This window comes from Noviherbaspirillum sp. (genome assembly GCF_035254685.1).
Taxonomy (GTDB): domain Bacteria; phylum Pseudomonadota; class Gammaproteobacteria; order Burkholderiales; family Burkholderiaceae_D; genus Noviherbaspirillum.
The window spans coordinates 115,344-171,170 of record NZ_DATFAI010000052.1 but is presented as its reverse complement, the minus strand read 5'-3'; the positions used below and the strand labels follow the sequence as shown (position 1 = coordinate 171,170).

Annotated in this window: 56 protein-coding genes (2 of these 56 running past the window's edge); 27 read left to right on the top strand and 29 right to left on the bottom strand. The window is 59.6% G+C overall.

What is annotated here, in order from left to right; all coding sequences use genetic code 11:
- Together VJ698_RS23095 and VJ698_RS23090 are read right to left on the bottom strand one after the other, a co-directional pair.
- A protein-coding gene (locus VJ698_RS23095) for a PP2C family serine/threonine-protein phosphatase (protein WP_324105168.1) crosses the window boundary here: on the bottom strand, positions 1-658 show its 5' portion. It extends 281 nt beyond the left edge of the window; the window shows 658 of its 939 coding nt (coding positions 1-658); its start codon is at positions 656-658; its stop codon lies off the left edge, out of view.
- Positions 659-670: 12 nt separating this feature from the next.
- Positions 671-1,687 carry a serine/threonine-protein kinase gene (locus tag VJ698_RS23090; RefSeq protein WP_324105167.1) on the bottom strand — a complete coding sequence of 339 codons (1,017 nt, stop codon included), beginning with the start codon at positions 1,685-1,687 and terminating at the stop codon, positions 671-673.
- A gap of 92 nt (positions 1,688-1,779) precedes the next feature.
- Here VJ698_RS23090 and VJ698_RS23085 point away from each other — a divergent pair, with 92 nt between their 5' ends.
- The 4 genes from VJ698_RS23085 to VJ698_RS23070 are packed head-to-tail and all read left to right on the top strand — an operon-like array spanning position 1,780 to position 5,892.
- Positions 1,780-2,694: a YicC/YloC family endoribonuclease gene (locus VJ698_RS23085; RefSeq protein WP_324105166.1), complete on the top strand. Its 915-nt coding sequence runs from the start codon at positions 1,780-1,782 to the stop codon at positions 2,692-2,694.
- An 18-nt stretch (positions 2,695-2,712) separates the two neighbouring features.
- The gene (gene gmk, locus VJ698_RS23080) at positions 2,713-3,357 is read left to right on the top strand and encodes a guanylate kinase (protein WP_324105199.1); all 645 of its coding nucleotides are present in this window, start codon (positions 2,713-2,715) and stop codon (positions 3,355-3,357) included.
- A 23-nt stretch (positions 3,358-3,380) separates the two neighbouring features.
- Positions 3,381-3,584, top strand: coding sequence for a DNA-directed RNA polymerase subunit omega (gene rpoZ, locus VJ698_RS23075; RefSeq protein WP_019140733.1), 204 nt, complete (start codon positions 3,381-3,383; stop codon positions 3,582-3,584).
- Positions 3,585-3,621: 37 nt separating this feature from the next.
- Positions 3,622-5,892: a bifunctional (p)ppGpp synthetase/guanosine-3',5'-bis(diphosphate) 3'-pyrophosphohydrolase gene (locus tag VJ698_RS23070; protein ID WP_324105165.1), complete on the top strand. Its 2,271-nt coding sequence runs from the start codon at positions 3,622-3,624 to the stop codon at positions 5,890-5,892.
- 98 nt (positions 5,893-5,990) lie between these two features.
- Here the strand turns inward: VJ698_RS23070 and VJ698_RS23065 are convergent, their stop codons facing one another.
- From VJ698_RS23065 to VJ698_RS23050, 4 genes are all read right to left on the bottom strand, one after another.
- Entirely contained in the window at positions 5,991-7,331 is a 1,341-nt protein-coding gene (locus VJ698_RS23065; protein ID WP_324105198.1) for a DUF3422 domain-containing protein, read from the bottom strand.
- A gap of 116 nt (positions 7,332-7,447) precedes the next feature.
- Positions 7,448-7,999, bottom strand: a complete 552-nt coding sequence (gene greB / locus VJ698_RS23060) for a transcription elongation factor GreB (protein WP_324105164.1) — start codon at positions 7,997-7,999, stop codon at positions 7,448-7,450.
- Between the two features lie 66 nt (positions 8,000-8,065).
- A complete protein-coding gene (locus VJ698_RS23055) occupies positions 8,066-9,352 on the bottom strand; it encodes an EAL and HDOD domain-containing protein (protein WP_324105163.1) in 1,287 nt (428 codons plus the stop codon).
- 182 nt (positions 9,353-9,534) lie between these two features.
- On the bottom strand, positions 9,535-10,452 hold the full coding sequence (locus VJ698_RS23050; RefSeq protein ID WP_324105162.1) for a 23S rRNA (adenine(2030)-N(6))-methyltransferase RlmJ: 918 nt from the start codon (positions 10,450-10,452) through the stop codon (positions 9,535-9,537).
- A gap of 177 nt (positions 10,453-10,629) precedes the next feature.
- Here VJ698_RS23050 and VJ698_RS23045 point away from each other — a divergent pair, with 177 nt between their 5' ends.
- On the top strand, positions 10,630-10,785 hold the full coding sequence (locus VJ698_RS23045) for a hypothetical protein (protein WP_324105161.1): 156 nt from the start codon (positions 10,630-10,632) through the stop codon (positions 10,783-10,785).
- A 111-nt stretch (positions 10,786-10,896) separates the two neighbouring features.
- On the opposite strand, the gene aceA is transcribed toward VJ698_RS23045, so the two are convergent.
- Entirely contained in the window at positions 10,897-12,207 is a 1,311-nt protein-coding gene (gene aceA, locus VJ698_RS23040; protein ID WP_324105160.1) for an isocitrate lyase, read from the bottom strand.
- Positions 12,208-12,667: 460 nt separating this feature from the next.
- Between aceA and VJ698_RS23035 the strand changes: the two genes are divergently transcribed.
- A complete protein-coding gene (locus VJ698_RS23035) occupies positions 12,668-13,720 on the top strand; it encodes a DMT family transporter (RefSeq protein ID WP_324105159.1) in 1,053 nt (350 codons plus the stop codon).
- A gap of 6 nt (positions 13,721-13,726) precedes the next feature.
- Here the strand turns inward: VJ698_RS23035 and VJ698_RS23030 are convergent, their stop codons facing one another.
- The 4 genes from VJ698_RS23030 to VJ698_RS23015 all read right to left on the bottom strand — a co-directional run bounded on the left by VJ698_RS23030 (position 13,727) and on the right by VJ698_RS23015 (position 16,504).
- A complete protein-coding gene (locus VJ698_RS23030; RefSeq protein ID WP_324105158.1) occupies positions 13,727-13,927 on the bottom strand; it encodes a DUF2892 domain-containing protein in 201 nt (66 codons plus the stop codon).
- A 90-nt stretch (positions 13,928-14,017) separates the two neighbouring features.
- The gene (locus VJ698_RS23025; protein WP_324105157.1) at positions 14,018-14,674 is read right to left on the bottom strand and encodes a Crp/Fnr family transcriptional regulator; all 657 of its coding nucleotides are present in this window, start codon (positions 14,672-14,674) and stop codon (positions 14,018-14,020) included.
- Positions 14,675-14,682: 8 nt separating this feature from the next.
- Positions 14,683-15,177 (bottom strand): ribonuclease E activity regulator RraA, encoded by a 495-nt coding sequence (rraA, locus tag VJ698_RS23020; RefSeq protein ID WP_324105156.1) that lies wholly within the window; start codon positions 15,175-15,177, stop codon positions 14,683-14,685.
- 97 nt (positions 15,178-15,274) lie between these two features.
- Positions 15,275-16,504: an MFS transporter gene (locus VJ698_RS23015; protein WP_324105155.1), complete on the bottom strand. Its 1,230-nt coding sequence runs from the start codon at positions 16,502-16,504 to the stop codon at positions 15,275-15,277.
- A 117-nt stretch (positions 16,505-16,621) separates the two neighbouring features.
- Here VJ698_RS23015 and VJ698_RS23010 point away from each other — a divergent pair, with 117 nt between their 5' ends.
- The gene (locus VJ698_RS23010; protein ID WP_324105154.1) at positions 16,622-17,413 is read left to right on the top strand and encodes a helix-turn-helix transcriptional regulator; all 792 of its coding nucleotides are present in this window, start codon (positions 16,622-16,624) and stop codon (positions 17,411-17,413) included.
- A gap of 60 nt (positions 17,414-17,473) precedes the next feature.
- Here the strand turns inward: VJ698_RS23010 and clpB are convergent, their stop codons facing one another.
- Positions 17,474-20,071 (bottom strand): ATP-dependent chaperone ClpB, encoded by a 2,598-nt coding sequence (gene clpB, locus VJ698_RS23005; RefSeq protein WP_324105153.1) that lies wholly within the window; start codon positions 20,069-20,071, stop codon positions 17,474-17,476.
- 98 nt (positions 20,072-20,169) lie between these two features.
- On the opposite strand from clpB, the gene VJ698_RS23000 reads away from it, so the two are divergent.
- Positions 20,170-20,706 carry a hypothetical protein gene (locus VJ698_RS23000; RefSeq protein WP_324105152.1) on the top strand — a complete coding sequence of 179 codons (537 nt, stop codon included), beginning with the start codon at positions 20,170-20,172 and terminating at the stop codon, positions 20,704-20,706.
- On the opposite strand, the gene crcB is transcribed toward VJ698_RS23000, so the two are convergent.
- From crcB to kbl, 7 genes are all read right to left on the bottom strand, one after another.
- Positions 20,703-21,077 (bottom strand): fluoride efflux transporter CrcB, encoded by a 375-nt coding sequence (gene crcB, locus VJ698_RS22995; RefSeq protein ID WP_324105151.1) that lies wholly within the window; start codon positions 21,075-21,077, stop codon positions 20,703-20,705. The genes VJ698_RS23000 and crcB overlap by 4 nt on opposite strands.
- Complete coding sequence (gene moaE / locus VJ698_RS22990; protein ID WP_324105150.1) at positions 21,074-21,562, bottom strand: molybdopterin synthase catalytic subunit MoaE; 489 nt, start codon at positions 21,560-21,562, stop codon at positions 21,074-21,076. Before moaE ends, crcB begins: the two co-directional genes overlap by 4 nt.
- 6 nt (positions 21,563-21,568) lie before the next feature.
- Positions 21,569-21,826: a molybdopterin converting factor subunit 1 gene (gene moaD / locus VJ698_RS22985; RefSeq protein WP_324105149.1), complete on the bottom strand. Its 258-nt coding sequence runs from the start codon at positions 21,824-21,826 to the stop codon at positions 21,569-21,571.
- Positions 21,827-21,831: 5 nt separating this feature from the next.
- Entirely contained in the window at positions 21,832-23,070 is a 1,239-nt protein-coding gene (gene glp / locus VJ698_RS22980; RefSeq protein ID WP_324105148.1) for a gephyrin-like molybdotransferase Glp, read from the bottom strand.
- 17 nt (positions 23,071-23,087) lie between these two features.
- Complete coding sequence (thrC, locus tag VJ698_RS22975) at positions 23,088-24,548, bottom strand: threonine synthase (RefSeq protein WP_324105147.1); 1,461 nt, start codon at positions 24,546-24,548, stop codon at positions 23,088-23,090.
- A gap of 118 nt (positions 24,549-24,666) precedes the next feature.
- The gene (locus VJ698_RS22970) at positions 24,667-25,653 is read right to left on the bottom strand and encodes an NAD-dependent epimerase/dehydratase family protein (protein ID WP_324105146.1); all 987 of its coding nucleotides are present in this window, start codon (positions 25,651-25,653) and stop codon (positions 24,667-24,669) included.
- 12 nt (positions 25,654-25,665) lie between these two features.
- Positions 25,666-26,874 (bottom strand): glycine C-acetyltransferase, encoded by a 1,209-nt coding sequence (kbl, locus tag VJ698_RS22965; RefSeq protein ID WP_414691216.1) that lies wholly within the window; start codon positions 26,872-26,874, stop codon positions 25,666-25,668.
- Between the two features lie 182 nt (positions 26,875-27,056).
- On the opposite strand from kbl, the gene VJ698_RS22960 reads away from it, so the two are divergent.
- Positions 27,057-27,632 (top strand): XRE family transcriptional regulator, encoded by a 576-nt coding sequence (locus VJ698_RS22960; RefSeq protein ID WP_324105144.1) that lies wholly within the window; start codon positions 27,057-27,059, stop codon positions 27,630-27,632.
- A gap of 93 nt (positions 27,633-27,725) precedes the next feature.
- On the opposite strand, the gene VJ698_RS22955 is transcribed toward VJ698_RS22960, so the two are convergent.
- The gene (locus VJ698_RS22955) at positions 27,726-29,036 is read right to left on the bottom strand and encodes a homoserine dehydrogenase (protein WP_324105143.1); all 1,311 of its coding nucleotides are present in this window, start codon (positions 29,034-29,036) and stop codon (positions 27,726-27,728) included.
- A 70-nt stretch (positions 29,037-29,106) separates the two neighbouring features.
- Entirely contained in the window at positions 29,107-30,339 is a 1,233-nt protein-coding gene (locus VJ698_RS22950) for a pyridoxal phosphate-dependent aminotransferase (RefSeq protein WP_324105142.1), read from the bottom strand.
- 189 nt (positions 30,340-30,528) lie between these two features.
- Between VJ698_RS22950 and VJ698_RS22945 the strand changes: the two genes are divergently transcribed.
- The 10 genes from VJ698_RS22945 (at position 30,529) to VJ698_RS22900 (ending at position 40,493) form a co-directional block, all read left to right on the top strand.
- Entirely contained in the window at positions 30,529-30,900 is a 372-nt protein-coding gene (locus VJ698_RS22945) for an Mth938-like domain-containing protein (protein ID WP_324105141.1), read from the top strand.
- 21 nt (positions 30,901-30,921) lie between these two features.
- Positions 30,922-32,595 carry a glycosyltransferase family 39 protein gene (locus VJ698_RS22940; RefSeq protein ID WP_324105140.1) on the top strand — a complete coding sequence of 558 codons (1,674 nt, stop codon included), beginning with the start codon at positions 30,922-30,924 and terminating at the stop codon, positions 32,593-32,595.
- Complete coding sequence (locus VJ698_RS22935; RefSeq protein ID WP_324105139.1) at positions 32,592-32,963, top strand: 4-amino-4-deoxy-L-arabinose transferase; 372 nt, start codon at positions 32,592-32,594, stop codon at positions 32,961-32,963. The genes VJ698_RS22940 and VJ698_RS22935 overlap by 4 nt, the downstream gene beginning before the upstream one ends.
- A 32-nt stretch (positions 32,964-32,995) precedes the next feature.
- On the top strand, positions 32,996-34,123 hold the full coding sequence (locus VJ698_RS22930) for a DegT/DnrJ/EryC1/StrS aminotransferase family protein (RefSeq protein WP_324105138.1): 1,128 nt from the start codon (positions 32,996-32,998) through the stop codon (positions 34,121-34,123).
- A gap of 11 nt (positions 34,124-34,134) precedes the next feature.
- Entirely contained in the window at positions 34,135-35,109 is a 975-nt protein-coding gene (locus VJ698_RS22925) for a glycosyltransferase (RefSeq protein ID WP_324105137.1), read from the top strand.
- On the top strand, positions 35,106-36,050 hold the full coding sequence (locus VJ698_RS22920) for a formyltransferase (protein WP_414691215.1): 945 nt from the start codon (positions 35,106-35,108) through the stop codon (positions 36,048-36,050). The genes VJ698_RS22925 and VJ698_RS22920 overlap by 4 nt, the downstream gene beginning before the upstream one ends.
- A gap of 6 nt (positions 36,051-36,056) precedes the next feature.
- On the top strand, positions 36,057-37,112 hold the full coding sequence (locus tag VJ698_RS22915; protein ID WP_324105135.1) for a bifunctional UDP-4-keto-pentose/UDP-xylose synthase: 1,056 nt from the start codon (positions 36,057-36,059) through the stop codon (positions 37,110-37,112).
- Positions 37,112-38,071: a xylanase gene (locus VJ698_RS22910; RefSeq protein WP_324105134.1), complete on the top strand. Its 960-nt coding sequence runs from the start codon at positions 37,112-37,114 to the stop codon at positions 38,069-38,071. Before VJ698_RS22915 ends, VJ698_RS22910 begins: the two co-directional genes overlap by 1 nt.
- Before the next feature lie 69 nt (positions 38,072-38,140).
- On the top strand, positions 38,141-38,635 hold the full coding sequence (locus VJ698_RS22905; protein ID WP_324105133.1) for a peroxiredoxin: 495 nt from the start codon (positions 38,141-38,143) through the stop codon (positions 38,633-38,635).
- 202 nt (positions 38,636-38,837) lie between these two features.
- On the top strand, positions 38,838-40,493 hold the full coding sequence (locus tag VJ698_RS22900; RefSeq protein WP_324105132.1) for a PhoH family protein: 1,656 nt from the start codon (positions 38,838-38,840) through the stop codon (positions 40,491-40,493).
- 210 nt (positions 40,494-40,703) lie between these two features.
- Here the strand turns inward: VJ698_RS22900 and VJ698_RS22895 are convergent, their stop codons facing one another.
- From VJ698_RS22895 to VJ698_RS22885, 3 genes are all read right to left on the bottom strand, one after another.
- On the bottom strand, positions 40,704-41,711 hold the full coding sequence (locus tag VJ698_RS22895; RefSeq protein ID WP_324105131.1) for an inorganic phosphate transporter: 1,008 nt from the start codon (positions 41,709-41,711) through the stop codon (positions 40,704-40,706).
- Between the two features lie 55 nt (positions 41,712-41,766).
- A complete protein-coding gene (locus VJ698_RS22890) occupies positions 41,767-42,393 on the bottom strand; it encodes a DUF47 domain-containing protein (protein WP_324105130.1) in 627 nt (208 codons plus the stop codon).
- Positions 42,394-42,460: 67 nt separating this feature from the next.
- The gene (locus VJ698_RS22885; RefSeq protein WP_324105129.1) at positions 42,461-43,846 is read right to left on the bottom strand and encodes a replicative DNA helicase; all 1,386 of its coding nucleotides are present in this window, start codon (positions 43,844-43,846) and stop codon (positions 42,461-42,463) included.
- Between the two features lie 176 nt (positions 43,847-44,022).
- On the opposite strand from VJ698_RS22885, the gene VJ698_RS22880 reads away from it, so the two are divergent.
- From VJ698_RS22880 to VJ698_RS22865, 4 genes are read left to right on the top strand one after another with little or no spacing between them, the layout of a single operon-like run.
- Positions 44,023-44,466: a MarR family transcriptional regulator gene (locus VJ698_RS22880; RefSeq protein WP_324105128.1), complete on the top strand. Its 444-nt coding sequence runs from the start codon at positions 44,023-44,025 to the stop codon at positions 44,464-44,466.
- A gap of 41 nt (positions 44,467-44,507) precedes the next feature.
- On the top strand, positions 44,508-46,013 hold the full coding sequence (locus VJ698_RS22875) for an efflux transporter outer membrane subunit (RefSeq protein ID WP_324105127.1): 1,506 nt from the start codon (positions 44,508-44,510) through the stop codon (positions 46,011-46,013).
- Positions 46,014-46,041: 28 nt separating this feature from the next.
- Positions 46,042-47,262 carry an HlyD family efflux transporter periplasmic adaptor subunit gene (locus tag VJ698_RS22870; RefSeq protein ID WP_324105126.1) on the top strand — a complete coding sequence of 407 codons (1,221 nt, stop codon included), beginning with the start codon at positions 46,042-46,044 and terminating at the stop codon, positions 47,260-47,262.
- Positions 47,263-47,271: 9 nt separating this feature from the next.
- Positions 47,272-48,855 (top strand): DHA2 family efflux MFS transporter permease subunit, encoded by a 1,584-nt coding sequence (locus VJ698_RS22865; RefSeq protein WP_414691214.1) that lies wholly within the window; start codon positions 47,272-47,274, stop codon positions 48,853-48,855.
- 69 nt (positions 48,856-48,924) lie between these two features.
- Here the strand turns inward: VJ698_RS22865 and rplI are convergent, their stop codons facing one another.
- The 4 genes from rplI to rpsF are packed head-to-tail and all read right to left on the bottom strand — an operon-like array spanning position 48,925 to position 50,393.
- Positions 48,925-49,377, bottom strand: coding sequence for a 50S ribosomal protein L9 (rplI, locus tag VJ698_RS22860; protein ID WP_324105125.1), 453 nt, complete (start codon positions 49,375-49,377; stop codon positions 48,925-48,927).
- Between the two features lie 26 nt (positions 49,378-49,403).
- A complete protein-coding gene (gene rpsR / locus VJ698_RS22855; RefSeq protein ID WP_089397949.1) occupies positions 49,404-49,688 on the bottom strand; it encodes a 30S ribosomal protein S18 in 285 nt (94 codons plus the stop codon).
- Between the two features lie 15 nt (positions 49,689-49,703).
- Entirely contained in the window at positions 49,704-50,006 is a 303-nt protein-coding gene (gene priB, locus VJ698_RS22850) for a primosomal replication protein N (RefSeq protein WP_324105124.1), read from the bottom strand.
- Between the two features lie 18 nt (positions 50,007-50,024).
- Entirely contained in the window at positions 50,025-50,393 is a 369-nt protein-coding gene (gene rpsF / locus VJ698_RS22845) for a 30S ribosomal protein S6 (protein WP_324105123.1), read from the bottom strand.
- Positions 50,394-50,628: 235 nt separating this feature from the next.
- Between rpsF and lexA the strand changes: the two genes are divergently transcribed.
- Positions 50,629-51,291 (top strand): transcriptional repressor LexA, encoded by a 663-nt coding sequence (gene lexA / locus VJ698_RS22840; protein WP_324105122.1) that lies wholly within the window; start codon positions 50,629-50,631, stop codon positions 51,289-51,291.
- Positions 51,292-51,385: 94 nt separating this feature from the next.
- On the opposite strand, the gene VJ698_RS22835 is transcribed toward lexA, so the two are convergent.
- Positions 51,386-52,144 (bottom strand): RNA methyltransferase, encoded by a 759-nt coding sequence (locus VJ698_RS22835; protein WP_324105121.1) that lies wholly within the window; start codon positions 52,142-52,144, stop codon positions 51,386-51,388.
- A gap of 134 nt (positions 52,145-52,278) precedes the next feature.
- Here VJ698_RS22835 and VJ698_RS22830 point away from each other — a divergent pair, with 134 nt between their 5' ends.
- The 3 genes from VJ698_RS22830 to VJ698_RS22820 all read left to right on the top strand — a co-directional run.
- A complete protein-coding gene (locus VJ698_RS22830; RefSeq protein ID WP_324105120.1) occupies positions 52,279-53,073 on the top strand; it encodes an inositol monophosphatase family protein in 795 nt (264 codons plus the stop codon).
- Positions 53,074-53,226: 153 nt separating this feature from the next.
- Positions 53,227-54,588: a DEAD/DEAH box helicase gene (locus tag VJ698_RS22825; RefSeq protein WP_324105119.1), complete on the top strand. Its 1,362-nt coding sequence runs from the start codon at positions 53,227-53,229 to the stop codon at positions 54,586-54,588.
- A 286-nt stretch (positions 54,589-54,874) separates the two neighbouring features.
- Positions 54,875-55,827 carry the 5' portion of a ClcB-like voltage-gated chloride channel protein gene (locus VJ698_RS22820; RefSeq protein ID WP_324105118.1) on the top strand. 775 nt of this gene lie beyond the right edge of the window, so the window shows 953 of its 1,728 coding nt (coding positions 1-953); it begins with the start codon at positions 54,875-54,877; its stop codon lies beyond the right edge, outside the window.

Sequence of the window (55,827 nt, the reverse complement as noted above, 5' to 3'; positions counted from 1 at the left end):
CCGGCACGGCGCGTACCACGGTGTTCGTTGCCAGAGTGTCCGCCAGGACGTGGTCCGGCAGCACCGACCATAAACCATCAGAACAGAGCAGAATCACGTCACCCGGTTGCAGGCTGGCGCGACGCGACAGCTCGACGATGGGCATGTTCGGCGCGCCGAGGCAATTGAACAACTTGTTGCGCTCCGGGTGTGTGTCGCGCTCCGAAGGATCGACCTTGCCCTGTGCGATCAGGGTTTCGATGCGCGAATGGTCGCGCGTCCGCGCCAGGATCTGCCCACGCCGCATCCAGTACAGGCGAGAATCGCCGCAATGCGCCCAAAAGGCGTTGTTATGCTGGACGAGGCAGGCGACGATCGTGGTACGCGGCGTTTCCGGCAGGTTGTTGATCGCGCGATAACGATGGATCTCGCGATGCGCGGCGAAGAAGCTCTCTTCGAGAAATTTCTCCGGCTTCTTCACATAAGGATTTGCATTCTGCTGGAACAGCGAGCCGATGGTCTGCAGTGCAATCGTCGCCGCCATTTCGCCCTGGATGTGGCCACCCATGCCGTCGGCCAGCACCAGCAGCAGCGCATCTCGCGTGAAGCTGTAGCCCATGCGGTCCTGGTTGTTCCTGCGGCCGCCGATATGGCTTTCTTGATAGACGGAAAATCGCATTCGCTAGCCGTTTCAACGAGTATTAACGGTGTTCTGCTGGAGTGTGGTGTTGCCGGAATGCGACTGTTTGCCAATGCCGCTGAACAGGCCGCGCAGCTTGCTGGCCATCTTTTCCACCAGGTCTGCTTCCTTCTTCTCCGGCACCGGTTCTCGCAGGGCCTTCTGCAGCGCAAACACGCTTTGGGGTCGCTCCAGCGGCTCGATGCGCAGCGCCCAGCGGATCACCTGGATCAGTTCGCGCGAATACATGCCTTCGAGCTTGCGGAAATGATCATCCATCTTGTCATTGGCCTTGCGCTGGTCGGCCGGCTGCGGCGGCGCGCCAACCATGCAGGCAAACATCGAGGCGCCGATGCTGTAAATGTCCGTCCATGGACCGAGGTTGCCGTTCTTTGCATACAGTTCCGGCGGCGCGAAGCCGGGCGTGTACATCGGGTACAGCTTCGGCATGTCAGTCTTGAGCGTCTGCCGTGCGGCGCCGAAATCGAGCAAGATCGGCGTACCGTCCATGCGCAGGTAAATGTTGGCCGGTTTCAGGTCGAGGTGCAGCAGCTTGTTGGCATGCACCTCGCGCAGGCCATTCATCACCTGGTTGAACATTTTGCGGATGAACCGTTCCGACACTAGAGGCCGCTCGCCCTTGTCTCGCCGCCGCAAGATATGATCCTGCAAGGAACGTCCAGACTCATAGGCCATGACCATGTATACGGTGTCGTTGGCACGGAAGAAATTGATGACGCTGACCACGTTCGGGTGGGAAATGCGGGCAAGCGCCCTGCCTTCCTCGAAAAAGCACTTCAAGCCGATTCGAAAGACCGGCAGGTTTTCTGCCGAAATCGCGGGAACCAGTTCGCCCGGCTGGCGCAACACCAGCGAGCTGGGGAGGTATTCCTTGATCGCAACGGCGTTGCCATCCTCATCGTACGCCAGATAGACAATACTGAACCCGCCGGACGCAATCTTCTTTACAATGCGGTATCCAGCGATTTCGAGTCCGTCCGGCAATGGTGCATTGTTTTGCGCGGCCATTTTGTCCTTAGCAGTGATACAAAGAAATGCACAGGCATTCTTTCCGGATTGTCTTGAGAAATCAGTGATTTGTAAAGCAAAAGGACTGAACCTTGAGTATAAGCAGCATGACCGGATACGCGGTCGCCACGCGCGAAACTGCTGCCGGAACCATTACCGTGGAGCTGAAAAGCGTCAACTCCCGCTTCCTGGACCTGCAATTTCGCATCAATGACGAATTGCGCGCCGTTGAACCCGCGTTGCGTGAAGCCATCATGGCACGGGTCCAACGCGGAAAGGTAGAGTGTCGCCTCAGTTTCGGACGCAAGGTAGCTTCCGGAAGTGCGCTCAATCTCAACCCGCCGCTGCTGACCGGGTTGGCGCAATTGCAACATCAGGTGCGCCAGCACTTCCCGAACGCGCCGGTCATGTCGGTCAACGAAGTGCTACGCTGGCCCGGCGTCATCGAGGAGCCCGAGATCACACAGGAGACCTTGCAGGCGGACATCCAGTCCGTCCTGGCGGTTGCGCTTGACGCCTTTGTTGAAACACGCACCCGCGAAGGCGCCGCCCTGCAGGCAATGCTGCTGACACGCATCGATGACATGGAAGCCATCGTCGAACGGATCACTCCGCTCATTCCGCAGGCGATCGCGCAGTTCCAGCAGAAAGCGACGGAACGCATGCGGGAAGCGCTCGGCCTGGCCACGCAAAACGGCACTACGCCGCCGCAGAATGTTTCTACGGACGACGCGCTGGAACGCATCCGCCAGGAAGTGACGCTGTATGGCATTCGCATCGACGTGGCGGAAGAATTGTCGCGCCTGTCCGCACACTTGGCCGAGACCCGCCAGATCCTGAAAAAAGGCGGCCAGGTCGGCAAGCGGCTCGATTTCATGATGCAGGAACTCAACCGGGAAGCCAATACGGTCGGCTCCAAGGCTGCGATCAAGGACTTGTCCGATGCCTCGATGGCAATGAAGCTGCTGATTGAACAGATGCGCGAACAAGTTCAGAATTTGGAGTAAGCCTTGACAGACAAACTCATGCCCGAAGCGCCCACTTCTGCCGGAAGCCTGTTCATGGTGGTCGCGCCCTCCGGCGCCGGCAAATCCACCCTCGTCAACGCTCTGCTGGCGCAGGAACCGGCCATCAAATTATCGATTTCCTTCACGACGCGCGCACCGCGGTCGGCGGAACAACATGGCCGCGAATATTACTTCACCACAGTCGAAGATTTTCTGAAACGGCGCGAAGCCGGGGAATTTTTGGAATCCGCTGAAGTCCACGGTAACTATTACGGAACCTCGCGACTCCTGATCGAGGAACAGATGAAGGCCGGCACCGACGTCCTGCTGGAAATTGACTGGCAAGGCGCGCAGCAGGTCAGGAAGCAATTCCCGCACGCGGTCGGCATCTTCATCCTGCCGCCTTCGATTGCTGCCCTGGAGGAGCGATTGAAGAAGCGCGGACAAGACGAGCCGAACGTGATCACGCGCCGGATTCTGGCTGCCGGCGGCGAAATCGCCCACGCGTCGGAGTTCGAATATGTTATTATTAATCAAGAGTTTGCGACCGCTTTGTCTGAATTGACTGCCATTGTCAAAGCGACCCGGTGTCGCTTCAACCAGCAAGCTGCACGCAACGCGTCCCTGTTCGCCCAGCTCGGCATCCATGCCAGTTTGAGCTGATATCGTCTTTTTCAGGAGTATCCATGGCCCGTATCACTATCGAAGATTGTCTCAAGCAAATCCCGAATCGTTTCCAGCTGACCCTCGCTGCCACCTATCGCGCCCGTCAACTGCTCCAAGGCCACACACCGAAGGTCGAAGCCAAGGACAAACCGACCGTCATCGCGTTGCGCGAGATTGCATCTGGCAAGGTCGGGCTGGAAATGCTGAAGAAAGTCCCAAGTTAAGTCACACCAAATGCCATGCGGCTGATATGCTTGAAGTATGAACCTGACACCTGCAGATTCAACAGTATCAGTCGCTTCCGCTAGCCGGGCGACACAGGATCGCCCGACCTCAAAAAACGTCGACCAGCCCTCCAAGCCCGAGAGCGGCGCCCCTCAGACCGCCAGCGTCGCCACGGTCACCCACCTCATCAACAAACTGTCCGAGTACCTCTCGCCTTCAGACATGAAGAAGGTGAAGGAAGCGTACCGGTTTTCCGATGAGCGACACCTGGGCCAGATCCGCAAGTCTGGCGAGCCTTACATTTCCCATCCGATTGCCGTCGCGGAAATCTGTGCCGACTGGAAGCTCGACGCGCAGGCCATCATGGCCGCCCTCCTCCACGACGTCATGGAAGACACCGCCGTCAAGAAGGATGAGCTGATCGAACGCTTCGGCGCACAAGTCGCAACGCTGGTCGATGGATTGTCCAAGCTGGACAAGATCGAGTTCCAGAGCCAGATCGAGGCGCAGGCGGAAAATTTCCGCAAGATGTTGCTGGCAATGGCGCGCGACGTACGGGTCATTCTCGTCAAGCTGGCCGACCGCCTGCACAATATGCGCACCCTGGGATTCATGATCCCGGAAAAGAAGCGCCGCATCGCGCGCGAGACCATGGAAGTGTACGTGCCGATCGCGCACCGCCTTGGCCTGAACAACATCTATCGCGAGCTGCAGGATCTCTCATTCGCCCATCTCTATCCGCTGCGCTACCGTACCTTGTCGAAGGCGGTCAAGGCTGCGCGAGGCAACCGGCGCGAAGTGGTGAGCAAGATCATGGAGTCGGTCAAGAACACGCTGGCCGCCACCGGCATCCCTGCGCAGGTGTATGGCCGCGAGAAGACGCTGTATGGCATTTATCGCAAGATGCGTAACAAGCACTTGTCCTTCTCGCAGGTGCTCGATGTGTACGGTTTCCGCATCGTGGTGGACAGCTTCGCGAACTGCTATGTCGCGCTCGGCACGCTGCACGCCTTGTACAAGCCTATGCCCGGCAAGTTCAAGGATTACATTGCCATCCCCAAGCTCAACGGCTACCAGTCGCTGCACACCACGCTGATCGGCCCCTACGGCACGCCGGTCGAATTCCAGATCCGCACGCAGGAAATGCATCGCGTGGCCGAGGCTGGCGTGGCGGCCCACTGGCTCTACAAGGACGAGGAAGCCAGCCTGACCGACCTGCAGCAGCGCACGCACGCGTGGCTGCAGTCGCTGCTCGACATCCAGAAGCAGACCGGTGATTCGGCGGAATTCCTGGAGCATGTGAAGGTCGACCTGTTCCCGGATTCGGTCTATGTGTTCACGCCGAAATCGACCATCATCGCGCTGCCACGTGGCGCCACGGTCCTCGATTTCGCCTACACGATCCACACCGACATCGGCGATCAGGCAATTGCCGCGCGCATTAACCATGAGCAGGCCGCCTTGCGGACCGAGCTGCGCAACGGCGACATTGTCGAAATCATTACAGCACCCTCCTCACGCCCGAGCCCGAACTGGCTCACCTTCGTTCGCACTGGAAAGGCGCGTTCAGCGATCCGGCATCATCTGCGCACAATCAACCTCGCCGAGTCCACCGAACTTGGCAAGCGGTTGCTGGCGCAAGCGCTGGCAGCGCTGCAGATCGATCCGGTGTTGCCGGATTCCGTGCTGGAAAAACTGCAGAACGAATCGAGCGCGAAATCGCTCGACGAACTCTATGCCGATATCGGCGTCGGCAAGCGCATGGCGACGCTGGTGGCGCGCCATATCCGCGGGATGATGGAAAGTGATCCGGCCTTGTCGCTGCCGCCGGTCATCGAATCGTCGCGCAAGCTGGATCCGGTGGCGATCAATGGTAACGAAGGCGTATCCGTCCAGCTCGCTGCCTGCTGCCAGCCGATCCCGGGCGACGGCATCATAGGCCAGCTCCGACGCGACCAGGGCATCATCGTGCACGCAATCGATTGCGATGTCGCAAAGCGCCAGCATGCGAAGGAACCGGACCGCTGGATCGAGCTGGTCTGGGACAAGGAACTGACGCGCCGCTTCGACTGCCGGATCAAGGTACTGGTCGCCAATGAAAAAGGCGTGCTGGCGCGTGTTGCGGCGGAGATCGGTGAGTCCGACGCCAACATCACCTACGTCGGCATGGACGACGACAGGGAAGCGTTGATGAAGCTGCTGCGCTTCACTGTCCAGGTGGAAGACCGTATCCACCTCGCGCGCCTGATGCGCAACGTGCGACGCATCCGGGGAGTGGCCCGGATCCTGCGCGAACGCAATCAGTAGGCGTTCAACGGCCAGCAGCATTCGGCATTCTGTCGCGCATAACGCAACGCCAAACGCCACCTGCTCCCTGTCATCCCGCCGAGATCGCAGCCCCCGACTCAGGCCGCATGGTGGATGCTCTTGTGCATCCGCCGCAAACCGAGCCACACGCCCGCCGCGATCAGGGGCAGCAGCAATCCGGTCGAGATATCAGGATTGACCGGCCAGCCCACTGCTTTGGCCGCCTTGCCGATGTAGCTGAACAGCCCCGCCGTGTAGTACGAGATCGCCACCACCGACAAGCCTTCCACCGCCTGCTGCAACCGCAACTGCTGCGCGGCGCGCGCATTCATCGATTCCAGGATCTGCCGGTTCTGCTTCTCCTGCACGATGCCGACGCGCGTGCGCAGCAGGTCGTTGGTATGCGCAATGCGTTCGGCCAGCGCTTCCTGGCGGCGCGCCACGGCTTCGCAGGTATGCATGGCCGGCGTCAGTCGTCGGTCCATGAACTCGCCCACCGTCGGGAAGCCTTCGATGCGCGCTTCACGCAATTCCTCGATCCGCGCATGGACCAGCCCGAAATAGGCTTTCGAGGCGGAGAAGCGATAGCTGTTTGCGAGCGAGAGCTTTTCGACGCGCGCAGCCAAGCCGGTGATGTTGCCCAGTAGAGCCTGTTCGTCATCGGTATCGGAAAGCTGGACAGCGCTCGACGTATTGACCATGGCTTCGGTCAAGGTCGCCAGCTCGCCTTCGATGGTGTTCAGCACCGGCGTCGCGCGTTGTGCATGCGGCAGTCCGAGCAGCGCCATCATCCGGTAAGTTTCAATCTCCAGCAGACGCTGCACGAGGCGACCGGCCTGCTGTTCCTGCAGGCCCACATCGCGCACCACGAAGCGGCTGAAGCCGTCTGACTGGATCAGGAAATCGGTCCAGACTTCGCCGCCCTGCAGCACCCGGCTGCCGACCAGGTTGTTGCCTTCGAAAACGCGGCGCAGGCCATGCGCAAACACGTCGACCGGGTCGCGTGTATTGTCCAGCACCACGTGCGCCGCAACCATGATCTTGCCCTGCAGTCCCATCAGCCATTCCTGCGGAAGCTGGAATAGCGGGACATGCTCGAAAGCTTCCTCGATGGACGGATTTTCCGCATGCTGTCCGGCGAAAGTGTAGGTTGCAAACTCGGTGTGGCATTCCCACTTCAGGCGGAAGCGTCCGAAATCGTGAAAGAAGTATTTGGCATCGACGCCGGGTGCCGTCACGCCGAAGTGCTTGCACAGTTCCGAAAGCACGCCATGCTGGCGCGCCTGGTTGGAGATGTTCGGGCTTACGTCGTCGCGGGCGTAGACCGCAAGGTGCGTCAGGCTCTCGGGCGCATCAAGGCGCAGGTATGGCCGGGAATGGACTTCCGCGGCAAGCGGCACGCGCGACGCATGGTTCAGGCTGGAATAAATCATGGTGATGAAATTGTTCGTGTTATGGGAAACAGCATCGCTGCGCGCAAGATCTGCAGCGCATGGAACAGCGCATCGATGAAGCGCCGGTGATGCCGCTCGAGCCTTGCGGCACGAGAACTTGTTCAGTGTGCCGGATAACTGACTTCGAGAATCGTAAGCTCGTCTACTCCGGCGGGCGTTTTGAGCACCACCGTGTCTCCCTCGCGCGCCTTGATGAGTGCGCGCGCAACCGGCGAAATCCAGCTGATCTTGCCATTCAGGGGGTCGAGTTCATCGATGCCGACAATGGTGACCGTGAACTCTTCACCCGCCTGGTTTTCATAAGTGACCGTCGCGCCGAAGTAGATCTGGTCGCTCCCGTGATGCGCACTCGGGTCAACCACTTCGGCAACGTCCAGCCGTTTGGTCAGGAATCGGATGCGGCGATCGATTTCACGCAAGCGGCGCTTTCCGTAGATGTAATCACCGTTTTCGGAACGATCACCGTTGGACGCCGCCCAGGAAACGATGCTGACCACCTCGGGCCGCTCGACGTCGATCAGGCGTAGCAATTCGTCTTTCAGGCGCTTGTGCCCGGCAGGCGTCATGTAGTTCTTCGTTCCGGCCGGAATGGCAGGCAGGGCGCCATCGACGTCGTCATCGTCATCCGATTCTTTGACAAAAGCTTTACTCATAATGCCGTATTGTATCTGCCCTGCGCCCATCTGCGCCCATCTGCGACAAGCCGCGGCGCACACCGATCAGTTCGCGTGATTCGAAATCGCACTGCTCCACTCAAACGCCGCGAGTTGCAACTCATACAGGTCCTCGCTGGAGAGTTGCAGCTTTTTCAAGAGTGCAGGGACTTTTCGCCCTGCCTCTTCGATATGCTCGATACATTCGACCAGTTTCAGCATGTCGCCAAAAATGCCACGGCGCGCGAGAAGCGCCGCCCGAACTTCATCCGTAACATGAACGCGGGCAAGCGCGTCTTTCATCGGCAACCCAAGCAGGGTGTCCATCAAGGACATGATGCCGACTGTGAAAGCGGTATCCGCCATCTCACGGTCGACCGGGCGGACCTTTTCCGCCATCAGTTCAAGCAGTTTTCCGCGGGTGGTCGCCAGGATGAATAGCGGCGACACCACGTTGCGCGACTTGCCGAATTCCGCGTAGAGCAGGATCTGCAGCCAGCGCTGCAGCCGCGTGCTTCCCAATGCCTCCAGTGCCTGCCGCAGGGAATCGATGCGCCTGCCCTTTTCCACACTGACGAGGCGCAGCAGCATCAACCCGAGCGACGCATCGCGCTTGATGCTGCGTTCCAGCTCGCCCGTATCTGCATTCGAGATGATCTGCGCCATCAGGCGCATGATCGTCATCTGGGAAGGTGACAGCTTCTTTCCCGTCAGGACATATGGTTTCGCGAAATAATATCCCTGGAAATAATCGAAGCCGAGTTCCAGGCAGGTTTCGTACTGCGCCAGGTTCTCGACTTTTTCCGCCAGCAATTTTTTCCTGGCGCGCCTGAACTTTTCGCTCAGGCGGGAAAGGTCATCGGGACCAACGCCGCTGATGTCGACCTTGATCAACTCGACCAGGGGCAGCAGCCTCTGCACATCGTCCGAATCCGCGATCACATCGTCTAGCGCAAACACATAGCCGCTGGCCGACAGCTCCTCGATGCGTGTAATGAGGCGATCCGTCACCCGCACTGTTTCAAGGATTTCGAGGACCACGCCCTGACGTGGGAGAAACTGGATGAAGTCGCTCATCAGCACGGTGGCATCGACGTTGATGAAGGCGCTCGACGCGCCGATGACGTTCTCCATGCCAAGCTCGGATGCATGGGCGATCACGGCGGCGGTGGCCGCGACGTCATCCGTGACATTGGCGGGGCCGGCCGCGGCGTTACGGAACAGGAGTTCGTAGGCAAAGAGTTCCTGGTCGCGGGTGAGGATAGGTTGTCGTGCCAGGAAGAATTCCCGTCCGGGTTGGGAATGCGTGAAGGTGTCTATCTCCGGCGAGGTATTGGAAACAAAGTCGTCCATTACGCGGTACAGAGTCTCTTGTCGAGATGGTTCTCCGCCCGGATGAGATCCTGCCTCGGAAAGACGTCACGCCTCAGGCGGAATTAAGCGGGTTGTCCCCTTCTATGATTGACAATCGTTTCAATGATTCAAATGGCTTACATATGTTACGAGATGCCGGAGGGATCCTGCGGCATAGGGATTCAGGCACGACGAGCGCTACGCGGCGCCTCGTTCCCTGCGCCGGTCTCCAGCGTGAACCCGGCCCCGGCATCCTGTCCGAGCACCTTTACCAGGTATGGCATCAGTTCGCGCAGCATCGGCTCCAGGGTCCACGGCGGGTTGATGATAAACATGCCGCTGCTGTGCAAGCCGAAGCCATCCGGCGATGGCGAGCTGATCGACAGCGTCACATTCAGCCAGTCCTTGCACGGTAAACGCTTCAGCTTGTCGGGAAGCTGACGCGACTCCATGCGATTGAGTACGGGATACCACACTGCATACATGCCCGTCGCGAATCGCCCCAGCGCGTCGACCAGGGTTTCCTTCACGCGCCGGTAGTCGTCCTTCACTTCGTAGGGCGGGTCGATCAGGATGAGCCCGCGGCGCGACGGCGGCGGCAGCAGGGATTTCAGGCCTTCAAAGCCGTCCCCCTTCTGGATCATGACCCGCTTGCCGCGCACCGCAGGCCGGTGGCCCTGTGCGCCGCCTTGTTCTTCCAGCTTGCGGAAGTTGTCCGCGAGAATACGGCTGTCGCTCGGATGCAATTCAAACAAACGGATCCTGTCCTGCTCGCGCGCAACCTGATACGCGCAGTAAGGCGAACCGGGGTAGTAACGCATCCTGCCGTCCGGGTTCATTTCCTTGATGAGGCCAACGTAATCGGCCAGCGCGGGCGGGAGGTCCGTGCGGCTCCACAGGTGGCTGATACCGGTCTGGTATTCGGCGCTTTTGGCCGCATACCCAGTGTCAAGCGCGTAGAGACCGGCTCCGGCATGCGTATCGATGACCATGTAGGGCGCATCCTTCTGACCGAGATAACGCAGCAGCTGGATAAGCACAATGTGCTTCAGCACGTCGGCATGATTGCCTGCATGGAAGGCGTGGCGATAACTCAACATGGGAATGCCCGGGAGGAGAATGGGAAAGGGCGCCCATTGTAACAGCCGGCACCACTTCCCTTCAGCATGCCTGCATGGCGCAGGCAAAAACAGCTTCGTCGAAGCCTCGCGACAAGGAAAAGATCCAGTCGACTCGAATGTTTTAATCGGTAGTGCTATTAAGCAATATAGTGCTGCATGCAACAGCTCCGGGAATCATATCCGGGCTGGAAGCCGCTGGAGCACATCTCGACCTATCGAGGAACCTGGTATGACCCCGAGGCCGTCAATGCCTGCATTCGCCTGTTCCGCGAGAAGCGGTATTCGTTTGAAGCGCGAACCGACAGGCACTGAGCCGCCACGTCGGTCCGGCGCGCCAATCCGGAACGCCCAATAAAAAACCCGCCGTGCAATGCAGGCGGGTTTTCTGCTGCCATGCCGCCAAAGCGGCATGCGCCGTAAGGATCAGTGGAACTGCTCTTCTTCGGTCGAGCCGGTCAGGGCCTTCACGGAAGACGAACCGCCCTGGATCACGGTGGTCACGTCGTCGAAGTAGCCTGCGCCGACTTCCTGCTGGTGCGACACGAAGGTGTAACCCAGTTCGCGTGCCTTGAATTCCGGCTCCTGCACCATGTTCACGTAGTGCTTCATGCCTTCGCCGCGAGCGTACGCGTGGGCGAACTGGAAGGTGTTGAACCAGTTGACATGGATGCCGGCCAGCGTGATGAACTGATACTTGTAGCCCAGTTCGGACAGCTTGTCCTGGAATTCCGCAATCGTCTTGTCGTCCAGGTTCTTCTTCCAGTTGAAGGACGGCGAGCAGTTGTAGGACAGCAGCTTGCCAGGGCATGCAGCGTGCACGGCTTGTGCGAATTCACGGGCAAAGCCGAGGTCCGGCGTGCCGGTTTCGCACCAGACGAGGTCAGCATACGGTGCGTAGGCAACGCCGCGGCTGATAGCTTGCTCAAGGCCGTTCTTGACGCGATAGAAGCCTTCCTGGGTGCGCTCACCCGTGAGGAACGGCTTGTCGTTGGCATCATGATCCGAGGTGATCAGGTTGGCTGCTTCTGCATCGGTACGTGCCAGGACGATGGTCGGAACGCCCATGACGTCAGAGGCGAAGCGCGCAGAAACCAGCTTCTCGATCGCTTCCTGGGTCGGAACCAGCACCTTGCCGCCCATGTGACCGCACTTCTTCACTGCAGCCAGCTGGTCTTCGAAGTGCACGCCGGAAGCGCCAGCGGCAATCATGTTCTTCATCAGTTCGAAGGCGTTCAGCACGCCGCCGAAACCGGCTTCAGCGTCAGCAACGATCGGCAGGAAGTAGTCGATGAAGCCTTCATCGCCCGGGTTGATGCCGCGCGACCACTGGATTTCGTCAGCGCGCTTGAAGGTGTTGTTGATGCGGCGAACCATGGTCGGCACGGAGTCGTAGGCATACAGCGACTGGTCGGGATACATGGTTTCGGAGGTGTTGCCGTCGGCGGCGACTTGCCAGCCGGAGAGGTAGACGGCTTCCAGGCCGGCCTTGGCCTGCTGCATTGCCTGGCCTGCGGTGATCGCGCCGAAGGCGTTCACATAGCCCTTCTTCGCGCCGCCATTGATCTTCTGCCACAGCTTCTCGGCGCCGCGCTTGGCCAGGGTGTGCTCGATCGGCAAGGAGCCGCGCAGACGGACGACGTCTTCAGCGGAGTAGTTGCGCTTGATGCCTTTCCAGCGCGGGTTTTCAGCCCAGTCCTTCTTCAGTGCCTGAATTTGCTGTTCGCGAGATGCCATGGTTATTCTCCTTGGTAAAACCGGTGAAAAGAAAAAAGAAAGCTCGATGGGGAAATAATAGGCGTTTTTTTGCGAGGCAACAAGGTCTTATATAAGACATATAAGTAAAATCTTTTTCTTTTAATTCATATACTTAATGTTTGTATTTTGCGATACGAAACGTTTTTTCTTAAAATGAAACAAGATTGTGATGCTTCGCGTCGTGATTTTTCGCAATGCGAAATCCTGTTTACGGCATGTGAAATCGTCTCCTTGGATGCTCAAAAACTGCACCAGATCAATTTCCTGAGCACTCGCCAGTGAAGACCTTACGCACCTTTCCAATGCCCTGCAGGAAATCCGGCAGGAGGAAATGCGCATGCGACGAGCACACCCACCGATGCCGGACAAGTGATCCAAGGCGTGGCATAGTATCAGAGACCACAATGAAACAAGGCAGCGCCTGATCGCCGCCAACCCCATGAATACAGGCATGACCTATGCGTTGCTCGCCGCGCTGCTGTTCGGCGCCAGCACTCCTTTTGCGAAACTGCTGATCGGGCAGATCGAACCGGTCCTGCTCGCCGCCCTGCTTTATCTCGGCAGCGGCATCGGATTGAGTTTGTGGCGCTTGCTGCGTCGCTTGGCCGGCCGCAGCGCCGACAGCGGCGCCTCACTGACGGCCTCGGATCTGCCATGGCTCGCAGGGGCGGTGTTCGCGGGAGGTATCGTCGGACCCGTGCTGCTGATGACGGGCTTGCGTTATGTGAGCGGAGCCACGGCATCCCTTCTGCTGAACATGGAAGGCGTGCTGACGGCACTCATCGCCTGGTTCGTGTTCCGCGAGCACTTCGACCGACGCATTTTCATCGGCATGGTGTTCATCATTAGCGCCGGCGTCCTGCTCGCAGGCGGAAACGAATATGCGCTGGACGCGTCATGGGGTGCGCTTTGCGTCGTCGCAGCCTGCCTGTGCTGGGCGATCGACAACAATCTCACGCGCAAGGTCTCGGCGAGCGATGCCGTGCAGATCGCAGCCGTGAAGGGCCTGGTTGCAGGCATCGTCAATCTGGCATTCGCCTTGTTCTGGCTTGGACTACCGATACCCACGCCAGTCGAATTCGCCACCGCCGGTCTTATCGGCTTCTCCGGCTACGGCCTCAGCCTGGTGCTGTTCGTTCTTGCATTGCGCCACCTTGGAACGGCACGGACGGGAGCCTACTTTTCGACAGCGCCCTTCGCCGGCGCGATCATCGCATTGCTGATGCTGGGCGAACAGCCCGATCCCGTTTTCTGGATTGCGGCAGCGCTGATGGTTGTCGGCATCTGGCTGCACCTGACCGAAACGCATGAGCACATGCACAGCCACACGGCGCTATCGCACACGCATTCGCACCGCCATGACGAACACCATCAGCATGCGCACGACTTCGTCTGGGATGGCAAGGAGCCGCACACTCATCCGCATGAGCATGCGCCGCTCACGCATCGCCACCCGCATTTCCCGGACATCCACCATCGTCACCGGCATTGAGGATGTCTATTGCTGTTGCCGCTTGCAGGTATTGATACCGAACAGCGTGTAGAGCGGGCACCAGTTCATCAGCGCGGTGACCAGCGGGACAAAGCCCAGCAGGCCCCACCACCTGGCGTCGCCTTGCAGGATGAAGAACAGGCTGAACAGCACGAGTGCAAGCACCAGCCTCACAGACTTGTCTGCTTTTCCGACGTTCGGGTTCATGGAATTCTCCGTTGCTCATGGAAACGCAACCAGAATATCGCTGCGAACGCGGATTGTATGTAACCCAGGTTACAGAAGAATTTTTACCGGCTAGCGCGTGTTGGCGAGCGCGCGCAGGCGGGCCGGATCAGCTAGCGTGATCTTTCCTCGCCCCAATATCACGAGTCCCTGGTGCGCAAAATCATCCAGTACCCGACTGATCATTTCGCGCACGGTTCCGAGTTCATCGGCGAGCTGCTGATGCGTCACGGCGATCTGCGAATCACTCTCATAGGCCAGAAGCGCCGCCGCCAGCCGCACGTCGAGGCGCAGGGTGGCGATCTCCTCCACCAGCTCCATCGTATTGACGAGGCGATCTGCCAGCGCGCGAAACATGGCGTTGCGGAATGCGGCCTGCGATGCCATGCACTCTATGAACAGCGCGACCGGCATGAGGATCATTTGGGTCGAACCGAAGGTTACGCCGCTGGCCGGATAGCGGCCGCCGCCAAGCATGCAGCCGAGAGAAAGGATGCACGGCTCGGATGGCGTTACGCGGTACAGCTCGATGCGGCGGCCATTGGCGAGATCCTTGAACACCCGCACGCTGCCTGTGAGAATGATGGGCAGGCCGGCGCAATCGGAATTCTTTTCGAATACCTTTGTTCCGGGAGGCAATTCAATGACGGGCTGCCTCGATAGCTGCTGCAGCACGTCTTCAGGCAAGGACTGAAGCAGCGGCTGGGTCGACAGGCTGGCGGGGCTCATGGACTTGCTCAGGCGAGATCCTCGCTCGAGACCAGCACGCCGTCCGCATCAGCGTAAATCCAGTTGCCCGGCCTGATCGTCACGCCAGCGATCGATACGGCAATGTCACGGTCGCCCACACCCTTGCGGATGCTGCGCTGCGGATGCGTCGCCAGCGCGCGCATGCCGATGTCGCAGGAATTGATTTCGTCGGAGTCGCGGATGCAGCCGTTGACGATGATGCCCGCCCAACCGTTCTTCTCAGCCAGTACGCCCAGGTTGCCGCCGACCAGCGCGCAACGAAGGCTGCCGCCGCCATCAACCACGAGAACCCGGCCATTGCCCGGCGTCTCGAGCGTGGACCTCACCAGCACATTGTCTTCGAAGACCTTCAGCGTCGCAGCCTGGCCCGAAAACGCCTCGCGCTTGCCGAACTTCTGGAAGATCGGCGGCAGCACGGAAAGCGTTCCCGCGGCGATCTTGTCTTCGTTGGCATCGCAAATGTCGCATGTCGCAAAACTCATTGAATTCTCCCCGTCATGAAATAATCAGAATTGTAAGCGAGACGGGCAACAAAAAAGCCACCGTAACTTGCGGTGGCTTTCCTTCAAACTTGCGGTATCAGGCGGCAGCCGCAGTTTTCGCGTTTCTCGCGGTATTCGTCCCGACACCCACCGCAGTGACGATCGCCATGCTCTGGAAGATGCCGATCCCGATGAACACCCACGCAGGATGATCGGCATCCATCAGTGCGCCGAACAGTAGCGGCGCCATGGACAAGCCAATGTCGAGCCCCGAGTACACCACGCCATACACACGTCCGGTCGCATTCTTCGGCGCAGCAGCCCGGATCAGGAGATCGCGCGACGGCCCTGCGATGCCCGCACCAAAGCCGATGGCACCCATCAGCACCACGGCCATCATGGGCGGCACAACGCCGGCGGCGACCACCAGCGCAAACAGGCCAGCCGCTGTAAACGCGAAGGCGATGGTGCGTTCATGGCGCATGGTTTTCGCTGCGAGGAATCCTCCCCACACCATGCCCGCCGCCGACGCCAGCATGTAGGCTGTATAGCCCGCCGTCGCGGAAGCGAGCGACATGCCGTACAGCGCGCGCAGGCTGGAGGAGGAAAAGCTCTGGATGCCGCCGAGCGCCATCGCCGTGATGAAGAAGAACGCGAAGCACATCCACACGGCCGGCAAGCGCATGAAGTCCAGCACATGGCCGCTGCCCGCCTCCGCATGCTTCGCCGCCGACCTGTGTTCATCGGTGCGCAGAACATCGCGGTAGACAAACATCAGCAGCAGCACCGCAAACGCCACGAAGGAAGCCGAGAACAGCGCCACGCGCCAGCTGGACAGGCCGGCGATCGAGGTGAGGAAGACCGGTGCCGCGGCCCAACCGAGGTTGCCGGTGATACCATGCATGGAAAACGCATGCCCCAGGCGTGCCGTCGATACGCGCTTGTTGAGCAAGGTGTAGTCGGCCGGGTGGAACACGCTGTTGCCCATGCCGGCAAGCATGGAGCCAGCCAGCAGCATCGGATAATTCTGCGCCTGCGACAGCAGCAGCGCCGACAGCCCGAGCAGGCCGATCCCACAAAACAGCACTCGGTGTGCGCCAACGCGATCGACCACGAAACCCGCGAGCGCCTGCCCGATCGCTGACACCACGAAAAAGACGGTCATCAGCAACCCAAGCTCCGCGTATGACAGGCTGAACGCCGTCTTCAGCCACGGGAACAGTGGCGCGAGGATCAAGTGGAAGAAATGCGATATACCATGGGCGATGCCTACCAGGCCAATCACCTGGGCATCCTGGCGGAGGGAAGGAACAGCGGCTGTCGTCATTGTGCTCTCGGCTGGCTAAATCATGCGGAAAGTCTAAGCAAAACCATATCGTCTGTTTTAAGATAGAACGACAATTTTTATCGCGTTCCCGCCAAGACGTAAAACCACTCCATTGCCATGGCAATCGTACCGGTCAACCATACCCGCCCGCATCTTCCCGGCACTACGCCCACGCCAAAGCGGCCAGTACGCCTTGTCGCCCGCGACCTCGATGCATCCGAACTGCTCGCCGCGCATCGACATGCCTGGGGCCAGGTCACCTATGCGCTCGACGGCGTGGTGCGCGTAACAGTCGGCAACAGCACATGGATCGTTCCGCCGATGCGCGCCATCTGGATACCGCCGCGCGCATTGCATGAAGTTGCAACCCTGGAAAAGGCAAAACTTCGCGCGCTCTACGTCCATGCCGATATCGCCCCATTCAAGGGTGAAGAGTGTGAAGTCCTGGAAGTCTCAGCGCTGCTGCGCGAACTGATCGTTGCGTTCGCACAGGTGCAGGCAGGCGAAGCGCGCGAGTCCATGCTGGCAACGCTGATCGTCGATGAGCTGGCGCGCTCGCGCACGCAGCCGATCCGGGTGGCGCTGCCGACCGATAAGCGGCTGAAGGCGCTGTGCGAAATGCTGATTGCCGATCCCGCATCGCCGCTCACGCTGGACGAGTTCGCCGTACGGGTCGGCGCTTCCGCCCGTACGCTGGCCCGCCTGTTCGAACGGGAACTGGGCATGAGCTTCAGCCAGTGGCGCCAGCAGATGCGGCTGGCACACGCAGCGCCGCTCATCGCCCGCGGTCTGCCCTTGTCGCACGTGGCATCCGAACTTGGCTACGCCAGCCAGTCGGCATTCTCTGCGATGTTCAAGAAGACGTTCGGGCAATCACCCTCGTCCTTCTTTGCCCGCAAGGAATCGTAAGGCGCAAAAAGAAAGACCACCCGCAGGTGGCCTTCCATCCTTGCAGAGAACGTTTGCGCCTTACTTGACGGTGCCCTTTTCGAACACCAGCTCGTTGCCGCGAGTCGTCACCGCAATCGCGTCCTTCGGCCCGAACTTGCCTTCGAGGATCAGTTTCGACAACGGATTTTCGATCTGCTGCTGCACCGCGCGCTTCAGCGGACGTGCGCCATAAACAGGATCGAAACCGGCCTCGGCGATCTTCTGCAGCGCGGCGTCGGCGACTTCCAGCCGCATGTCCATCTTGGCGAGGCGTTGCTCCAGTACTTGCAGCTGGATGCGCGCGATCGCACCGATGTGTTTCTCGTCGAGCGCATGGAATACTACAATCTCGTCCACGCGGTTGACGAACTCGGGCCGGAAATGGCTCTTCACTTCCGCCATCACAGCCAGCTTCACCAGCGCCGGATCGCTGTCTTCCATCGACTGGATCTTGTGCGAACCGAGGTTGGAGGTCATCACGATCACGGTGTTCTTGAAGTCCACGGTGCGTCCCTGGCCATCAGTCATGCGCCCATCGTCCAACACTTGCAGCAGCACGTTGAACACGTCGGCATGCGCCTTCTCGATCTCGTCGAGCAGGATCACGCTGTACGGCTTGCGGCGCACGGCTTCCGTCAGGTAGCCGCCCTCTTCATATCCGACATAGCCCGGCGGCGCGCCAATCAGGCGTGCGACCGAATGCTTCTCCATGAACTCGCTCATGTCGAGCCGGATCAGTGCCTCTTCCGTGTCGAACAGGAAGGAAGCCAGCGCCTTGCACAACTCGGTCTTGCCCACACCGGTCGGGCCGAGGAACATGAATGAGCCATACGGACGGTTCGGATCGGCGAGGCCGGCACGCGAGCGACGGATCGCATCCGACACCGCCACGATCGCCTCGTCCTGGCCGACCACGCGCTTGTGCAGTTCCGCTTCCATGTGAAGCAACTTATCGCGCTCACCCTGCATCATCTTGGAAACCGGAATGCCGGTTGCGCGCGACACCACTTCGGCGATTTCGTCCGCGCCGACCTGGGTACGCACCAGCTTGCGCTGGTCGCGCTGCTTTTCCTCGTCGACATCCTTGTCGGCCTGCTTGAGCAGCGCTTCCAGCTGCGGCAGCCTGCCGTACTGCAGTTCGGACATCTTCTGCCAGTCGCCCTTGCGCTTGGCCTCTTCCATCTGCAGCTTGACCTGCTCGATCTCCTCCTTGATCGCCTGGGTGCCCTGCACCGCCGACTTCTCGGCTTTCCAGATTTCTTCCAGGTCGGCGTATTCGCGCTCAAGGCGATGGATCTCCTCCTCGATCAGGCCGAGGCGCTTCTGCGATGCTTCGTCAGTTTCCTTGCGCACCGCTTCGCGCTCGATCTTCAGCTGGATCAGCCGGCGGTCGAGCTTGTCCATCACTTCCGGCTTGGAATCGATTTCGATCTTGATCTTCGATGCGGCTTCGTCGATCAAGTCGATGGCCTTGTCTGGCAGAAAGCGATCGGTGATATAGCGGTGCGACAGCTCCGCTGCCGCGACGATTGCCGGGTCGGTGATCTCGACACCGTGGTGCACTTCATATTTCTCCTGCAGGCCGCGCAGGATTGCGATGGTAGCTTCCACGCTCGGTTCTTCCACCATGATCTTCTGGAAGCGGCGTTCCAGCGCGGCATCCTTCTCGACGTACTTGCGATACTCGTCGAGTGTGGTCGCGCCGATGCAATGTAGTTCGCCGCGGGCCAGCGCCGGCTTCAACATGTTGCCGGCATCGATCGCGCCCTCGGCCTTGCCCGCGCCGACCATGGTATGCAGCTCGTCGATGAAGACGATGGTCTGACCCTGATCCTGTGCCATTTCCTTGAGCACCGCCTTCAGGCGTTCCTCGAACTCGCCGCGGTACTTCGCGCCAGCGAGCAAGGCGGCCATATCGAGCGACAGAACGCGCTTGCCCTTCAGGCTCTCCGGCACTTCGCCGTTGACGATGCGTTGCGCGAGCCCTTCGACGATCGCAGTCTTGCCTACGCCCGGTTCGCCGATGAGCACCGGATTGTTCTTGGTGCGGCGCTGCAGTACCTGGATCGCGCGGCGGATTTCATCGTCGCGGCCAATCACCGGGTCGAGTTTGCCGGCGCGAGCACGTTCGGTCAGGTCGAGCGTATATTTCTTGAGGGCTTCGCGTTGGCCTTCGGCATCCGCCGAGTTCACGTTGCCACCACCGCGCACGGCGGTAATGGCCGCTTCGAGGGCCTTGCGCGTCAGTCCGTTTTCGCGGGCAAGCCGGCCGGCCTCCGACTTGTCTTCGGTCAGGGCGAGCAGCACCATTTCACTGGCGATGAACTGGTCGCCGCGTTTCTGCGCTTCCTTGTCGGCCAGGTTCAGCAGTGCAACGGTCTCGCGCCCGATCTGCACTTCGCCGCCGGTGCCGGACACTTTAGGCAGACGTTCCAGCGCACTTTTCAGGCCGTTCTGCAGGCCGCCGACGTTCACGCCGGCTCGCTGCAACAAGGAGCGCGCGCCGCCATCCTCCTGGTTCAGGAGGGCGATCAGAACGTGCGCCGGTTCAATGTATTGGTTATCATTGCCGACTGCCTGGCTTTGGGCATCGGCAAGAGCTTCTTGCAACTTGGTTGTCAGTTTGTCGAGACGCATGGAATCTTCTCCAGAATTCGTTTGACAGCTAGATTAGGGCGACAAACAACATTTCAAGAATGGACATTTGATTCTGTCCTCACTGGAATCAGATTGGAATGGAATTGCATCAAATTCAAGTGACTTATTCGGCGGAGGAAGACCGCCTGCTCTGCCGCGCATCGTTCAAGGGTGAGGATGAGGGCTTGCAGGAAGTGAGGGCCTGGCTGACACGTCGCCTGGTCCGCAACCTCTGGCCGGTCATTATTGATGCACTGGAAAAACAGGTCGCGCTCGACCAACCATTGGCTGCCCACGCCAGCGCGGACATCGTCGGCATGGACCACTTCGCCAGCGTCGAGGAAATCAGGGAGAGCGGCAGCTTCAACAATCCCTACGAGACCTCGATCCAGGCGTATCCACTAGGCGAAGCACCGATACTCGTGGCCGCCGTCAACTTCACCCTTAACCCCAATGAGCCGATACGGATGAATCTCGCGCCGCACGAGGGCCCGGGTTTCGAGATTGCCTTTTCGCAGACGGTGCTGCACGGCTTCTGCTCCCTGCTAAAGGATGCCGTGAAAGCTGCTGAGTGGGAATTGAACCTAAGCATGCCGGGAATGCTCATGCCGAGCGCCGGGATGGCGCTGAATTAACCCGAGATGGCGCGATAGGACGCGAAGCCGGCAAAACAGAAAGCAATCGATCCAACCAGGTGGAGCGCGCTATGGATGAGCGCCCACCCATAGTCTCCGCGTTGCAGCAGCACCATGGATTCGGCGGAGAATGAAGAGAACGTGGTCAGACCGCCGAGAAAGCCGGTGACGATGAAAAGGCGCCACTCCGGCGAGAGGTTCGGATGGGCGGCAAAGAAACCGACGCCGATCCCGATCAGGTAACCGCCACTGAAATTCGCAGCAACCGTACCCCAAGGCAATTTGGCGTGAAGGGCGTTCAGCCACAGCCCCAGTCCCCAGCGCAACCACGCCCCGAGAGCGGCGCCGACGCCAATCGCCAGCCAGCTCATCCCTGTCCGCCGCTGCTATCGCTGTTATTGGACTGGATGCCCCACTTGGCCAGCGCCTTGTCGTCGGCCACGCGGGCGTCGACCCAGCGCGCGCCCTGCGGGATTTGCTCCTTCTTCCAGAACGGCGCCTGGGTTTTCAGGTAATCCATGATGAATTCGCAGGCGGCGAATGCCTCGCCGCGATGCGCCGACGTTACCGCCGCCAGCACGATCTGGTCCAAAGGCTTGAGCGGTCCGACACGGTGGATGACCAGCGTATCGAAGATCGACCAGCGCGCCTTCGCCTGTGCCACGATGTCTTCCAGTGCCTTCTCCGTCATGCCCGGATAGTGCTCCAGCTCCATCTCGCTCACGCCGGCGCCGTCGTTCATGTCACGCACCGTGCCGACGAATGCCACCACGGCACCTACCTGCGGCTGGCCGGCCCGCAGGTCGGCGACCTCCTTGCCGAGGTCGAAATCCTGGGTTTGGATACGAATTGCCATGGCTTGCTAACCGCCTGTCACGGGCGGGAAAAACGCGACTTCGCCGCCTTCGCCGATCCGGGTGTCGGCACTCGTCATTACCTGGTTGTAGGCCATGCGCAATGCACGTCCCTCCGCGAGCGTATCGGCCCACGCGCCGCCGCGCGCGCGCAGGAAATTCCGCACGTCGCCGACAGTAACGACATCCGTAGGAAGCGTCACGCTTTCCTGTCCGGTTCCCAGGGCTTCACGCACGCTGGCAAAAAAGCGAAGCTGGATCTGCATCTTGTCTAGAAAAGCAACTCGCTGAAAGGAATGAATCGTACCGTGTCGCCCGCTGCAACCGTCTGGCCGGCGGGATTGTCCACCAGGCCATCGCCCCAGACCGTCGAGGTCAGGACCGCCGAGCTCTGGTTGCGGAACAGGTCGAGCCCGCCCGAGGCATTGATGCGTGCGCGCAGGAATTCATTGCGTCTATCCGCCTTCGGCAGGGCGAAATCGGCACGCATGCTGAAAGACCTTGGCGTGACATCAACCACACCTTGCAGGCGCAGCAGGAAGGGCCGCACGAACAGCAGGAAGGTGACGAAGCTCGATACCGGATTGCCGGGCAGGCCGATGAAGAATGCCGGCTGCTTGCCGGCGCGGTTGACTTCGCCGAAGGCCAGCGGCTTGCCGGGCTTGATCGCGATCTGCCACATGTTCAGCCGCCCTTCGGCCTCGACCGCCGGCTTGATGTGGTCTTCCTCGCCGACCGATACGCCGCCCGAGGTGATGATCAGGTCATGCTCCGCCGCCGCCTTGCGCAGGGTCTCGCGCGTGGCATCCAGCGAATCAGGCACGATGCCGTAATCGGTGATGTCGCAGCCGAGGTTTTCCAGCAGGCCACGCAAGGTGAATCGGTTGGAGTTGTAGATGGCGCCGGGTTTCAGCGACTCGCCCGGCATCGCCAGCTCGTCGCCGGTGAAGAACACTGCGACGCGCGGCCTGCGCACCACTGGCAAATTCGCGAGGCCAACCGATGCGGCCAGTCCAAGCTCCTGCGCACGCAGCCGCGTGCCAACGGCAAGAATCGTGCTGCCTGCCTGGATATCCTCGCCGGCGCGGCGGATCCATTCCCCCGGTTGCGGTGCATGCCGGATCGTGACGAAGTCGCCCTCGGCGGCCTTTTCCCCTTCGCATTGCTCCTGCATCACGACGGCATCGGCGCCCTGCGGGATCATCGCGCCGGTGAAGATGCGCGCGGCCGTTCCCGGCTGCAGCGGATCGCCGACGTGGCCAGCAGGAATGCGCTGGGATACCTTCAGCCTCGCGCTGCCGCTGGCGCAATCGGCAGCGCGTACCGCGTAGCCGTCCATCTGGGTGTTATCCATCGGCGGCACGTTGAGTTGCGAGGCCTGGGCGACGGCGAGCACGCGGCCGTTCGTCTCCAGCGTCGGCAGCGTTTCCATGTCCGTGATCGGACGCACCGCGGAGAGGAGGAAATCGAGTGCCTCGGCAGCGGTCAACATCGGTTTCTTTTCAGCCATATCAACAGGTGCCTTGATTACAGGCCAGTGTGCTTCGCAATAAAGGTCTTCATCTTCTCGACATCCGCCGGCATTACTTCGAAGCGCTGCGGCAGCGACTCGATGTTCTCGAAACCAGCCGGCCGCTCGGCATCTCGGCCGAGCGCTTCGCGGATGGTTTCATTGAACTTGGCCGGCAGTGCTGTTTCCAGCACGATCATCGGCACGCCGGCCGCCACATGTTCGCGCGCGACCTTCACGCCGTCAGCGGTGTGTGTATCGATCGTCACGCCGAATTTCGCGTGCACGTCACGGATCGTCGCAATGCGATCCTGGTGCACCGACTTGCCCGACACGAAGCCATACTGAGCGACCTTCCCGAACTCGTCGCCGTCGCTGCCCGGCTTGCCGGACAGGTCGAAGCCACCGTGCGTGTCCACCTTCCGGAACAAGGCACGCACGCGCTCCGCGTCGCGGCCGAGCAGATCGAAAATGAACCGCTCGAAGTTGGACGCCTTGCTGATGTCCATGCTCGGGCTGGTGGTGTGATGGGTCTCGGCCGACTTGCGCACGCGATAGACCCCGGTGCGGAAAAATTCGTCGAGAACATCGTTCTCATTGGTCGCCACGACCAGCCGATCAATCGGCAGCCCCATCATGCGCGCGATGTGGCCGGCACAAATATTGCCGAAGTTGCCGGAGGGGACAGTGAAGGAGACTTTCTGGTCGTTGCTGGTGGTCGCGGCGAGGTAGCCGCGGAAGTAGTAGACCACCTGCGCTACGACGCGTGCCCAGTTGATCGAGTTGACGGTGCCGATTTTTTGGCGCGTCTTGAATTCAAGGTCGTTCGAGACGGCCTTCACCATGTCCTGGCAGTCGTCGAACACGCCTTCTACGGCGATGTTGAAAATGTTCGGATCCTGCAGACTGAACATCTGCGCGGTCTGGAACGCACTCATCTTCTTGTACGGCGAGAGCATGAAGACGCGAATGCCCTTCTTGCCGCGCATCGCGTATTCCGCCGCGCTACCGGTGTCGCCGGACGTGGCGCCGAAGATGTTCAGCTCGGCATGCTGCTTTGCCAGCGCATACTCGAACAGGTTGCCGAGCAGTTGCATCGCCATGTCCTTGAAGGCCAGCGTCGGTCCGTTGGACAGGGCCTGCAAAATCAGTTTGCGGCCATCCCTGTCTTCCAGCACGCGCAGGGGCGTGATCTGCGAAGCATCTTCACCGGTACGCGCATTGCGATATACGTCCGCCGTGTAGGTCTTGTGAGCCAGCGTCTTCAGGTCTGCTTCCGGGATATCGGTCGCGAACTTCTTCAATACCTCTACCGCAAGGTCTGCGTAGGACAGCTTGCGCCACGCGTCGAGCTCCGCATTGCCGACCTTGGGATACTCGACCGGCAAATACAGACCGCCGTCCGGGGCGAGGCCGCCCAACAGGATCTGTGAAAAGGACTGCGCCGGGGCTTGACCGCGTGTAGAGACGTATTGCATAAACAATTAAAAATTTGATAATGAGAATGCTTTCTTGCCTTGCGGACCTCACCAGCCAGCCCAACAGGCGTTTAACTTCTCATTATAACTGCCGCCCTGCCGCGGAACGCCAAATTCCTCAAGCGACGTGGTGCAGTTCCCGTCGTGCCGCCTCGCGTGGCCGTGCCGGAATGTGCTTCAACATGTCGTCAACAAGCTCTCTCAGGCCGGTTTCCGCCTTCCACCCCCAGTCTGCACGGGCATAGGTGTCATCCAGGCTGTGCGGCCAGCTCTCTGCGATCGCCTGCCGATGGTCCGGCTGATAGCGGATCTCGAACTGCGGGACGCGCCGCCGGATCGCCTCGGCCAGTTCGCGCGGGCTGAAGCTTAGGCCGGCCACGTTGTAGGACGAACGGACACGGATCTGCACAGCCGGCGCATCCATCAGCTCGATAGTCGCGCGGATGGCGTCCGGCATGTAGATCATCGGCAGCGTGGTTTCCGGCGCCAGGAAGCAGGTGTATGTCTCGCCGCGTTGGGCAGCATGGAAGATGGCGATTGCATAATCCGTGGTACCGCCGCCGGGCGGGGACTTGTAGCTGATGATGCCCGGATAGCGGATGCTGCGCACATCCACGCCGAACTTCGTGAAGTAATACTCGCAAAGGCGCTCGCCCGCCTGCTTGCTGATGCCGTAGATCGTGGTCGGGTCCATCACCGACAGTTGCGGCGTGTCGACCGCCGGCGTATGCGGTCCGAAGGCAGCGATCGACGACGGCCAGAATACCTTCAGGGGCTTACCCGCCTGCCCTCGCTCACGCGCCAGCTCGAGGATGTTCAGCAGCCCGTTCATGTTGAGCGTCCACGCCTTGAGCGGCGCCTGCTCGCCTGTCACCGACAGCAGCGCCGCCAGCTGATAGACCTGGGTGATGCGATAGCTGTCGACCACCTGCGCCAAGCGACTGGTGTCGAGCACATCCACTGTTTCATAAGGAGTGGCGCCGAACAGGCTGCGCGGGCCGATGTCGGCCGCCACCACATTGCCGACGCCATGCTTCGCGACAAGCGCCTCGACCAGCTCACTTCCGATCTGCCCGTTGGCACCGATGACCAGGACTCGTTCCATTCATCTTCTCCTTCAGCTCTTCAGCAGGCCAAGTTCCTGCCCGGCCTGTTTGAATGCGGCCAGGGCGCGATCCAGCTGTTCCGTGGTGTGCGCCGCGGACAATTGCACCCGGACCCGCGCCTGGCCCATCGGCACCACTGGATAGAAGAAGCCGGTCACAAGGACACCGAGGTCGTACAGGCGCTGTGCGAATTTCTGTGCCAGCGGCGCATCGAACAGCATCACCGGCACCACAGGGTGCGTGCCCGGCTTGATGGTGAAGCCAATCTCGCTGATCGCCTTGCGGAAGTACGCGGTGCTCGCATGCAGACGGTCGCGCAATTCGGTCGAGGACGACAGGCGCTCCAGAACCGCCAGCGAAGCGCCGGCAATTGCGGGAGCAAGTGAATTGGAAAACAGGTAGGGGCGTGATTTCTGGCGCAGCGTCTGTACCACTTCGCGCCGCGCCGCTGTAAAGCCGCCCATTGCGCCGCCGAGCGCCTTGCCGAGTGTGCCGGTGATGATGTCGATTCGTCCCATCACCTTGTGATGCTCATGCGTGCCACGCCCGGTTTCGCCCATGAAGCCAGTGGCATGGCATTCGTCGATCATCACCAGGGCATCGTAGCGATCCGCAAGATCGCAAATCCTGTCGAGCTGAGCGATAGTACCGTCCATCGAAAACACGCCGTCGGTAGCGATGATCTTGTGGCGCTTGCCTTCGGCCGCCTGCAACTGCTTCTCGAGATCGGCCATGTCGTTGTGCTCATAGCGATAACGTGCTGCCTTGCAGAGCCGAATGCCGTCGATGATGGATGCGTGGTTCAGCGCATCGGAAATGATGACGTCGTTCTCGTCGAACAGCGGCTCGAACAGGCCGCCATTGGCATCGAAGGCCGCGGCATACAGGATGGCGTCCTCCATACCAAGGAATTCCGCCAGCGCCCGCTCCAGCTGCTTGTGCACGGTTTGCGTACCGCAGATGAAGCGCACCGACGATAGACCGTATCCGTATTTTTCGGTCGCTTCGATGGCAGCCTTGACGGTGGCCTCGTCGCCTGACAGGCCGAGATAATTGTTGGCGCACAGATTGATGAGCCTGCGTCCGTCGTCGCACACCACTTCCGCGCCCTGGCGCGAACTGATCACGCGCTCCGGCTTGTAGAGCCCCTGTTCGCGCAGGCTTTCCAGGTTGAGCGCCAAACCGTTGTAGAAATCCTGCCTTGCATTGCCCGAAGTCATCGTCATCTCCGCCAATAAAGATCGCACCACATGAAGGGAATCGTAGTCATGGAAACTGTTACTTTTCCCACCATCCTTCTGGTAGGATCGGAGTTCAATATTTTTGCACAAATACGATATAAAGAACTTTTGTTCGATATATTGAATATTAACAGTCTCACTAAACTTTGCAAGCGTCTTTCATGAAAAAGACCCCTAGTCCCAGTTCGCCGCCCGAAGTTGGCGCTACCCTGCAGAAAATCCGCCTGAAACGCGGTTTGACACTCGAGGACCTCTCACGTGCCGCCGGCGTATCAAAATCCATGCTTTCGCAAATCGAGCGGGAGAAGGCCAACCCGACAATTGCCGTCGCGTGGCGGCTGGCCAATGCGCTAGGCATCGGCATCGAAGAGTTGCTGGCGACAAACGCCGAAGAAACCGAGGTGATCCATGTGCTCGAACCGCATGAGACGCCAACGTTGCCCGGCACCCACTCCGGCTACGTGCTGCGCATCCTCGGGCCAATGGATTTGGCGGGGAAGTTCGAGTGGTATGAGCTGACGCTGGCGCCAGAGGGCGCACTTCGGTCCACCCCGCACGATCCCGGGACGGTCGAACATCTCACGCTGCTGAGCGGCGCAGTGGATGTGCAGGTGGACAACAGCACAAAGAAATTGAAGGCCGGCGGTACCGCGCGTTACCAGGCCGACCGACCGCATGCCATCGTCAATGCCGGCAAGGCCGAAGCGAAGGCCTTGCTCGTGGTCATCCACCGATAAGAACAGACGTAAAAAAGGCGCGCCGACCTGTCCGGTGGGCGCGCCTTTGTCGGCATTCGCACGCGGGCAGCGTCGCCCGCGCCGAAGAATGGCTTAGCTCAATTGCTCGAGGCGGATCTTGGTCACTTGGCCGACGACGGTCGGCAGTGCCTCGATCTTCGCGATCGCCGCTTCGATGTTCTTTTCCTGCGTCTGGTGCGTCAGCATGATGATGTCGGTCTCGGTCTCGCCTTCCGCCGGTTCCTTCTGCAGCATCGCATCGATGGAAATCGTCGAATCTGCGAGGATGCGCGTAACATCGGCCAGCACACCCGGCTGGTCCGCCACCTGCATGCGCAGGTAGTAACTGGTGGTGACTTCCGAGATCGGCAGGATCGGCGTGTCAGTCATTGCGTTCGGCTGGAACGCAAGATGCGGCACGCGGTGTTCCGGGTCGGCCGTTGCAAGGCGGGTGATATCAACCAGGTCGGCGATCACCGCTGATGCGGTCGGTTCCGAGCCGGCGCCCTTGCCGTAATACAGCGTCGCGCCGACGGCGTCGCCCTGCACCAGCACGGCATTCATCGCACCTTCCACATTCGCTATCAGGCGCTTGGCCGGAATCAGGGTCGGGTGCACGCGCAGCTCGATGCCTTGCGGCGTGCGCCGGGTAATGCCGAGCAGCTTGATGCGGTAGCCGAGCTGTTCGGCATAGCGGATATCGGTGGCCTGCAGCTTGGTGATGCCTTCCACGTAGGCCTTGTCGAACTGCACCGGGATGCCGAATGCAATCGCGGACATGATGGTTGCCTTGTGTGCGGCGTCGATGCCTTCAATGTCGAAGGTCGGATCGGCTTCCGCGTAGCCGAGGCGTTGCGCTTCCTTCAGCACGACGTCGAAGTCGAGGCCCTTCTCGCGCATCTCGGACAGGATGAAATTCGTGGTGCCATTAATGATGCCCGCGGCCCATTCGATGCGATTGGCGGTCAGGCCTTCGCGCAGCGCCTTGATGATCGGGATGCCACCGGCCACGGCCGCTTCGAACGCTACCATCACGCCCTTGTCCTGGGCTGCCTTGAAGATCTCGTTACCGTGTGTCGCCAGCAGCGCCTTGTTGGCGGTGACGACATGCTTGCCATTGGCGATCGCCTTCAGCACCAGTTCCTTGGCAATGCCGTAGCCGCCGATCAGTTCGATAACGATATCGATTTCCGGGTTGTTCACCACCAGGTTGGCATCGTTCACGACTTCGCATTCACCGTTGGTCAGCTCTTTCGCGCGAGCGACGTTCAGGTCGGCCACCATCGTGATCTGAATACTGCGGCCGGCGCGCCGGGTAATTTCTTCCTGGTTGCGCTTCAATACATTGAACGTGCCGGAACCGACGGTACCGATGCCTAACAAGCCTACTTTGATGGGTTTCATAGTCTTCAAAAAATAAAATGCTGCCGGAATCCGGCCTACGCCGGAACAATAAACCACTCGAATGCAGGGACTACGCGGCGATGGCGTGCCGCTTGCGATAGCTTTCCAGGAAGCGGCCAATCCTGCCGATGGCATCGGTCAGGTCGTCCGAATTGGGCAGGAACACAACGCGGAAGTGATCCGGCGCGATCCAGTTGAAGCCGGTGCCCTGCACGATCAGCACCTTTTCTTCCGCCAGCAGGTCATAAGCGAATTGCTGGTCATCCGCAATCGGATACATCTTCGGGTCAAGGCGCGGGAACATGTATAGGGCAGACTTCGGTTTCACGCAGCTCACGCCGGGAATATCGGTCAGCAGCTTGTGCGCCAGATCGCGCTGCTTCAGGAGCCGCCCGCCCGGATTGACCAGGTCGTTGATGCTTTGATAACCACCCAGCGCTGTCTGAATTGCGTACTGGCCGGGCGTGTTCGCGCACAGCCGCATCGACGCGAGCATGTTCAGGCCTTCGATGTAATCCTTCGCGGGTTTCTTATCGCCCGACACCACCATCCAGCCAGCGCGGTAGCCGCAGGAGCGGTAATTCTTCGATAGCCCGTTGAGTGTCAGGAACAGCACGTCGTCGGCCAGCGACGCGATCGAGGTATGCGTTTCCCCATCGTACAGTGTCTTGTCGTAAATCTCGTCCGCGAACACGATCAGCTGATGCTGGCGCGCGACCTCCACGATCTGCTGCAGCAATTCAACCGGATACAGGGCGCCGGTCGGATTGTTTGGATTGATCACGACGATGGCCTTGGTATTCGAGGTGATCTTCTTCTTGATGTCGTTGATGTCCGGCAGCCATCCCGACTCTTCGTCGCAAATGTAATGCACCGGTGTGCCGCCGGACAGGCTTACGGCCGCCGTCCACAACGGATAGTCCGGCGCAGGAACCAGCACTTCGTCACCCGAGTTGAGCAACGCATTCATGCCCATCACGATCAGCTCGGACGCGCCGTTGCCGATGTAGATGTCATCGATGGCGACGCCCTCGATCTTCTTTTCCTGCGTGTAATGCATGATCGCCTTGCGCGGCGCGAACATGCCCTTGGAGTCGGTATAACCTGCGGCGTTCGAGATATTGAGGATCATGTCCTGCACGATCTCGTCCGGTGCGTCGAAGCCGAACACGGCGAGGTTACCGATATTCAATTTGATGATCCGATGGCCCTCTTCCTCCATCTGCCTGGCTTTTTCCAGGACGGGGCCGCGGATGTCGTAACAAACGTCGGCAAGTTTTCTGGATTTCTGAATCAGTCGCACGCGTGCAATCCCTTGTAGTAAAGGCAAGATTTGGGATGCAATGCTGCACCGCCAAAATACCCATTTTGCCGAAAGCAACCCGTTTTATCAATGTGTGACAAGGTCTTTTAACACCAGAAACGCTACAATGCCCAATCTTTTTCCGAAGGATTGTCGGAAATTCACGCCTTTCCGCTTGTCTTAACGACCATGAAGCTCCATTCCACCACGCCCCAGCATTACCAGACTGTCACTGCCTATCACGACGACGCCGTCGAAATCAACGCGGTGCGGTTCGACTACAACCTGATCGTCATGCCGGAAGTCGCCCCGGTGCCATGGAAGGTTGCCTCTTTCGACGCGCTCACCCCCGAGGATTTCGCATCGATCGATGCGGCCAACCCCGACGTGGTGATCCTCGGCACCGGCCGGCGCCAGCGTTTCATTCACCCGCGCCTGACCACCTGCCTGACCGACCGCCGCATCGGCGTCGAATGCATGGACAGCCAGGCCGCCTGCCGCACCTATAACATTCTGATGGCCGAGGGACGCCGCGTCGCCCTGGCACTCCTTTTTGACTGATCGCGCTCAGGTGCGCCTCACATGACCGAACTGCATAAATCGAAAGCGGCCGTCTGGGCCTTGCTCCTGCTGTTTTCCATACTCTGGTTTTATTCGCTGGATATGCGCACCCTTGTGCCGACCGACGAGGGCCGCTACGCGGAAATGGCGCGCGAAATGTTCGCTACCGGTGACTGGATCACCACCCGGCTGAACGGCATCAAGTATTTCGAAAAGCCGCCCCTGCAGACCTGGATGACGGCCCTGGCCTTTCACGCCTTCGGTATTGGCGAATGGCAGGCGCGCCTTTGGACCGGGCTGTGCGGCCTGTTCGGCATCCTGCTGTCTGCCTACACCGCGCGCCGCCTGTTCGGGGAGCGCGTGGGCTTCAATACCGGCCTGGTGCTTGGCTCAAGCCTGCTCTGGGTGGGCCTCGGCCACTTCAATACGCTCGACATGGGTCTGGCCGCAATGATGAACATCGCCCTGTGCAGCCTGCTCATCGCGCAGCGCAAGGACGCGACGCCCGCCGAGAGCCGGCGATGGATGCTTGCCTGCTGGGCAGGCATGGGACTCGCCGTCCTCTCGAAAGGCCTGATCGGTCTGGTCTTGCCCGGTGCGGTGCTTGTGCTCTACACCCTGTTCGCGCGTGACTGGGCGATGTGGAAACGCCTGAATTTCGCCGGGGGCGTGCCGCTGTTCCTTGCGATCACCGCGCCCTGGTTCATCCTCGTATCAATGAAGAATCCGGAATTTCCCCATTTCTTCTTCATCCACGAACACTTCGAACGCTTTACAACCAAGGTCCATCATCGTACCGGCCCCTGGCATTATTTCATCCCCGTCCTGCTGCTCGGCATCATTCCGTGGCTCGCGATGCTCCCTCAAAGCCTGTGGCACGCCTGGCGCGAGCGCACCCCGGGCTTCCAGCCGAAGCTCATGCTGCTGATCTGGGCCGTTTTCATCTTCTTCTTTTTCAGTATCTCGAACTCGAAGCTGGTGTCCTATATCCTGCCGATTTTCCCGGCACTGGCAATCCTTATCGCCTGTTATCTCGAGGACGCATCGCGCAAGGTGCTGCTGATCAACGCAGGGCTGATTGCGCTCCTGTCGACCGTAGGCCTCGTGCTTGCGCCACGATTTGCATCACTCGCATCTTCCTCCTACGACAAGCCGCTGTTTCAGGCTTATGTTCCCTGGGCCATTGCGGCTGGCGCGGTCGGGCTCGCGGGCGGCCTGCTGGCCATTGCGTGGGCAAAACGCCGGCGCGACTGGTCGTTTGCCGCACTGGCCATTTCCAGCTTTCTCCTTGTGCTTTTGTTAATCGCGGGCCATGAGCCCTTGGGCCGTTACAAGGCCGGCACCGAGCACCTAGCGGCGATCAAGGCGGAGCTGGCGCCGGATACACCGGTCTACGCGGTCGGGCTGTATGAGCAAGCGCTGCCCTTCTACCTCGGGCGCACCTTGACGCTGGTCGAACACGCGGATGAGATGGATTTCGGCCTGCAGCAGGAACCCCAGCTCTGGATTCCGTCCTACGAAACCTTTGCCGCAAAGTGGAGCGCCGAGGCGCGGGCAGGTAAAAAGTCGCTGGCGATCGTGCGGCCTGATATGCTTGCGAAAATGCAAAAAGACAATTTGCCGATCCGGATCATTGCCCAGGACCCACGACGGGTAATTGTGACAAATGCCGTGCAAGACAAGCCAGCCTCATGACCCTTCCTACCTTCGGATTCATCCTTACCGGCATCTTCCTCAATGCGCTCGCGCAACTGCTCCTGAAAGCCGGCACCAACGCGGTCGGCGCGATCCACTTGACCGCCTCGAACTGGTTTGAGACCGGCCTGAAAGTGGCCACCCAGATGCCGATCATCGGTGGCCTTGGGTGCTACGTGCTGTCGGTCGTCGTGTGGATCATCGGCCTGTCGCGGGTGGATGTAACGATCGCATACCCGATGCTTTCGATCGGGTATATCGTCAACGCCATCGGCGCCTGGTATTTTCTCGGCGAAGCCGTTTCGATGCAGCGCATGCTCGCCATCGGCGTGATCGTCATTGGCGTCGTGCTCCTCGCGCGCAGCTGAGCAATACGATTCAACAAATAAACAATTCATTCATGACCGATACCTTTCTTCCCTTCTCGCGACCGACCATCGATGAGTCGACCATTGCAGCTGTCGCAGATGTCCTGCGCTCGGGCTGGATCACAAGCGGGCCCAAGGTCCAGGCATTCGAAGCAAAGCTTTCGGAGTATTTCGGCGGACGGCTGGTACGTACATTCAATTCCGGCACCTGCACCATGGAGATCGCATTGCGCATCGCCGGCGTCGGCCCGGGCGACGAAGTCATCACCACGCCGATATCCTGGGTCGCGACAGCCAATGTGATCCTTGAAGTCGGTGCGACTCCGGTCTTTGCGGATGTGGATCCGGTCACGCGCAACATCGACCTGGACAAGCTTGAAGCCGCGATCACCCCGCGCACGAAGGCGATTATCCCGGTTTACCTGGCCGGCCTGCCTGTCGACATGGACCGCCTGTATGCGATCGCAAAACACCATCACCTGCGGGTAGTCGAAGATGCGGCACAAGCCCTCGGATCGACCTGGCACGGCAAGCGCATCGGCGCATTCGGAGATCTCGTTTCATTCAGCTTCCAGGCCAACAAGAACATCACCACATCGGAAGGTGGCTGCCTGGTCCTGAACGATGCTGAGGAAGCTGCACTGGCGGAAAAATACCGGCTGCAGGGCGTCACCCGCAGCGGCTACGACGGCATCGAAGTCGATGTCCTCGGAGGCAAGTTCAACATGACCGATATCGCTGCGACGATCGGACTCGGACAGTTCGCCGGGATCGACACCGTCACGGCGAAGCGACGTGCGCTGGCTCGCCATTACTTTGCGGCATTCGGCGCCGACTTCGAAGCAAGGTACGGCGCACAGTTGCCGGTCGCCGATTTCGAGCAGTCGAACTGGCATATGTTCCAGATCGTGCTGCCCGAGCGCATCCGCCGAGCCGATTTCATGGCGCGCATGGCGAACTTGAATATCGGTACTGGATATCATTACCCGGCGATCCATTTGTTCAAGCTCTACCGCGAGCGCGGCTTTGCCGAAGGCATGTTTCCCATTGCGGAACGCATTGGGCGGCAGATCGTTACCTTGCCAATGTTTACCGCAATGACAGAAAACGATGTGGAACGCGTGGCCGGCGCGGTAAAATCAATCCTTCAACAAGAATAAACCAGCGATTGATGAAACCAGAACTATCCGTCGTCATTCCGGTGTACAACGAAGAGGCGGGGCTTGCGCGGCTGTTCAGCCGCCTCTACCCGGCGCTTGACACGCTGGGCATGTCCTACGAAATCGTATTCGTCAATGACGGCAGCCGCGACCACTCGGCGCAGATCCTCGCCGACCAGTTCCGCGCACGGCCTGACGTGACGCGCGTCGTACTATTCAACGGTAACTACGGCCAGCACATGGCGATCCTCGCCGGCTTCCAAGCCACGCGCGGGAACATTGTCGTCACCCTTGATGCCGACCTGCAGAATCCGCCAGAGGAGATCGGCAGCCTGATCGCGAAGATGCGCGAGGGCTACGACTACGTTGGCTCGGTGCGCCGCGAGCGGCAGGACGTCGCCTGGCGCAAGCACGCGTCACGGGCGATGAATTACCTGCGCGAAAAGCTCACCCACATCAAGATGACCGACCAGGGCAACATGCTGCGCGCCTATGGCCGCAACATCATTGATCTTGTGAACCAGTGCAACGAGGTGAATACCTTCATCCCGGCACTTGCGTACACCTTCGCCCGCAAGCCGACCGAAATCGTGGTGGAACACGAAGAGCGCACCGCCGGCGAATCGAAGTATTCGCTCTACAGCCTGATCCGCCTGAATTTCGACCTGATCACCGGCTTTTCGCTGATGCCGCTGCAGGCGTTCTCCCTGGTCGGCATTGCCCTCGCCATCCTGTCGGCGGCCCTGTTCGTCGCGCTGATCGTGCGACGCTTCGTGCTGGGATCGGAAGTGCAAGGCGTATTCACGCTCTTCGCGCTCGACTTCTTCCTGATGGGTGTGATCCTGTTCGGCATCGGATTGGTCGGCGAATACGTCGGCCGGATCTACCAGCAGGTGCGTGGCCGTCCGCGCTACGTGATCCAGGCGATCCTCGAAGAGCAGGATGAGCGCGTCAACGTGTCGTCCATCTCGAACGCGCGGGAATGAACAGCATGCGTGCCGTCGTCTTCGCCTACCACAATGTCGGTGTGCGTTGCCTCAAGGTCCTGCTCGCTCGCGGGCTCGAGGTCGCGCTTGTCGTCACCCACAAGGACAATCCGGCCGAAAAGATCTGGTTCGATTCCGTCGCCGCGCTATGCGCAGAGCAGGACATTCCTTTCGTGACGCCGGACGATCCGGCGTCACCTGATCTGATCGCGAAAGTACGCGCCGCCGAGCCGGATTTCATTTTCAGCTTCTATTACCGCCACATGCTGCCCGCGGGACTGCTGGCTTTGGCAAAGCATGGCGCCTACAACATGCATGGTTCGCTGCTGCCGAGGTATCGCGGTCGCGTACCCATCAACTGGGCCGTGCTGCATGGCGAAACCGAGACCGGAGCCACCTTGCATGAAATGACGGCCAAGCCGGACGCCGGTGCCATCGCCGCACAGGTTGCCGTGCCGATCCTGCCGGACGACACCGCGCATGAAGTGTTCGGCAAGGTCACCGTGGCCGCCGAGCAGGCGCTCTGGACCGTGCTTCCCGCCATGCTTGCCGGGCACACACCAAAGTTGCCGAACGACTTGTCGAAGGGTAGCTATTTCGGTGGGCGAAAGCCGGAGGACGGCCGGATCGACTGGTTGCAGCCGGCGCAAACCGTCTACAACCTCCATCGCGCAGTGGCGCCGCCCTACCCTGGCGCATGGACTTCGCTGGGGACACGAACGTTTATCATCGCCAAGGCACGCCTGTCGCGCCAGCAAGACCTGAATCTGCCCCACGGACTGGGGGTCAAGGACGACTGCATTTACGGCATGTGCGGCGACGGCAAGGCCATACGGATTGACGAGCTCCTGGAAAACGACAAACCGGTATCGCCTTCCGAACTGCAGCATGCGCTGGAATGCGCGCAACGCCATCCGGATACCACCATCACTCAAGAATAACCCGCCATGAAAAAAATCCTGATCCTCGGCGTCAACGGCTTCATCGGACACCATTTATCCAAACGCATCCTGGAAACCACCGACTGGCACGTGTTCGGCATGGACATGATGACCGACCGCATCACCGATCTGCTGCAAAATGATGCCTACAAGAGCCGCATGCATTTCTTCGAAGGCGACATCACGATCAACAAGGAGTGGGTCGAGTACCACGTGAAGAAGTGCGATGTGATCCTGCCGCTGGTAGCGATTGCAACGCCTTCCACCTACGTGAAGCAGCCGCTGCGCGTGTTCGAACTCGACTTCGAGGCGAACCTGCCTATCGTGCGCTCCGCCGTGAAGTACAACAAGCACCTCGTGTTCCCGTCAACCTCGGAAGTCTATGGCATGTGCCATGACGAGGAATTCGATCCCGAGGAATCCGAACTGATCTGCGGCCCCATCAACAAGCCGCGCTGGATTTACTCCTGCGCCAAGCAACTGATGGATCGTGTGATCTGGGGCTACGGCATGGAGCAAGGCCTCAACTTCACGCTCTTCCGTCCCTTCAACTGGATCGGCGCCGGACTCGATTCGATCCACACACCGAAGGAAGGAAGCTCGCGCGTCGTGACGCAATTCTTCGGTCATATCGTGCGTGGCGAAAACATTTCACTGGTCGACGGCGGCCAGCAGAAGCGCGCTTTCACTTATATTGATGACGGGATCGACGCACTCATGCGCATCATCGCCAACGAAAACGGCATTGCGAGCGGCAAGATCTACAACATCGGCAATCCGACAAACAATTACTCCATCCGCGACCTGGCCGCCATGATGCTGAAGCTGGCGGCAGAATATCCGGAGTACGCAGACTCGGCAAAGAAAGTGCAACTGGTGGAAACCACCTCGGCCGCCTATTACGGCAAGGGGTACCAGGACGTGCAAAGCCGGGTGCCGAAAATCACCAACACCTGCGAAGAGTTGAACTGGAAGCCGACCACGTCGATGCCGGACACGTTGCGCTTCATCTTCGATGCCTACCGGAGCCAGGTAGCGTCCGCCAGGGCGCTGATGGACTGATGCCCGTCATCACGCTCAAGATCGACGTTGACACCTGGCGTGGCACGCGCCAGGGCGCGCCGAATCTCGCCCGCCTGCTGAAGAAGCATGATGCGAACGCGACCTTCCTTTTCTCGCTCGGCCCGGACCACACCGGCTGGGCATTGCGTCGTGCATTCAGACCGGGCTTCTTCCAGAAAGTCGCCCGCACATCCGTAGTGGAACATTATGGATTGAAGACGCTGATGTACGGCGTTCTGCTACCGGCGCCTGATATCGGCAAGAGTTGTGCGACCGAAATGCGAGCAATCAAGTCCGCCGGCTTCGAGTGCGGCATCCACTGCTGGGACCACGTCCGCTGGCAGGACAACGTGCGCAGGCGCGGTAGCGCATGGACCGCGAAGCAAATGCAGACGGCTTTCGATCGTTTTTGCGACATCTTCGGCGAACCACCTCGCACGCATGGCGCGGCCGGATGGCAAATGAACGAGCACGCATTTGCCCAGCTCGATGCATTTGACATGGCGTATGCATCCGATGGACGCGCAATGCTGGATGAGCGCGGCGCCCTCGTCGATAACGCAGCAGGGCCCTATCGCATTCGCATCGGTGGAGAGACGCTCGCCTGCATACAATTGCCGACAACCCTGCCGACACTCGACGAAATTCTCGGCCGGAACCTCGGTGATCACGTCATCGATGCCTCCAACGCCGCCAACGCGATCCTCCGCCTGACCGAATCGCCGCGCGACCATGTCTTCACCTTGCATGCGGAGCTTGAAGGGCAAAAACTCATCCCCATCTTCGAGCAGTTGCTGAAAGGATGGCAAGCCCAGGGCTACGAACTCGCGTCGATGGCCGATTACCACCGCAAAGTGATGAATTCGTCCTTGCCGGTCTATCCGATCGACTGGGGAGAATTGCCGGGGCGCTCCGGTGAGCTGATCGTGCAACCGGTGCAGGCTTTTCAAATTCAATAAACACCCGCTAACATCGAGGCTGCAACCGGAATGATTGCAGGTGCTTCATCCTCGACGCCGGCGCTAACCATGGACCAGGAGACCAACGTGGCCGAAAGCCCATCCGCATTGAACTTGATCGTTCCCGAATTTTCCGCCGCCATGACCGGCGAGCAGACCTTCCGGCTGTCCGACTACAAGGGAAAGAAGATCGTGTTGTATTTCTACCCGAAGGACAACACGCCTGGCTGCACGACAGAAGGCATGCAGTTTCGCGACCTGCACCCTCAATTCCAGGAGGCCAATGCCGAAGTGTTCGGCGTCAGTCGCGACAGCATCCGCTCCCATGAAGGCTTCAAGGCCAAGCTGGGCATGCCCTTCGAACTGATCTCCGATCCGGACGAAACGCTATGCAACATGTTCAATGTGATGAAAATGAAAAGCATGTATGGCAAGCAGGTACGGGGCGTTGAACGTAGTACATTTGTGATTGACGGAACCGGGAAATTGGTGAAAGAATGGCGTGGAGTGAAAGTGCCTGGGCACGTTGACGAAGTCCTTGAGTTCGTAAAGGCTCTCGCATAGTTCGCTGGACCCATACGCTGAACACATTGAATTTACAAGAATTTTCATACAGAAAGCCGTTTGTGGAAGAGGTGCCAAGCCTCCCCCTCAAACGGCTTTTGTGTTTTGCGATCCCCTTTTTTCCCCGTTGTCCAACCCACCTCCTGTCTGTTTGGCCCACAGAGCGTAGTCAATTCAACACATTTTTTAGATTGAGGTCCTGATGCCACTGCCTAAATTACCGACCAAACCAGCAACATTGCTTTCCACGCAAGACTATCCGAAGGCAGAGAAAGGGAAATCGGTAAAACCTGTGATGACGCTGGTTGAAACCACACCGCACACGACCGAATCCGCGCCACAGGCGCGCTCAAAGACAAGCGAAAAAGCTCCTTCCGCAAAACGCACGGCAAAACCCAAGGCTGTCGAAACACTGATCAAGTCGAGCGCCAGCCGCATCGGCGACAAGCTTGGCGTCACCAAGATGTTCGTGCTGGACACCAACGTGCTGATGCACGATCCGACCTCTCTGTTCCGCTTCGAGGAACACGACGTCTACCTGCCGATGATGACGCTCGAGGAACTGGACAACCACAAGAAAGGCATGTCGGAAGTCGCGCGCAATGCGCGCCAGGTATCGCGCTCGCTGGATGCACTCGTTGCCGGGGTGGAAGAGCATGCGATCGAGGAAGGCATTCCACTTTCCAAGTTGGGAAACAAGGATGCCAAGGGTCGCTTGTTCTTCCAGACCAAGCTGCAGCACGTACCGCTTCCCGAAGGGCTGCCGATCGGCAAGGCCGACAACCAGATCCTTGGCGTGGTGCGCGCCCTCGAGGTGCAGAACCCGGACCGTCCCATCGTGCTGGTGTCGAAGGACATCAACATGCGCATCAAGGCACGTGCGATGGGCCTTCCCGCGGAAGAGTATTTCAACGACCATGTACTGGAAGACACCGACCTGCTCTACTCCGGCATCATGCAACTGCCGGACGACTTCTGGAACAAGCATGCCAAGGGTATGGAGTCCTGGCAGGAAAACAAACACGGTACGGGCTATACCTTCTATCGTTTGACCGGTCCGGTGGTACCTTCCATGCTGGTTAATCAATTCGTGTTCCTCGAACCGCACAACGGTGAAGCACCGTTCTACGGGCAGGTGAAGCAGATCAATGGCAAGACGGCCGTCCTGCAGACCTTGCGCGACTACACGCATGGCAAGAACAGCGTGTGGGGCATCACGGCACGCAACCGCGAGCAGAATTTTGCGCTCAACCTGCTGATGAATCCGGAATGCGATTTCGTGACCCTGCTTGGCCAGGCCGGCACCGGCAAGACCCTGCTGGCCCTGGCCGCCGGCCTTGCCCAGGTGCTGGAGACCAAGCTCTACAACGAAATCATCGTGACCCGTGTGACGGTTCCGGTCGGCGAGGACATCGGCTTCCTGCCGGGCACCGAGGAAGAAAAGATGTCGCCGTGGATGGGTGCATTCGACGACAACCTCGAAGTGCTGAACAAATCCGACTCGGACGCCGGCGAATGGGGCCGCGCAGCCACGCAGGACCTGATCCGTTCACGGATCAAGATCAAGTCGCTCAATTTCATGCGGGGACGGACCTTCGTCAACAAGTTCCTGATCATCGACGAAGCGCAGAACCTGACGCCAAAACAGGTCAAGACCCTGGTCACGCGCGCAGGCCCTGGCACCAAGATCGTCTGCCTCGGCAACATCGCACAGATCGACACACCCTACCTGACAGAAGGCTCTAGCGGCCTGACCTACGTGGTCGATCGTTTCAAGGGATGGGCACACAGCGGCCACGTGACGCTGGCGCGCGGGGAACGCTCGCGCCTCGCGGATCACGCAAGCGACGTGCTGTAACACGGTTGTTCCTTCAAACAAAAAAAGCCTGCATGTTCGTCATGCAGGCTTTTTTTATACGCCATGAGGCTTAGCAGGCTGTTAAAAGCGTAGCGAGCGAACCGAGATTGCGGGCGGGCCGCGTAGGCGCGACGAGCGCACGCGTACGAGTAGTACGCAGAGCACCGCAGGCCACAAGATCGGCCCGCGCAGTAGTTTTTCAACAGCCTGTTAGAGGATTTTCGTTCCGATCCACCATGCGATGGCCGCAACGAAGGCCGATGCCGGGATGGTGAGGATCCAGGCCCAGACGATATTGCCGGCCACGCCCCAGCGCACGGCCGACATCTTGCGCGATGAACCCACGCCCACGATGGCGCCGGTAATCGTGTGCGTCGTCGACACCGGGATGCCGAGCCAGGTCGCCAGGAACAGGGTGATCGCACCGCCAGTCTCGGCGCAGAAGCCTCCGACCGGCTTGAGCTTGGTGATCTTCTGCCCCATCGTCTTAACAATGCGCCAACCGCCGAATAGCGTGCCCAGGCCGATGGCCGTATAACACGTGATCACGACCCACCATGGCAGCGAATCCTTTGCCCCAGGGTAGCCGGATGCGATCAGCAGCATCCAGATGATACCCATGGTCTTCTGCGCATCATTGCCGCCGTGCCCGAGACTGTACATGGACGCTGAAAGCAACTGGATGCGGCGGAACCATTTATCCACGCGCCGCGGCGTCGATCCGACGAAGATCCATGACACCACTACCATCATGATCGAACCGAAAATGAACCCGAGCAGCGGCGACAGTACGATGAAGGCGATGGTCTTGACCAGGCCGGAGGCAATCAGCGAGCCGGTACCCGACTTCGCCACCGCAGCGCCGACCAGTCCGCCGATCAGCGCATGGGACGACGAGGACGGAATGCCGTAATACCACGTCACCACGTTCCAGAAAATCGCGCCGACTAGCGCGCCGAATATCACATAATGATCGACCACAATCGGGTCGATCGTACCCTTGCCGATCGTGCTCGCTACTTTCAGCTGGAAGAAGAAAATCGCAACGATGTTGAACACGGAAGCCATGGCAACTGCGGTTTGCGGCTTCAGGACTCCAGTGGATACCACCGTGGCGATTGCATTCGCCGCGTCATGGAAGCCGTTCATGAAGTCGAACAGGACCGCAAGCCCGATCAACAGGGCAAGGACATAGATACTGATGTGAAGGGTGGGCATAGAATTCTTGTTGTAATCGTTTCGGATTGCTGCAGCGACTCCCGCGCACGCAGCATCAGGCGTTCTCGAGGATGATGCCTTCGATGATGTTGGCAACGTCTTCGCAACGATCCGTCACGGTTTCCAGAATTTCGTAGATCGCCTTCAGCTTGATCAGGGTGCGTACGTCCGGCTCATCGCGGAACAGCTTGGACATTGCGGCACGCATCACGTGGTCGGCGTCCGATTCGAGACGGTCGATTTCCTCGCAGATGGACAGGATCTGGTGCGCATTGTCCATGCTGTGCAGCAGGCCGACTGCGGTTTTCATTTTCTCGGTGCATGCCAGGCACAATTCGGCCAGGCGCCTGGCTTCCGGCGTGATCGACTTGATGTCATAGAGGGAAATCGTCTGCCCGCCGTCTTCCAGCAGATCGAGGATGTCGTCCATGCTGGTGATCAGCTTGTGGATGTCATCGCGGTCGAGCGGGGTGATGAAGGTCTTGTGCAGCAGTTCCAGCGTTGCGTGCGTGACCTTGTCGGCCTGCTTTTCAACGCTTTCAATGGCATGGACGCGATGCTCCAGATCGTCGAAATTGGTCATCAGCGCCAGCATTTCCTTTGCGCCTTTCACGCAGAAATCCGCATGCTGGTTGAACAGGTCAAAAAACTTTCCCTCGGTGGGCATCAATCGTCCAAACATAATTGCTCTCTCTTTTGGTTAAAGCATTCAATCGTTCCGATTTTCAATAGCGGCCGGAAAGGCGCCCTTACTCATTGTCGAAAATCGCATTTCCGCCGGTGTAATTGTCGAATTTCGTGTATTCACCAAGGAAGGTCAGGCGCACCGTGCCGATCGGGCCGTTACGCTGTTTGCCGATAATGATTTCCGCCGTGCCCTTATCCGGGGAGTCCGGGTTGTACACCTGGTCGCGGTAAATGAACAGGATCACGTCGGCGTCCTGCTCGATGGCGCCGGATTCACGCAGGTCGGACATCACGGGACGCTTGTTGGGACGCTGCTCCAGGGAACGGTTCAACTGAGACAGCGCAATCACCGGGCAATTCAGTTCCTTGGCCAAGCCTTTCAGGTTCCGCGAAATCTCGGAAATTTCCGTCGCACGATTTTCACCGGACGAACTGCCCGACATGAGCTGCAGGTAGTCGATGATGATCAATCCGAGGCGTCCGCATTGGCGCGACAGGCGCCGTGCACGCGCACGCAATTCGATCGGGTTCAGCGCGGGCGTCTCGTCGATATAGAGCTGCGCTTCATTCATCTTCTGGATCGCGTGCGTCAGGCGCGGCCAGTCTTCGTCATTCAGCTTGCCGATCCGCAGGCGGCTCTGGTCGAGCCGGCCCACCGAGCCGAGCATACGCATGGCGAGCTGTGCGCCACCCATTTCCATGGAGAACACGGCAACCGGGAGGCCACTGTCGATGGCCACGTTCTCGCCAATATTCAGGGAGAACGCCGTCTTGCCCATCGATGGGCGTCCCGCGACGATGATGAGGTCGCCCGGTTGCAGGCCCGAGGTCATGCGGTCCAGGTCCAGGAAACCTGTCGGTACGCCGGTGATGTCGTTCTGGTTGTCGCGGTTGTACAGCTCGTCGATGCGCTCGACCACCTGGGTGAGCAGCGGCTGGATCGCGAGCCAGCCTTGGGCGCCACGCGCACCTTCTTCGGCGATTGCAAAAATCTTTGACTCGGCTTCATCAAGCAACTGCTTGACTTCCTTGCCTTGCGGATTGAGCGCCTGGGTAGAGATTTCATCCGACACCGTAATCAGCTTGCGCAGCACACCGCGGTCGCGGACGATTTCGGCATAGCGGCGGATGTTGGCTGCCGACGGCGTGTTCTGTGCCAGCGCGTTCAGGTAAGCCAGCCCGCCGACCTCTTCCGCCTTGCCGCTGGTGGTCATCGCCTCGTACACGGTGATAACGTCGGCCGGCCTCGTAGCGTTGATCAGCTTGACGATGTGCTGAAAGATGACGCGGTGGTCGTAACGATAGAAATCGTCTTCACTAACAAAGTCCGCGATGCGATCCCACGCCGAATTGTCCAGCAATAGTCCGCCCAATACGGACTGCTCTGCTTCGATGGAATGGGGTGGTACTCGAAGGGAATCCAGTTGAGGATCAGTGCGGGTATTCATGGCGCGCATTATACCTGCACACCCTGCGCTTCAGCACGGCAACACGGGGAATATTCGGCATTGCCGAAACGCCAATTCCTTGCATTTCACCAATTTACTGACGCGGCACTAGTTGCCTTGACATTGACTGCCTAGGCAGCTATATTGCCGTCTCTTGTCATGATCAGACTGACACCATGTCCCACCCCTATTCCCTGAAGAATTTCACCCCCGGCGAAAGTATCGGGTACCTGCTCAAGTGCGCCGGTAGCAAGCTGACGCTCACCGTGGATCGCGGCCTCGCCGAATTCGACATGACGCATGCCCAGCTCGGCATCATCCTGAGGCTGGCGCATGGATATGCAAAGACCGCCGCAGATCTTTCGCGCGACCAGATGACGGATACCGGCGCGATGACGCGCATGCTGGACCGGCTCGAAGAGAAAGGCTTCATCGAACGCGCGCGCAGTAGCGAAGATCGGCGCGTGGTGGAAGTTGCCCTGACCGCCAAGGGGACCCAGCTCGCGGACCAAATGACCCAAGTTGTCATCGATGCACTGAACCACCATCTGCGCGGTTTCTCCGCTGCGGAAATCGCCCAGTTCAAGGATTTCCTGCGCCGCATGGTGAGCAACGCCTGACGACAAAGCGCCCAACTCCAAACCGACGGACAAGAAGACAAATGACCAGAATTCTTCGACTGCTTCAAGCGCGCATCAACCGCCGCACAACACGGCTCGGCGTCGTTTCCATGGTTTCCCTGCTGAGCGCCTGCGCGGGATACCAACCGGTGCCGCCACAGGTCAAGCCAATCGACAGCATCGCACTGGAAACCCATGCGCCAAGCGCGCAAGACACCGATACCTGGCCGCAGGACGGGTGGTGGTCAGCTTACGGTGACGACCAGCTTGACCAACTCATGCAGCGCGCGCTGAAAAACAATCCGACGCTCGCTGCCGCGCAAGCACGCATTGCACGTGCCCAGGCCGCAGCCAATCTTGCGCGATCCACGGAATCACTGCAGGTCGGCACCGGCGTCGACGCAAGCTACGGCCGTCAGTCCGAGAACTACCTGCTGCCCAGGCCTCCCCTCGGCAAAGGCGGCGAATACATCAGTCAGGGACAGGCCGTAGTCAACTTCGGCTATGAGCTCGACCTGTGGGGCAGGAATGACGCCCTGATCCGCGCCGCGCAGGCACAGCTCAAGGCCGCCGCATTCGACCACGATGCCGCACGCCTGGCACTGACAACCTCCATCGCCCGCGCCTACGCACAACTCGCTTCACAGTACGACCTGCAGGACATCCTGCTGGCAACGCTTGAACAGCGTCGCGCCATCCGCAAACTGATCGATGAGCGGGTGGCAAACGGCCTGGACACGCGCGTTGAAGTCAAGCAGGCGGAAACCAATGAAGCGGCGCTGCGCATCGACCTGGAACAGCTCGCCACCACCATCAAGGTCACTCGCCTGCAGATCACAGCGCTGGCCGGCGACATGCCGGCTGCCGCCGATGCCATCAAGCGACCGACGATGACTGCGGTACCATTCAACATCCCGGTAAACCTGCCGATTGATCTTCTCGCACGCCGCCCAGAACTCGCCGCACAACGCGCGCGCATTACGGCCGCTCTCGGTGAAGCGGAAGCGGCAAAGGCGCAGTTCTATCCCAGTATCAATCTCAACGCGTTCATCGGTTTCCAGTCGATCGGGCTCGGCCAGCTCTTCTCCGGCGGCAGCCTGATCAACAGCGTCGGCTCCGCATTCCGCTTGCCAATCTTCGACGGCGGCAGGCTGCGGGCGAACTATGCCGGCAAGGCGAGCGATATCGATGCGGCTGTTGCGCAGTACAACCAGTCGGTCCTTGCTGCCGCGCAGGAAGTGGCGGAGCAGTTGACGCGCATTGCCGACCTGTCGCGCGAAGAAGCAGCCGCGCGCGAAGCATTGTCCGCTGCCGACGAAGCGCATCGACTGGCGACCCTGCGCTACAAGGGCGGACTGTCGCCTTATCTGACCGTGCTAACGGTTGAAACGCAACTGCTGGCGCAGCGGCGGGCGCTCGCCAATGTGAAGGCGCGCCGCGACGACCTGCAGGTCAGCCTGATCCGTGCGCTCGGCGGCGGCTTCAGCGAAACCGGCACAGCGCCGCAACTATCTGCCGGCCCGCAGGCTGGCAATCGCCACCAATGACAAAGAATTCCGAATCCAGGAGAAATTCATGAGTGCCGTACCCAATTCCCCCAGCAACACGCCCGGCTCTGCGCCGTTCACGCCATCCGAAGCACCTGCAAGCAGCAAACCGTCCGGATCGCCGAAACGCAAGAAAGTGCTGACGACAATCGCCGCCATCTTTGTTGTCGCCGGTATCGCCTATGGCAGCTATTGGACTCTGGTGTCCCGTTATTATGAAGATACCGATAACGCCTATGTGCAAGGCAACGTCGTCCAGGTTACGCCGCAGATCGCTGGCACGGTAGCGAAAATCCATGCCGACGACACGAACCTGGTCAAAGCCGGCCAGCCGCTGATCAGCCTCGACACTGCCGATGCCGATGTCGCGCTGGCGCAGGCTGAGGCGCAGCTCGCGCAGACCGTGCGCGAAGTCCGCACCCTGTTCGCCGCGCAAGCACAGGCAAAAGCCAACCTCTCGGTACGCGAGGCAGAACTGGCAAGAGCAAAGGATGACCTCGCGCGCCGCAAGGCGCTCGCGGGCTCCGGGGCCGTGTCTGCCGAAGAAATCCGGCATGCCGAAAGTGCAGTCAATACGGCTCAGGCCGCGCTTGCTGCCGCCACAGAACAGCTCGTCTCCGGACGCGCATTGACCGAAGGCACGACCGTCGCCAATCATCCGAATGTGCAGCGTGCCGCGGCACGCGTGCGCGAAGCCATGCTGGCGCAGTCACGTTCCGTGCTGTATGCGCCGGTCACGGGGCAGGTTGCCAAGCGCAGCGTGCAGGTCGGCCAGCGCATCACGCCTGGCGCACCGCTGATGGCGATCGTGCCGCTCGACCGACTCTGGGTCGATGCCAACTTCAAGGAATCGCAACTGCGCGAAATGCATGTCGGCCAACCAGTCACGCTGATCTCGGATTTGTACGGCAGCAAGGTCAAGTACGAAGGCAAGATCGTCGGCCTGGCCGCTGGCACTGGCTCGGCCTTCGCCCTGCTGCCCGCCCAGAACGCGACCGGCAACTGGATCAAGGTGGTGCAGCGGGTGCCAGTGCGCATCTCCCTCGATCCGAAGCAACTGGCGGAGCATCCGCTGCGCATCGGACTGTCAATGCGCGCGGAAGTGGACCTGCACGACCAGCAAGGCCCGCGCGTCGGTGACGCCGTCGGAACTGCCGGTGCAATGACTGCCTATGCAGCTGCGGCCGAAGAAGTCGAAGCGCAGGCAAAAGCGCACATTGATTCGGTCATTGCGGCCAACCTGAAATAAGGAAACCGGATGTCCTCCCAGACGACTTCCACACCTGCAGCCGTCGGTATGCCAACAAAGCCGCCCGCCCTGCCCCCGTTAAGCGGTCCAGCGCTCGCCCTGCTGACGATCGCGGCAGCTTTGTCAACCTTCATGGAAATCCTCGACATCACGATCGCGAACGTCTCGATTCCGACCATTGCAGGCGCACTCGGCGTGTCGTCCAGCCAGGGCACATGGATCATCAGCGCGTACTCAGTTGCCGCCGCCATCGCCGTGCCCCTGACAGGCTGGCTGGCCAAGCGTGTCGGCGAAGTAAAACTCTTTTCCATGTCGGTACTGGCATTCACGCTCATGTCGGCCTTGGCAGCGTTTTCGGTCAACCTGGAGATGCTGGTCGTGCTCCGCCTGCTGCAAGGCCTGGTTTCCGGCCCAATGGTGCCCTTGTCGCAGACGCTGCTGGTTCGCAACTTCCCGCCCGAAAAACGCGGCGCAGCGATGGGGTTGTGGGCGATGACAGTGATCCTGGCGCCGATTGCCGGTCCGCTTCTCGGCGGCTATATCAGTGACAACTTCCACTGGTCCTGGATCTTCCTGATCAATATTCCGATTGGCCTGTTCGGCGGCATCACCATCTGGACCCTGATGCGCAAGCGCGAATCGCCGACCTTCAAGCTTCCGCTCGACGTCGTCGGTCTGGTCCTGCTGGTCGTCGGCGTCGGTAGCCTGCAACTGATGCTGGAAATCGGCAAAGACTACGATTGGTTCGCATCACCGTTCATCACGGCGCTGGGCATTACCGCGGTCGTTACCCTCACCTTTTTCATTGCATGGGTGCTGACATCGTCCGACCATCCCATCGTGGAACTGCAACTGTTCGCAGACAAGAATTTCTGCTACGGCGTCATCCTGCTATCTGTCGGCTTCATGACTTACTTCGGCACCGTCGTGATCTTCCCGCTCTGGCTGCAAATGGTGATGGGTTACACGTCGGCGCAAGCCGGACTTGCAATGTCCCCGATTGGCATCTTTATGCTGATCCTGTCGCCGATCATCGCGCGTAACGTGGCGTGGCTGAACCTGCGCGTGCTGGCCACCTTCGCCTTCACCGTGATGGGCGCGGTATCGCTCTGGAACACGCAGATGTCGCTTGATGTCGGCTTCTGGGATATCGTCAATCCGCGTCTCGTGCAAGGCATCGGCATGTCATGCTTCTTCCTGCCGGTACAGACGCTGATGCTCTCGAATATCACGCCGGACCACATGGCCGGCGCAACGGGATTATCGAACTTCCTTCGCACGCTTGGTGCCGCAATGGGCACTGCGATCAGCGTGACGACGTGGGAACACCTCGCTTCCGACCATCATTCGCGCCTCGTCGAAAACGTTTCCCGCTTTTCGCCCGCCAGCAACGAGTATCTTGGCACACTCCAGGCCGGCGGCCTGTCGCCTGAACAAGGCTATGCGGTGGTCGAGCGCATGATCAACGCACAAAGCTACATGCTCGCGACCAATGAATTTTTCCTGTATTGCGGAATCGCGTTTTTCGCACTGATCGGCATGGTGTGGCTGACCAGGCCCAGGAAGAACACGGGCATCACGCTCGGGCATTGAATTTCGGTCCACGCCCAAATAAAAAAGCCGACCCTCGGGTCGGCTTTTTCATGATGCGTTTGCTGCGACTTAGGCTTGTTCGCCCAACACGGAAACGGTGACGTCCACAATAACGTCCGTATGCAGTGCCACGGAGACTTGATGGTCGCCAACGGTCTTCAGCGGGCCTTGCGGCATGCGGATCTGCGCCTTCTCGACCGGGAAGCCCTGCTTGGTCACGGCATCAGCGATGTCGGCATTGGTCACGGAACCGAACAGACGGCCGTCAACACCAGCCTTTTGGCTGATCTGGACGGTCATGCCGTTCAGCTTCTCGCCTTGCGCCTGCGCTGCAGCCAACTTCTCGGCTGCTACTTTTTCCAGATCGGCGCGCTTGGCTTCGAATTCGGCCACGGCGGCTGCGGTAGCGCGACGTGCCTTGCGTTGCGGGATCAGGAAGTTACGTGCGTAACCGTCCTTGACCTTGACCACTTCACCCAGGTTGCCCAGATTGACGACTTTTTCCAACAGAATGACTTGCATGTTTTTCTCCTATTCTTCAGTCGCAATCAGGCGTTGTGCAGATCGGTGTACGGCAGCAACGCAAGGTAGCGCGCGCGCTTGATCGCGGTATCAACCTGACGCTGGTAGTGCGCCTTGGTGCCGGTCAGGCGGGCCGGCATGATCTTGCCGTTTTCCTGAACAAAATCCTTCAGGGTGTCAATGTCCTTGTAATCCACTTGCTCAACGCCAGCGGCGGTGAAGCGGCAGAATTTCTTGCGCTTGAACAGCGGGTTTTGCTGCTGGCGCTTTTGCTTGAGTTTGCTCTTGTCGAATTTTTTACCGAATGCCATGTTTGGCTCCTGTATCTAGTGATCTGGTGTATAGGTCTCGAAATCCATGACGTGGAACACGAGGCCTTTGCTGTTGCGGCTCTTGCGTGCAAGGAATCCGGTGAATCTAAATGCCACTCCCAATTCCGCCTGGTTGAACCTTCCTGAAATTTCGCCTGCTGCAATAGCGGCAATTTCAAATTCGACCTGGCGCGGGATGCCTGCTTCAACCTGTTCGGATCCGTGAGCCAGCCTGGCTGACACAATCGGAATGCCTGCCGGCGTGTAACGCATGACGTCCCGCTCGGCAATGCTTGCAACTAGCTGAAGCTGATTCACACTCCCCGGCAGCTGCAATTACGCAGCGGTCGCCTCTGCACGCTGGCTCTTGGCAGCGTCTTCCTTCTGTACGGCCTTCATCATCGGCGACGGCGCGGTCTCGGCCTTCTTCATCTTCACGGTGAGATGGCGCAGGACGGCGTCGTTGAATTTGAAGCCGGTTTCCAGTTCAGCCAGGGTTTCGTTGTCGCACTCAATATTGATGCAGACATAGTGCGCCTTGGCCAGCTTCTGGATCATGTAAGCCATCTGGCGACGACCCCAGTCTTCGACACGGTGGACCTTGCCGTTGCGCGCGGTGACGATGCCCTTGTAGCGCTCGATCATTGCGGGCACTTGCTCGCTTTGATCCGGATGGACGATAAATACGATTTCATAATGACGCATGTAATCTCCTTGTGGACTTGAGAAATGCCCACCCCGGCGTCAAGACGGGTGTGGGAAGAGGAAAGCCAGAAATAATAACGCGATTACAAAGAAAATTCAATGCATTCAAGCTCTTAAGCCGCCTTCCCAGCACTTTTATTCATTTTGGCGGCGAATACGCTTGCATTTCGATATGAGCTGTATAAAAATACAGCCTGTCTTTATGCACAGCGCTTGCCAGCGTTCGCTATCCGCCATGATCAAACTGACCGCACGCCAGGAACAGATTCTGAACCTGATCAGGGAAGCCATTGAAAACACCGGTTTCCCCCCGACCCGTGCTGAAATTGCCGCGGAACTCGGTTTTCGTTCAGCCAATGCTGCAGAGGAACATTTGCAGGCGCTGGCACGCAAGGGTGCGATCGAAATCTCCCCCGGCACGTCGCGCGGCATCCGCTTGCGCGAGCTCGGTTCAGGAATCGGGCTGACGAAATCCAACTCCGGACAAATGTCCCTGCCCCATCCATCGCTGATGCAATTGAGCCTGCCACTGGTCGGCCGGGTGGCTGCCGGTTCACCGATTCTTGCCCAGGAACATATCGAAGCGACTTACAGCGTTGATCCATCACTGTTCTCCGCGAAGCCCGACTTCCTGCTGAAGGTGCGCGGGCTTTCGATGCGGGACGTCGGAATCCTTGACGGTGACCTGCTTGCGGTCAAGAAAGTCGATAGCGCAAAGAACGGCCAGATCGTCGTTGCCCGGCTTGGTGACGATGTCACCGTCAAGCGCTACAAGAAGACGGGATCAGTCATTGAACTGCTGCCCGAGAACCCGGACTTCGAGCCGATCCGTGTCGATTCAGCGCAGGAATTCGCCTTGGAAGGATTGGCAGTCGGTCTGTTGCGGGCGTGGGCTTGAAGGATTGATAACCTCAACATTCCCGCACCTGTAGCAACATAGCCAAGAGGTAGTTCACCAGCAGATTTGAGATGTCCCTCCCGGCACGGGAGGCTCACCGTCCCAGTTTCAGTAAAATCTGCCGTGCAATCCCGCGCAGAATATTGACTTCTTCAGTTTCCAGTTGCGTTCTTGAAAACAGGCGCTTGAACCGTGGCATCAGCTTCTTGGGGTTGTCAGGATCAAGGAAGTCGATTGCCACCAGGGCTTGCTCCAAGTGTGCGTACATTCCCTCGATCTGGGCAAGACTGGCAGCCTCTCCCTGGAAACCAATCACCGTCGGCGGAATGGCGTCTCCCGTGCTCGCAAGCCGGGCTTCATAGGCGAGCACTTGCGCGGCCTGCGCCAGGTTCAAGGACGAATAATCCGGATTGGCCGGGATGTTGATCAGGGCGTTGCACCGCTCGATGATCTCGTTCGGCAAACCATACCGTTCGCTGCCGAACACCAATGCCGCATTCAGGCTGTCACCCGCCATGAGATGGGCGGCCAGAGTCCGAGGCGTCAGCACGGGTGGCGAGTATTCCCGCAGCCGGGCACTCAAGGCAGCTGCAAAATTACAGCCGTCCAGCGCTTCCTCGAACGATCCGACGATTCTGGCCGCTCCAAGTACATCCAGGGCACCGCTGGCAAAAGCAATTGCCTCCTCCTGCTGGAGAACATCCGGAAAACGCGGATTGACCAGCACGAGTTGCGAAAAGCCCATGGTTTTCATCGCGCGTGCGACGGCGCCAACATTGCCTGGATGGCTGGTTTCCACCAACACGAAACGCAAGCGCGCGAAAAGAGAAGTACTTGTTCCTGGCTGGTTCATTTAAAATAGCGGCATTGCGCGGTAATGGATTGCTTGGAATTGCCCGGCCGGATTGCCGCATCGTTCATTAATTCAATTCAATGTGGTTCCGGACGCGGTATGCGACGGTACCGCAATTTTAACGGAACCCTCCTATGCATCCCATGCTGAACACGGCGGTGAAGGCTGCCCGTCGCGCCGCCTCCATCATCAACCGCGCTTCCTTCGACATCGACCGAGTCAAGGTCACGCAGAAGAGCCATAACGATTTCGTTACCGAAGTCGACCAGGCTGCCGAACAAGCAATTATCGAAGTCCTGAAAACCGCCTATCCAGACCATGCGATTCTGGCGGAGGAATCCGGCGCATCATCCAATCTGCACGACGAAAACGACAACGTCTGGATCATCGATCCGATCGACGGCACGACCAATTTTATCCATGGCTTTCCCCAGTATTGCGTATCGATTGCGCTCCAGCAGCGCGGCCAGATCACGCAGGCAGTTGTCTACGACCCGACCCGCAACGATTTGTTTACAGCGACCAAGGGCGCGGGTGCCTACCTGAACGAGAAGCGCATTCGCGTCAGCCGTCGCGACAAAATGGCCGACGCATTGATCGGTACGGGATTCCCGTTCCGCGGCACCGACGACCTGGATGAATACATGAAAATGTTCAAGCTGCTGTCCGAAAGATGCGCCGGCCTGCGGCGTCCAGGCTCAGCTGCGCTAGACCTCGCCTATGTCGCGGCAGGCCGCTACGATGGCTTCTTTGAAAAAGGCCTGCAGCCATGGGATATGGCTGCCGGTTCACTGCTCATCACGGAGGCTGGCGGCATCGTTTCCAATTTCTCCGGCGAATCCGATTATCTGTACAACGGCAACGTGATTGCAGGCACACCGAAAGTCTTTGCCCAGATGGTGAACCTTCTCTCGCCCTTTGCAAAATAATCTCCTTGATCCGGCGCAGCCAGAGCGGGTACTGCAATCGCGCAACCCGCCTGGCGCGCAACGCCATTTCCCGGGCCGCGGATTCCCAGCCTGCCCTTGACCGACGCTTTCCACTGCCCGAAACGGCAGGCAAATCTTTTTTACTGAGTGTTCATGTCTTTTTCCGAACTCGGCTTGTCCGAAGAAATCATCCGAGCTGTTACTGAACAGGGTTACAGCGCCCCGACTCCCATTCAATCCCAGGCCATACCCGCCGTCCTGAAAGGCGGTGACCTGCTGGCCGGTGCACAGACCGGCACCGGCAAGACAGCAGGATTTACCTTGCCAATCCTGCAACGCCTCGCGCAGCGCAAACATCTCACCGGAGGCGCGCGCCAGCCTATCCGCGCGCTGATCCTGACGCCAACCCGCGAGCTTGCTGCGCAAGTCGAGGAAAGCGTCCGGATCTACGGCAAGTACCTGAAGCTGAATTCGGCCGTCATTTTTGGCGGCGTCGGAATCCATCCGCAGATCAAGCAGCTGGAGCGGGGTGTTGATATTCTTGTCGCCACGCCGGGACGCTTGCTCGACCATATGCAGCAGGGAACGATCGACCTGAAGCAGATCGAGATCCTGGTACTGGACGAGGCTGATCGCATGCTGGACATGGGTTTCATCCGCGACATCCGCCGCGTACTCGCCGCACTTCCCACGCAGCGCCAAAACCTGCTGTTCTCCGCCACCTTCTCCGACGAAATCAAGGCACTGGCCGACAGCCTGTTGAATGCGCCGGCGATGATTGAAGTCGCACGGCGCAACTCCACGGTCAACGTGATTGCGCAGAAAATCCACCCGGTGGACCGCAACCGCAAGCATCCCCTGCTGAGCCACCTTATCAGCTCGCGGCAGTGGTCGCAGGTGCTGGTGTTCACCCGCACCAAGCATGGTGCCAACAAGCTGGTCGAGCAACTGAGCAAGGACGGCATTACAGCACTCGCCATTCATGGCAACAAGAGCCAGTCAGCACGCACCCGCGCGCTTTCCGAATTCAAGAACGGCAGCCTGCAGGTGCTGGTGGCGACGGACATTGCCGCACGCGGCATCGACATCGACCAGTTGCCGCATGTCGTGAATTACGACCTGCCAAATGTGCCGGAAGATTATGTACACCGGATTGGGCGTACCGGTCGCGCCGGCGCCACCGGCGAAGCCGTTTCGCTCGTCTGTGTGGACGAACACGACATGCTCAAGGGGATCGAAAAACTGATCAAGCGGAGTATCCCCCAGGAGGTCATTCCTGGCTTCGAGCCCGATCCGAATGCGCGCCCGCAGCCGATCCAGCTGCGCAGCGGCAATGCCGGCGGGCGGAACCAGGGCAGGCGTGACAAGCCCGCTGGCAAAACAGCCGGCAACGGCAATGCACGCACGCCGGCTCCGCAGAAAAGCAGCGCACAGCCCGCAGCGGGCAAGAAGCCGCGTGCCCAGATCCCCGCCCTCCAGCGCCGTCCTGCCGAACGCCGCAAGGACGCCGCGTAAAGGTCCAGAACGGCCATCTAACCAGCATGGCAAATGCGATGATGGGTAGCACGTACTAATCCGGCCTGCCGCTTTCGTGCAGGCCTTCGTTTTTGCGCCGTACGAACGTGTGATATAACATCAACCTGCATGCGCTGCTTGATGTTGTGCATTCGTTAGTTGGTTCGATCAGGTTGATGGCGGCCATACATCCGGTGGTCATTCCTTTACCTTTGTCGATCCCCTCGTGAAAAAATGATTCGCGTCGGACGCTGCCATACGTCCGCCATCGAAGCCCCCTGCGACCGTGCTAGCCCTTCTCCTTAAAGCCAAACTTCGCCTGCAGCGTCTGCTGGAGCTGTCAGAGGCGCCGGCCATGCTCCCCTGGGCGGCGGTGGTTGGCTTTGTCGGCGCGCTGGCAACGATCATCTTCCGCGACGCATTGCGCGGCCTGCAATGGCTCTTTCTCGGCCGCAGCGGTTCCTTTGTCGAGATCGCGGAAGCCCTGCCATGGCAGGCCCGCGTTGTGCTGCCGGCCCTGGGCGGCATCCTCGCGGGCATCTTCCTCGTCGCCGCAAAGCGGCGCACATCGGGAGGCACCTCGGACTACATGGAATCGATCGCCCTGGGCGAAGGCCATGTCTCCGTGTCGCAGACCATCCTGCGCAGCCTCTCCTCGCTGTGCACCATCGCCTCCGGTGGATCGATCGGCCGCGAAGGGTCGATGGTGCAACTGGCCGCATTGAGCGCGTCGCTGACTGGTCGCGTAACCCATCTTGATCCGTCCCGCTTGCGCCTGCTCGTGGCATGCGGTGCAGCGGCCGGCATTACGGCGGCTTACAACGCGCCGATCGCGAGTGCATTTTTCATCACCGAAATTGTGCTGGGCGTGATTGCCATGGACAGTCTCGGGCCAGTGATGGTTGCGTCCGTCGTGGCAAACATCACGATGCGCAAGTTCCCCGGCTATCAGCCCACCTACGAAATGCCGGTGTTTCCGCCGATTGCCAACTTGGAAGTCCTTCTGTTCGTTGCGCTCGGCCTGCTTGCCGGCTTCTTCGCACCACAGTTCCTGCGGCTGCTCGACCTCGTCAAGCGCAAGTTCCAGAAGGCTGATTTCCCCCTCCCCGTGCGGCTCGCACTCGGAGGCCTGATCGTCGGCATCATTTCCGTCTGGGTACCACAGGTCTGGGGCAACGGCTATAGCGTGGTCAACTCCCTGCTGCACACGCACTGGGCATGGCAGGCGGTGCTGCTCGT

Excerpts from the sequence above, each read along its gene's own strand:
- VJ698_RS23090 (WP_324105167.1), bottom strand. The coding sequence starts at position 1,687 with ATGGCCGCGCAAAACAATGCACCATTGCCGGACGGACTCGAAATCGCT.
- gmk (WP_324105199.1), top strand. The coding sequence starts at position 2,713 with ATGCCCGAAGCGCCCACTTCTGCCGGAAGCCTGTTCATGGTGGTCGCG.
- rpoZ (WP_019140733.1), top strand. The coding sequence starts at position 3,381 with ATGGCCCGTATCACTATCGAAGATTGTCTCAAGCAAATCCCGAATCGT.
- VJ698_RS23070 (WP_324105165.1), top strand. The coding sequence starts at position 3,622 with ATGAACCTGACACCTGCAGATTCAACAGTATCAGTCGCTTCCGCTAGC.
- greB (WP_324105164.1), bottom strand. The coding sequence starts at position 7,999 with ATGAGTAAAGCTTTTGTCAAAGAATCGGATGACGATGACGACGTCGAT.
- VJ698_RS23055 (WP_324105163.1), bottom strand. The coding sequence starts at position 9,352 with ATGGACGACTTTGTTTCCAATACCTCGCCGGAGATAGACACCTTCACG.
- VJ698_RS23050 (WP_324105162.1), bottom strand. The coding sequence starts at position 10,452 with ATGTTGAGTTATCGCCACGCCTTCCATGCAGGCAATCATGCCGACGTG.
- VJ698_RS23045 (WP_324105161.1), top strand. The coding sequence starts at position 10,630 with ATGCAACAGCTCCGGGAATCATATCCGGGCTGGAAGCCGCTGGAGCAC.
- aceA (WP_324105160.1), bottom strand. The coding sequence starts at position 12,207 with ATGGCATCTCGCGAACAGCAAATTCAGGCACTGAAGAAGGACTGGGCT.
- VJ698_RS23035 (WP_324105159.1), top strand. The coding sequence starts at position 12,668 with ATGAATACAGGCATGACCTATGCGTTGCTCGCCGCGCTGCTGTTCGGC.
- VJ698_RS23030 (WP_324105158.1), bottom strand. The coding sequence starts at position 13,927 with ATGAACCCGAACGTCGGAAAAGCAGACAAGTCTGTGAGGCTGGTGCTT.
- VJ698_RS23025 (WP_324105157.1), bottom strand. The coding sequence starts at position 14,674 with ATGAGCCCCGCCAGCCTGTCGACCCAGCCGCTGCTTCAGTCCTTGCCT.
- rraA (WP_324105156.1), bottom strand. The coding sequence starts at position 15,177 with ATGAGTTTTGCGACATGCGACATTTGCGATGCCAACGAAGACAAGATC.
- VJ698_RS23015 (WP_324105155.1), bottom strand. The coding sequence starts at position 16,504 with ATGACGACAGCCGCTGTTCCTTCCCTCCGCCAGGATGCCCAGGTGATT.
- VJ698_RS23010 (WP_324105154.1), top strand. The coding sequence starts at position 16,622 with ATGGCAATCGTACCGGTCAACCATACCCGCCCGCATCTTCCCGGCACT.
- clpB (WP_324105153.1), bottom strand. The coding sequence starts at position 20,071 with ATGCGTCTCGACAAACTGACAACCAAGTTGCAAGAAGCTCTTGCCGAT.
- VJ698_RS23000 (WP_324105152.1), top strand. The coding sequence starts at position 20,170 with ATGGAATTGCATCAAATTCAAGTGACTTATTCGGCGGAGGAAGACCGC.
- crcB (WP_324105151.1), bottom strand. The coding sequence starts at position 21,077 with ATGAGCTGGCTGGCGATTGGCGTCGGCGCCGCTCTCGGGGCGTGGTTG.
- moaE (WP_324105150.1), bottom strand. The coding sequence starts at position 21,562 with ATGGCAATTCGTATCCAAACCCAGGATTTCGACCTCGGCAAGGAGGTC.
- moaD (WP_324105149.1), bottom strand. The coding sequence starts at position 21,826 with ATGCAGATCCAGCTTCGCTTTTTTGCCAGCGTGCGTGAAGCCCTGGGA.
- glp (WP_324105148.1), bottom strand. The coding sequence starts at position 23,070 with ATGGCTGAAAAGAAACCGATGTTGACCGCTGCCGAGGCACTCGATTTC.
- thrC (WP_324105147.1), bottom strand. The coding sequence starts at position 24,548 with ATGCAATACGTCTCTACACGCGGTCAAGCCCCGGCGCAGTCCTTTTCA.
- VJ698_RS22970 (WP_324105146.1), bottom strand. The coding sequence starts at position 25,653 with ATGGAACGAGTCCTGGTCATCGGTGCCAACGGGCAGATCGGAAGTGAG.
- kbl (WP_414691216.1), bottom strand. The coding sequence starts at position 26,874 with ATGACTTCGGGCAATGCAAGGCAGGATTTCTACAACGGTTTGGCGCTC.
- VJ698_RS22960 (WP_324105144.1), top strand. The coding sequence starts at position 27,057 with ATGAAAAAGACCCCTAGTCCCAGTTCGCCGCCCGAAGTTGGCGCTACC.
- VJ698_RS22955 (WP_324105143.1), bottom strand. The coding sequence starts at position 29,036 with ATGAAACCCATCAAAGTAGGCTTGTTAGGCATCGGTACCGTCGGTTCC.
- VJ698_RS22945 (WP_324105141.1), top strand. The coding sequence starts at position 30,529 with ATGAAGCTCCATTCCACCACGCCCCAGCATTACCAGACTGTCACTGCC.
- VJ698_RS22940 (WP_324105140.1), top strand. The coding sequence starts at position 30,922 with ATGACCGAACTGCATAAATCGAAAGCGGCCGTCTGGGCCTTGCTCCTG.
- VJ698_RS22935 (WP_324105139.1), top strand. The coding sequence starts at position 32,592 with ATGACCCTTCCTACCTTCGGATTCATCCTTACCGGCATCTTCCTCAAT.
- VJ698_RS22930 (WP_324105138.1), top strand. The coding sequence starts at position 32,996 with ATGACCGATACCTTTCTTCCCTTCTCGCGACCGACCATCGATGAGTCG.
- VJ698_RS22925 (WP_324105137.1), top strand. The coding sequence starts at position 34,135 with ATGAAACCAGAACTATCCGTCGTCATTCCGGTGTACAACGAAGAGGCG.
- VJ698_RS22920 (WP_414691215.1), top strand. The coding sequence starts at position 35,106 with ATGAACAGCATGCGTGCCGTCGTCTTCGCCTACCACAATGTCGGTGTG.
- VJ698_RS22915 (WP_324105135.1), top strand. The coding sequence starts at position 36,057 with ATGAAAAAAATCCTGATCCTCGGCGTCAACGGCTTCATCGGACACCAT.
- VJ698_RS22910 (WP_324105134.1), top strand. The coding sequence starts at position 37,112 with ATGCCCGTCATCACGCTCAAGATCGACGTTGACACCTGGCGTGGCACG.
- VJ698_RS22905 (WP_324105133.1), top strand. The coding sequence starts at position 38,141 with ATGGACCAGGAGACCAACGTGGCCGAAAGCCCATCCGCATTGAACTTG.
- VJ698_RS22900 (WP_324105132.1), top strand. The coding sequence starts at position 38,838 with ATGCCACTGCCTAAATTACCGACCAAACCAGCAACATTGCTTTCCACG.
- VJ698_RS22895 (WP_324105131.1), bottom strand. The coding sequence starts at position 41,711 with ATGCCCACCCTTCACATCAGTATCTATGTCCTTGCCCTGTTGATCGGG.
- VJ698_RS22890 (WP_324105130.1), bottom strand. The coding sequence starts at position 42,393 with ATGTTTGGACGATTGATGCCCACCGAGGGAAAGTTTTTTGACCTGTTC.
- VJ698_RS22885 (WP_324105129.1), bottom strand. The coding sequence starts at position 43,846 with ATGAATACCCGCACTGATCCTCAACTGGATTCCCTTCGAGTACCACCC.
- VJ698_RS22880 (WP_324105128.1), top strand. The coding sequence starts at position 44,023 with ATGTCCCACCCCTATTCCCTGAAGAATTTCACCCCCGGCGAAAGTATC.
- VJ698_RS22875 (WP_324105127.1), top strand. The coding sequence starts at position 44,508 with ATGACCAGAATTCTTCGACTGCTTCAAGCGCGCATCAACCGCCGCACA.
- VJ698_RS22870 (WP_324105126.1), top strand. The coding sequence starts at position 46,042 with ATGAGTGCCGTACCCAATTCCCCCAGCAACACGCCCGGCTCTGCGCCG.
- VJ698_RS22865 (WP_414691214.1), top strand. The coding sequence starts at position 47,272 with ATGTCCTCCCAGACGACTTCCACACCTGCAGCCGTCGGTATGCCAACA.
- rplI (WP_324105125.1), bottom strand. The coding sequence starts at position 49,377 with ATGCAAGTCATTCTGTTGGAAAAAGTCGTCAATCTGGGCAACCTGGGT.
- rpsR (WP_089397949.1), bottom strand. The coding sequence starts at position 49,688 with ATGGCATTCGGTAAAAAATTCGACAAGAGCAAACTCAAGCAAAAGCGC.
- rpsF (WP_324105123.1), bottom strand. The coding sequence starts at position 50,393 with ATGCGTCATTATGAAATCGTATTTATCGTCCATCCGGATCAAAGCGAG.
- lexA (WP_324105122.1), top strand. The coding sequence starts at position 50,629 with ATGATCAAACTGACCGCACGCCAGGAACAGATTCTGAACCTGATCAGG.
- VJ698_RS22835 (WP_324105121.1), bottom strand. The coding sequence starts at position 52,144 with ATGAACCAGCCAGGAACAAGTACTTCTCTTTTCGCGCGCTTGCGTTTC.
- VJ698_RS22830 (WP_324105120.1), top strand. The coding sequence starts at position 52,279 with ATGCATCCCATGCTGAACACGGCGGTGAAGGCTGCCCGTCGCGCCGCC.
- VJ698_RS22825 (WP_324105119.1), top strand. The coding sequence starts at position 53,227 with ATGTCTTTTTCCGAACTCGGCTTGTCCGAAGAAATCATCCGAGCTGTT.